General features: G+C 60.4%; 46 protein-coding genes (1 of these 46 running past the window's edge). 20 read left to right on the top strand and 26 right to left on the bottom strand.

What is annotated here, in order from left to right; genetic code table 11:
* Window positions 1-99 carry the end of an RNA 2',3'-cyclic phosphodiesterase gene (gene thpR, locus C1722_RS00680; protein WP_102377557.1) on the top strand. Its footprint begins 441 nt before the window's first position, so the window shows 99 of its 540 coding nt (coding positions 442-540); its start codon lies off the left edge, out of view; its stop codon occupies window positions 97-99.
* 86 nt (window positions 100-185) lie between these two features.
* On the opposite strand, the gene C1722_RS16765 is transcribed toward thpR, so the two are convergent.
* On the bottom strand, window positions 186-353 hold the full coding sequence (locus C1722_RS16765; RefSeq protein ID WP_180994961.1) for a hypothetical protein: 168 nt from the start codon (window positions 351-353) through the stop codon (window positions 186-188).
* Between the two features lie 240 nt (window positions 354-593).
* Between C1722_RS16765 and C1722_RS00675 the strand changes: the two genes are divergently transcribed.
* The 3 genes from C1722_RS00675 to C1722_RS00665 all read left to right on the top strand — a co-directional run bounded on the left by C1722_RS00675 (window position 594) and on the right by C1722_RS00665 (window position 5,723).
* Window positions 594-2,072: a DUF2130 domain-containing protein gene (locus tag C1722_RS00675; RefSeq protein ID WP_102377556.1), complete on the top strand. Its 1,479-nt coding sequence runs from the start codon at window positions 594-596 to the stop codon at window positions 2,070-2,072.
* A gap of 193 nt (window positions 2,073-2,265) precedes the next feature.
* Entirely contained in the window at window positions 2,266-3,678 is a 1,413-nt protein-coding gene (locus tag C1722_RS00670; protein WP_180994960.1) for a helix-turn-helix transcriptional regulator, read from the top strand.
* Window positions 3,679-3,935: 257 nt separating this feature from the next.
* Entirely contained in the window at window positions 3,936-5,723 is a 1,788-nt protein-coding gene (locus tag C1722_RS00665; RefSeq protein WP_102377554.1) for an FAD-dependent oxidoreductase, read from the top strand.
* Between the two features lie 144 nt (window positions 5,724-5,867).
* Here the strand turns inward: C1722_RS00665 and C1722_RS17710 are convergent, their stop codons facing one another.
* The gene (locus C1722_RS17710) at window positions 5,868-6,083 is read right to left on the bottom strand and encodes a HigA family addiction module antitoxin (RefSeq protein ID WP_102377553.1); all 216 of its coding nucleotides are present in this window, start codon (window positions 6,081-6,083) and stop codon (window positions 5,868-5,870) included.
* 143 nt (window positions 6,084-6,226) lie between these two features.
* Between C1722_RS17710 and C1722_RS00655 the strand changes: the two genes are divergently transcribed.
* The 5 genes from C1722_RS00655 to C1722_RS00635 all read left to right on the top strand — a co-directional run bounded on the left by C1722_RS00655 (window position 6,227) and on the right by C1722_RS00635 (window position 10,868).
* The gene (locus tag C1722_RS00655) at window positions 6,227-6,847 is read left to right on the top strand and encodes a hydrolase (protein WP_102377552.1); all 621 of its coding nucleotides are present in this window, start codon (window positions 6,227-6,229) and stop codon (window positions 6,845-6,847) included.
* A 40-nt stretch (window positions 6,848-6,887) separates the two neighbouring features.
* A complete protein-coding gene (locus C1722_RS00650) occupies window positions 6,888-8,450 on the top strand; it encodes a glycine betaine ABC transporter substrate-binding protein (protein WP_102377551.1) in 1,563 nt (520 codons plus the stop codon).
* Between the two features lie 97 nt (window positions 8,451-8,547).
* Complete coding sequence (locus C1722_RS00645; RefSeq protein WP_102377550.1) at window positions 8,548-9,312, top strand: ABC transporter ATP-binding protein; 765 nt, start codon at window positions 8,548-8,550, stop codon at window positions 9,310-9,312.
* On the top strand, window positions 9,309-9,965 hold the full coding sequence (locus C1722_RS00640) for an ABC transporter permease (RefSeq protein ID WP_102377549.1): 657 nt from the start codon (window positions 9,309-9,311) through the stop codon (window positions 9,963-9,965). The genes C1722_RS00645 and C1722_RS00640 overlap by 4 nt, the downstream gene beginning before the upstream one ends.
* A gap of 9 nt (window positions 9,966-9,974) precedes the next feature.
* Complete coding sequence (locus C1722_RS00635; RefSeq protein WP_102377548.1) at window positions 9,975-10,868, top strand: DUF5996 family protein; 894 nt, start codon at window positions 9,975-9,977, stop codon at window positions 10,866-10,868.
* A gap of 134 nt (window positions 10,869-11,002) precedes the next feature.
* Here C1722_RS00635 and C1722_RS00630 read toward each other — a convergent pair whose 3' ends face one another.
* Entirely contained in the window at window positions 11,003-12,343 is a 1,341-nt protein-coding gene (locus C1722_RS00630) for a dihydrolipoyl dehydrogenase family protein (protein ID WP_102377547.1), read from the bottom strand.
* 201 nt (window positions 12,344-12,544) lie between these two features.
* Here C1722_RS00630 and C1722_RS00625 point away from each other — a divergent pair, with 201 nt between their 5' ends.
* On the top strand, window positions 12,545-12,973 hold the full coding sequence (locus C1722_RS00625; RefSeq protein WP_146040566.1) for a VanZ family protein: 429 nt from the start codon (window positions 12,545-12,547) through the stop codon (window positions 12,971-12,973).
* A gap of 81 nt (window positions 12,974-13,054) precedes the next feature.
* Here the strand turns inward: C1722_RS00625 and C1722_RS00620 are convergent, their stop codons facing one another.
* The 8 genes from C1722_RS00620 to C1722_RS00585 form a co-directional block, all read right to left on the bottom strand.
* Window positions 13,055-13,843 (bottom strand): rhomboid family intramembrane serine protease, encoded by a 789-nt coding sequence (locus C1722_RS00620; RefSeq protein WP_102377545.1) that lies wholly within the window; start codon window positions 13,841-13,843, stop codon window positions 13,055-13,057.
* A 125-nt stretch (window positions 13,844-13,968) separates the two neighbouring features.
* Window positions 13,969-14,379 carry an MGMT family protein gene (locus tag C1722_RS00615; RefSeq protein WP_244902391.1) on the bottom strand — a complete coding sequence of 137 codons (411 nt, stop codon included), beginning with the start codon at window positions 14,377-14,379 and terminating at the stop codon, window positions 13,969-13,971.
* A gap of 62 nt (window positions 14,380-14,441) precedes the next feature.
* On the bottom strand, window positions 14,442-14,870 hold the full coding sequence (locus C1722_RS00610) for a DUF3788 domain-containing protein (protein ID WP_102377544.1): 429 nt from the start codon (window positions 14,868-14,870) through the stop codon (window positions 14,442-14,444).
* 60 nt (window positions 14,871-14,930) lie between these two features.
* Window positions 14,931-15,833, bottom strand: coding sequence for a helix-turn-helix transcriptional regulator (locus tag C1722_RS00605; protein ID WP_180994959.1), 903 nt, complete (start codon window positions 15,831-15,833; stop codon window positions 14,931-14,933).
* A 177-nt stretch (window positions 15,834-16,010) separates the two neighbouring features.
* Window positions 16,011-17,642 carry an FAD-dependent oxidoreductase gene (locus C1722_RS00600; protein ID WP_102379471.1) on the bottom strand — a complete coding sequence of 544 codons (1,632 nt, stop codon included), beginning with the start codon at window positions 17,640-17,642 and terminating at the stop codon, window positions 16,011-16,013.
* Window positions 17,643-17,663: 21 nt separating this feature from the next.
* Window positions 17,664-18,119: a hypothetical protein gene (locus C1722_RS00595; protein ID WP_102377542.1), complete on the bottom strand. Its 456-nt coding sequence runs from the start codon at window positions 18,117-18,119 to the stop codon at window positions 17,664-17,666.
* Between the two features lie 264 nt (window positions 18,120-18,383).
* Window positions 18,384-19,859: a helix-turn-helix transcriptional regulator gene (locus C1722_RS00590; RefSeq protein ID WP_180994958.1), complete on the bottom strand. Its 1,476-nt coding sequence runs from the start codon at window positions 19,857-19,859 to the stop codon at window positions 18,384-18,386.
* A gap of 276 nt (window positions 19,860-20,135) precedes the next feature.
* Entirely contained in the window at window positions 20,136-21,302 is a 1,167-nt protein-coding gene (locus C1722_RS00585; RefSeq protein ID WP_146040565.1) for a hypothetical protein, read from the bottom strand.
* 242 nt (window positions 21,303-21,544) lie between these two features.
* Between C1722_RS00585 and ettA the strand changes: the two genes are divergently transcribed.
* The gene (gene ettA, locus C1722_RS00580; RefSeq protein ID WP_102377539.1) at window positions 21,545-23,224 is read left to right on the top strand and encodes an energy-dependent translational throttle protein EttA; all 1,680 of its coding nucleotides are present in this window, start codon (window positions 21,545-21,547) and stop codon (window positions 23,222-23,224) included.
* An 86-nt stretch (window positions 23,225-23,310) separates the two neighbouring features.
* Here ettA and C1722_RS00575 read toward each other — a convergent pair whose 3' ends face one another.
* The 5 genes from C1722_RS00575 to C1722_RS00550 form a co-directional block, all read right to left on the bottom strand.
* Window positions 23,311-24,369 carry a nucleoid-associated protein gene (locus C1722_RS00575; protein ID WP_102377538.1) on the bottom strand — a complete coding sequence of 353 codons (1,059 nt, stop codon included), beginning with the start codon at window positions 24,367-24,369 and terminating at the stop codon, window positions 23,311-23,313.
* A complete protein-coding gene (gene fdhF, locus C1722_RS00570; RefSeq protein WP_102377537.1) occupies window positions 24,366-27,086 on the bottom strand; it encodes a formate dehydrogenase subunit alpha in 2,721 nt (906 codons plus the stop codon). Before fdhF ends, C1722_RS00575 begins: the two co-directional genes overlap by 4 nt.
* Window positions 27,068-28,498 carry an FAD-dependent oxidoreductase gene (locus tag C1722_RS00565; protein WP_425319329.1) on the bottom strand — a complete coding sequence of 477 codons (1,431 nt, stop codon included), beginning with the start codon at window positions 28,496-28,498 and terminating at the stop codon, window positions 27,068-27,070. The genes fdhF and C1722_RS00565 overlap by 19 nt, the downstream gene beginning before the upstream one ends.
* A gap of 250 nt (window positions 28,499-28,748) precedes the next feature.
* Window positions 28,749-29,753, bottom strand: coding sequence for an asparaginase (locus C1722_RS00560; protein WP_102377536.1), 1,005 nt, complete (start codon window positions 29,751-29,753; stop codon window positions 28,749-28,751).
* 1,437 nt (window positions 29,754-31,190) lie between these two features.
* Complete coding sequence (locus C1722_RS00550) at window positions 31,191-32,048, bottom strand: asparaginase (RefSeq protein WP_102379469.1); 858 nt, start codon at window positions 32,046-32,048, stop codon at window positions 31,191-31,193.
* A 57-nt stretch (window positions 32,049-32,105) separates the two neighbouring features.
* Here C1722_RS00550 and C1722_RS00545 point away from each other — a divergent pair, with 57 nt between their 5' ends.
* Entirely contained in the window at window positions 32,106-32,837 is a 732-nt protein-coding gene (locus C1722_RS00545; protein WP_244902390.1) for an amidophosphoribosyltransferase, read from the top strand.
* Window positions 32,838-32,988: 151 nt separating this feature from the next.
* Here the strand turns inward: C1722_RS00545 and thrH are convergent, their stop codons facing one another.
* The 3 genes from thrH to C1722_RS00530 all read right to left on the bottom strand — a co-directional run bounded on the left by thrH (window position 32,989) and on the right by C1722_RS00530 (window position 35,363).
* A complete protein-coding gene (thrH, locus tag C1722_RS00540) occupies window positions 32,989-33,591 on the bottom strand; it encodes a bifunctional phosphoserine phosphatase/homoserine phosphotransferase ThrH (protein WP_102377535.1) in 603 nt (200 codons plus the stop codon).
* Window positions 33,592-33,852: 261 nt separating this feature from the next.
* Window positions 33,853-34,338 (bottom strand): hypothetical protein, encoded by a 486-nt coding sequence (locus C1722_RS00535; RefSeq protein WP_102377534.1) that lies wholly within the window; start codon window positions 34,336-34,338, stop codon window positions 33,853-33,855.
* 272 nt (window positions 34,339-34,610) lie between these two features.
* A complete protein-coding gene (locus C1722_RS00530) occupies window positions 34,611-35,363 on the bottom strand; it encodes a hypothetical protein (protein WP_146040564.1) in 753 nt (250 codons plus the stop codon).
* A gap of 193 nt (window positions 35,364-35,556) precedes the next feature.
* On the opposite strand from C1722_RS00530, the gene C1722_RS00525 reads away from it, so the two are divergent.
* Window positions 35,557-37,374, top strand: coding sequence for an elongator complex protein 3 (locus tag C1722_RS00525; protein WP_102377532.1), 1,818 nt, complete (start codon window positions 35,557-35,559; stop codon window positions 37,372-37,374).
* A gap of 521 nt (window positions 37,375-37,895) precedes the next feature.
* Here C1722_RS00525 and C1722_RS00520 read toward each other — a convergent pair.
* Window positions 37,896-39,140, bottom strand: a complete 1,245-nt coding sequence (locus tag C1722_RS00520; RefSeq protein WP_102377531.1) for a DUF1015 domain-containing protein — start codon at window positions 39,138-39,140, stop codon at window positions 37,896-37,898.
* Between the two features lie 1,365 nt (window positions 39,141-40,505).
* Between C1722_RS00520 and C1722_RS00510 the strand changes: the two genes are divergently transcribed.
* Window positions 40,506-41,171 carry a hypothetical protein gene (locus C1722_RS00510; protein WP_146040563.1) on the top strand — a complete coding sequence of 222 codons (666 nt, stop codon included), beginning with the start codon at window positions 40,506-40,508 and terminating at the stop codon, window positions 41,169-41,171.
* 633 nt (window positions 41,172-41,804) lie between these two features.
* Here C1722_RS00510 and C1722_RS00500 read toward each other — a convergent pair.
* From C1722_RS00500 to C1722_RS00485, 4 genes are all read right to left on the bottom strand, one after another.
* On the bottom strand, window positions 41,805-44,768 hold the full coding sequence (locus C1722_RS00500) for an ABC transporter permease (protein WP_102377527.1): 2,964 nt from the start codon (window positions 44,766-44,768) through the stop codon (window positions 41,805-41,807).
* On the bottom strand, window positions 44,765-45,448 hold the full coding sequence (locus tag C1722_RS00495; RefSeq protein WP_102377526.1) for an ABC transporter ATP-binding protein: 684 nt from the start codon (window positions 45,446-45,448) through the stop codon (window positions 44,765-44,767). Before C1722_RS00495 ends, C1722_RS00500 begins: the two co-directional genes overlap by 4 nt.
* Before the next feature lie 103 nt (window positions 45,449-45,551).
* A complete protein-coding gene (locus tag C1722_RS00490) occupies window positions 45,552-46,604 on the bottom strand; it encodes a sensor histidine kinase (RefSeq protein ID WP_102377525.1) in 1,053 nt (350 codons plus the stop codon).
* A 1-nt stretch (window position 46,605) separates the two neighbouring features.
* Window positions 46,606-47,277 carry a response regulator transcription factor gene (locus C1722_RS00485; RefSeq protein ID WP_102377524.1) on the bottom strand — a complete coding sequence of 224 codons (672 nt, stop codon included), beginning with the start codon at window positions 47,275-47,277 and terminating at the stop codon, window positions 46,606-46,608.
* Window positions 47,278-48,072: 795 nt separating this feature from the next.
* Here C1722_RS00485 and C1722_RS00480 point away from each other — a divergent pair.
* Entirely contained in the window at window positions 48,073-48,711 is a 639-nt protein-coding gene (locus C1722_RS00480; protein ID WP_102377523.1) for a hypothetical protein, read from the top strand.
* Here C1722_RS00480 and C1722_RS00475 read toward each other — a convergent pair.
* The gene (locus tag C1722_RS00475) at window positions 48,655-49,641 is read right to left on the bottom strand and encodes a helix-turn-helix transcriptional regulator (RefSeq protein WP_102377522.1); all 987 of its coding nucleotides are present in this window, start codon (window positions 49,639-49,641) and stop codon (window positions 48,655-48,657) included. The genes C1722_RS00480 and C1722_RS00475 overlap by 57 nt on opposite strands.
* A gap of 475 nt (window positions 49,642-50,116) precedes the next feature.
* Here C1722_RS00475 and C1722_RS00470 point away from each other — a divergent pair, with 475 nt between their 5' ends.
* The 3 genes from C1722_RS00470 (at window position 50,117) to C1722_RS00460 (ending at window position 54,413) form a co-directional block, all read left to right on the top strand.
* Entirely contained in the window at window positions 50,117-51,748 is a 1,632-nt protein-coding gene (locus C1722_RS00470; protein ID WP_102377521.1) for an FAD-dependent oxidoreductase, read from the top strand.
* Between the two features lie 163 nt (window positions 51,749-51,911).
* Window positions 51,912-53,450, top strand: coding sequence for a LuxR family transcriptional regulator (locus tag C1722_RS00465; RefSeq protein ID WP_146040562.1), 1,539 nt, complete (start codon window positions 51,912-51,914; stop codon window positions 53,448-53,450).
* Between the two features lie 57 nt (window positions 53,451-53,507).
* Window positions 53,508-54,413: a LysR family transcriptional regulator gene (locus C1722_RS00460; protein ID WP_102377519.1), complete on the top strand. Its 906-nt coding sequence runs from the start codon at window positions 53,508-53,510 to the stop codon at window positions 54,411-54,413.
* 75 nt (window positions 54,414-54,488) lie between these two features.
* Here the strand turns inward: C1722_RS00460 and C1722_RS00455 are convergent, their stop codons facing one another.
* Window positions 54,489-56,342 (bottom strand): FAD-binding protein, encoded by a 1,854-nt coding sequence (locus tag C1722_RS00455; RefSeq protein WP_102377518.1) that lies wholly within the window; start codon window positions 56,340-56,342, stop codon window positions 54,489-54,491.
* Between the two features lie 621 nt (window positions 56,343-56,963).
* On the opposite strand from C1722_RS00455, the gene C1722_RS16760 reads away from it, so the two are divergent.
* A complete protein-coding gene (locus C1722_RS16760) occupies window positions 56,964-57,107 on the top strand; it encodes a hypothetical protein (protein WP_180994956.1) in 144 nt (47 codons plus the stop codon).
* Window positions 57,108-57,473: 366 nt separating this feature from the next.
* A partial coding sequence (locus C1722_RS16755; protein ID WP_425319328.1) for a hypothetical protein occupies window positions 57,474-57,671 on the top strand: 198 nt, incomplete at its 3' end.

Raw genomic sequence — 57,671 nt, 5'->3', positions numbered from 1 at the left:
GAGGCCTCTGCGGTCACGCTTTTCAAGAGCACGCTTGCACGGGACGGCGCAACCTACAAGCCCCTGTACACCGCCCGCCTCGATGCGAAACCCAGCTGATCGGCGCGATTCACGGACGGCTTCAGCCAACCGCCCGCACATACCGTTTTAGCAATCGAAGAAGCAGCGTCTCGCAAATCTCCGCCTCAAGCAGGACGCCGATAGGCAACCAGCAGCTCGATAACCGCGTTCGCCTTGCCCTCGATGCTCGCCATCGCCTCGGCTTCTCGCTTGCGCTCGAGCTCCTCGAACCGAACCAGAAGCGCCCGTTCCCGACGCAGCTCCTCAACCAGCTTTCCGTATTCCTTTTCCATAGCGCCCGCCGTTCGTCGTTTTGTTTCTATGCACCGCACGATACCGCACATCGACACAGCACATGTACCAATATAAGGACACCTATACCGCGAAGGAGGCATGGGGCTTCGCTCGAAAAACGCCGTCACACCGCCCGCAAGAAGCGGGACCTGCCCCCAATTCGGTACACGCACCCGTACAACCTCGTTTACAATACCAACCAACACGAGCTACCCGAGCAGAGCGAAAGAAGGCCTTGCATGAACGAGATCAGGTGCCCGCATTGCGGACAGGTTTTCACCGTCGACGAATCCGGCTACGCCGCGATCGTGCAGCAGGTACGCAACCACGAGTTCGACGAGGCCATCCGCGAGCGCGAGCAGGCGATGCAGCGCGAGAAGGAGCAGGCGGTGCAGCTTGCCCAAGAAAAGCTCGCCGCCCAGAACCAGAGGGAGCTCGGGCAGAAGGATGCCGAGATATCCAAGCTGAACCTGCAGGTGCAGGAGGCCCTCAGCCAAAAGGATTCCGAGATCGAAAGCCTGAAATCGCAGATACAGGCTTTCGGCAACGAGAAGACGCTCGCTGTACAAGAGACCGCCGCCAAGCTCGAGAAGGAGCGCGACGCCTTGCAGGCAGCGCTCGATGCATTCGAAACCCAAAAGCAGCTCGCGGTACAGGAAGCGCTTGCGAGCGTCGAAAAAGAACGCGATGCGCTGCAGGCGCAGGTTGCCGCGTTCGAGACGCAGAAGCAGCTCGCCGTCCAGGAGGCCGTCTCGAAAGCCGAACGGGAACGCGATGCGCTCGCCAACGAGGTGAAGCTCAAGGAAAGCGAGAAGGCGCAGATCGAGGCGTCGTACAAAGAGAAGATGCACAGCGAACTGCAATCGAAGCAGGAGATCATCCGCTTCAAGGATCAGGAGATCGAGCGTTTGCGCGACATGAAGGCGAAGCTCTCCACCAAGATGGTCGGCGAAACCCTCGAACAGCACTGCGAGACCGAATTCAACAAGCTGCGCGCAACCGCTTTCAGGGCAGCTCAGTTCGAGAAGGACAACGATGCCAGCTCGGGCAGCAAGGGCGATTACATCTTCCGCGAGTGTGACGAGAACGGCAACGAGATCGTCTCCATCATGTTCGAGATGAAGAACGAGAACGACGAGACCGTCACCAAGCACAAGAACGAGGATTTCCTCAAGAAGCTCGACAAGGACCGCACGACCAAGGGATGCGAATACGCCATCCTCGTTTCGCTGCTCGAACCCGAAAGCGAATTGTACAACACCGGCATCGTCGATGTGAGCTACCGCTATCCGAAGATGTACGTCATCCGGCCCCAATTCTTCATCCCCATGATCACGCTCCTGCGCGATGCGGGCATGAACTCGCTCGAGTACAAGGCGCAGCTGCAGACGCTGCGCAGCCAGAACATCGACATCACCAACTTCGAAGAGCAGATGAACGATTTCAAAACGGGATTTGCGCGCAACTACGAGCTGGCAAGCCGCAAGTTCCAAACCGCGATCGACGAGATCGACAAGACGATCGACCACCTGCAGAAAACGAAGGACGCGCTTCTGTCCTCCGACAGGAACCTGCGCCTCGCGAACGACAAAGCCGAAAACCTCACCATCAAGAAGCTTACGCGCAACAACCCCACCATGAAGGCGAAGTTCGAGGAGCTCGAACAGGGCAGGCGCCTCGGCGAAGCGAGCAGCGAGGGTTCCGAAACGCCAAACTGAGATCGGCCGCCCAAGGTATTGCTCTCGCGAAACCCGCTCGGGCTTCGGCTTTCACCTGGCTTCCTCCCAGATCGTGGCAGCCAGACCGCGACGGAAGCGATCACAGGGCAGTGCGGAGGCGGAAGCTCCCGGCTCCGCACTGCCCTGTGATATAATGAGGCACTTTCGGATCAAAGAGGGAGGCTTTGGGTTCGTGAACATCCGCAAAGGGCAAGGTCTGCCCGCAGTGCGCGGCGGCATGACGGTTCTTGCAGTAGCGTCCCTATTCCTCCTCTTGCTCATCTTCGCGGACCTCAGCCGGCTCGTCGCCTCCACCTCCCAGCTCGCAAGTACGTTCTGGACGGTGTTTCGCTCCGCCCTGGCCTCGGCGCTCGCAACGTCTGTCCTTCTGACGATTTCAGCCGCACTCGGTTTCGCGCTGCGCCGCAACTTCTGTGCGGGGTTCCTCGCTGCCAGCGTCGCCGCCGTTCCCATCGCCCTGTGCGGGGAAGGCGTCGCTGTAGCCGCCGTGGCAGCCGGCATCCTCTTGGGCGTCGGCTTCGGTTTCGCCCTTGTTTGCATCGAGGCGGAACTCCACTGCTTTTCGCGCGCCCAGGCCCTGCTCGTAGCCGGTGCGGGGCTTTTCCTTGCCGCCCTCATGAAGCTGGTCCTGGTATCGGCCTTTCCCAGCCATCTGGGCACCGCTGTCTGGTTCGCCCTGTACGCGATGGTGGCGCTCCTTCTCGTCGGTTCCATACGTCCAGTTAAAACCCCTCTCGGCGAGGCCTCGGCGCCCGCGCCCAAGCACGATCTCGGGGAATTCTTCCAACACAGCTGGATCAACATCGGATGCTTGCTGCTCTGCGTATTCACGATCGGTTGCATGTGGGGTGCCAACAGCGAATCCCTTGTCATTCGAAGCGACGCCGGCGAGGGCGTCTCCATCGCAAGCACCCTCGGATCGCTGCTGGCGGGAGCGCTGCTCCTCGCCATCGGCATCATCGCAGCCAGGGGAAGAACCGCCGCCGCAGCATCCGCAGGCGACATCCTGTGCAAAGTCGGCTCGCTGGCCTGCATATCGATCCTCGTTGTTGCATGGCTCCTGCAGACGAGCGGCCTGGACACATTGGGCCCGTCGGCGAGCTTCAACCCGGTGCTCGGGTTCTGCGACGCGGCCATCGGTGCCATATTCCTCACGGCTTTTTCAAGGGAATCGTGTTCGCGCGCCGTCCTCCCCTTGGCCGCCAGCCTCGTCAACGTTATCGTACTCGGCTTCGCGCTCCTCGTCATGAGCCTGTACCCGTACTTGGAAGACGCCCTGGCCCAATCCATCAGCATCTCGCTGCGCATCGTCTTCCTGACGGTCGTCGCCTTCTCGCTGCTGCGCAGGCGCCCCCAGCGCGAGGACAGCGAGGCCCATCGTCGGGAACGGGAGCTCGCCGCCATCTACGGCCTGTCCGAACGCGAAACCGAAATCCTCGTGCTGCTTCTCGAGAAGCGGTCGGCACCCTATATCGCCGAAAAGCTGTTCATTTCCAGCAACACCGTGAAAACCCATATTCGGCGCATCTACGAGAAGACCGGCGTCCACTCCCGCGACCAGCTCATCGACCTCTTCTGGCAATGACCGCACGGTTCTTTTTTTCATTTAGTTGATCTGGTGTTTCTTCCTTGTCATCCGTTTTCGGGTGACAAGGAACACCGCTTTCATACCCCCTGAGCGATAGTGCCCTTTCGCCGCAGGAGCCATACTGCGCCCACGCCTTGCACCCGCTGCACCCCGGCCGTTGGCGCGAAAGCATCGTCTGCGGCCGACGAGTCGGCGGGATGACACGGCACCCTGTACGCCGCTTTGATCGCAACTCAAGAAAGGGGATCGGCACTATGCAGACACCGAAAACAGAGCAGGAAGCCTTTACAACAGAAAACAGGGCCCGCGGGCTATCGCGCCGCGCGTTCCTCACGGGAACCGCCCTTCTGGGCCTCGGCGGCGCCGTGACCGCCCTCGGAGGCTGCGCGCCCCAAAGCACCGCGAGCAGCTCCGAAGCTGCACCAGAGAACACCGGCACTTCGGCATCGGGCACTTCGGAATACCCCTGGCCCGACGCACCCGAAGCCATCGCCGAAGACCGGATAGAAGAGACGCTTGAAGCCGACGCCGTCATCGTCGGCCTGGGCGTTTCGGGCGTTGCCGCCTTCCGCTCCGCCGCAGAGGAGGGACTCAGCGTCATCGCCGTGGAAAAGGGCACTGCGCCGCAGTGTCGCTCCGACAACTACTGCTACGTCAACGGGTCCCTCAACGAGCGTCTGGGCCTTCCAGAGCTCGACATCGACGAGCTCGCCCAGGAGGAATGGGGCAACTCGGGCGGATACTCCAACTACCGCATCGTGCGCAAGTTCATGCAGAACGAATCAGAGGTGTTCGACTGGTGGGCCGCAGGCGATCCGGACATCTACTACCCTTCCTCCCCCGAGGAAGCCGACGCCATCAACGGGCAGTACCTCCAGAAGAGCCTCGAGCACCCCTACGCCGTTTCGTCGATGAGCTATCGCGATGCCGACTGGACCGAGAACAAGGCGTTCTACCCCGTGCGCATTTACTTCACCGACCACGAGCATGTGGTGAACGAGAACGCCCAACGCGCAATCGACGCCGGAGGCCAGGCCCTCTACGGCCACTTCGCCGAGCAGCTCATCACCGACGAGGACGGCACCGTGCGCGGCGTCTACGTCCGCAACGCCGAGACCGGCCAGTACAAGAAGATCACCAGTCGCAACGGCGTTATCCTAGCCACCGGCGGATGCGAAAGCGACGAGGGGATCATGGCTAAGTTCTACCCGACCGTGGTAAAGGTGGGCAACCTCAATCCATGGCCCAACTACGACGCGGAAGGCAACCTCACCAATACGGGCGACGGCTACCGCCTGGGTGCGTGGGCCGGTGCCGACTTCAGCCTGAACATGGCGCCCATGTGCCACGTCATGGGTGGCCACGCCGACACGGCGGACATGAGCCTCGTGGGCATGACCACGCCCCATCTGCACCTGAACTACAACGGCGAGCGTTTCATGAACGAAGAGATAGACTGTACCGATGTGGAGGTGGCGTTGGAATCGCAGCCCCAGGGCAAGTGCTTCCTCATCTTCGACTCGCATCTCGACGAGCAAGCACCTCAATCCTTCGACCCGGTGAAGGGGCGCGTACTCGGCCGCGGACCGTGGACCTTGGCTCAAATGGAGGAGCGCGTGGACGGCGAGACCGTCTTCAAGGCCGACACCATCGAAGAGCTGCTCGCATCCATCCCCGGCATGGATGCGGAAAGCGCCCTTGCGAGCATCGAGCGCTACAACGAGATGTGCGCTAACGGCTACGACGACGATTTTCGCAAGTCCGAGAAGTACCTGTGGCCCGTGCAGGACGGCCCCTTCTACGCTCAGCGCACTGGCCTCGGCTTCTGCCTCACCACCATGGGGGGCCTGCGTTCCGACGAGGAGTGCCGCGTGTACAACAAGGACATCAAGCCCATCCCCGGCCTGTACGCCGTAGGCAACATACAGGGCGACCGCTTCGCCGTGAAGTACCCGTTCAAGATGCCGGGCATCAGCCATTCCATGGCTATGTACTACGGCTACGTGGCCGGCAAGAACATCGCTTCCGAACCCCTAGCTTAACAGGGACGAGTCCGTTTTAGGATCACCGTACCCAATCTAGCACAACGCACTGATTCCCCGCATCGCCGGGGCGGCCCATCCTTCCAGGCCGCTCCGGCGGTTTGCCGTAACCGTGTTCGGCCGGCAACCACGCAATCGAAAACCCTATGCTGGCGTTTTGTCCCACGGCTGAATTAAAGCAAGCTCGTCGGCGATCTGGCGGGACGTCGTCTCCATATCGTATGCCGCCTGCGCGCGCAGCCAGTATCCATTCGACAGCCCGAAGAACTTGCACAACCGCAGATCGGTATCTGCGGTTATCGACCGCTTTCCCGCAACGATCTGCCCGATGCGCCGAGCCGGTCCACCCGTTTGCTGCACGCCTGCGGGACAAACCCGCCGCGCATCCTAACGGCGCGGTAACAAGACGGCGACACAGGCAACGCTTCGCCCGAAAGCGGCAGGTGCGAACTACAATCCTTGTAAAAGATATCCTTTGGCTCCCAATTGGAAGGAACGCCATTATGAGCACCGCCGCAAAACCGCGTAACCCGCAGACCGATCATCTGCTCACCCCCGAAAACTCAGCGCTTATCGTCATCGATTACCAGCCCACCCAAATTCACTCGGTAGGCTCCGCCCGCGCAAGCGACATCATCAACAACATCGTGCTCGTCGCCCGCACCGCCAAGACCTTCGACCTGCCCGTCGTCCTCACCACGGTGAACGTTGCAACCACGCGCAACCAGGACACGATTCCGCCTTTGCGCGAGGTTCTGAGCGACGTCGAATCGATCGATCGCACGACCATGAACTCCTGGGAAGACCCCGCGTTCGTTGCCGCCGTCGAGCGCACCGGCAGAAAGAAGCTCATCATGTGCGCGCTGTGGACCGAGGTCTGCCTCGCCTTCCCCGCGCTCGATGCCATGCGCGAGGGCTACGAGGTGTATCCCGTCGTCGACGCCGTCGGCGGCACGAGCCTGCTCGCCCACGAAACGGCGCTGCGCCGCATCGAGCAGCAAGGCGCGCAGCTGATCACGATCCCCCAGATGATCTGCGAGCTGCAACGCGACTGGGCTCGCGACGAGACGGTCAGGGAGTTCAGCGACCTCATGTTCGAAGCCCGTGCCTTCGTGGGCATGTAGAACGCGCCCGGCCACCAACAGATAGGCGACAGCAGTTCTTATGGGTGAAAAGATTCTCGCATACCTGAGCACCAACGGATCCGAATTACAGCAGGCTTTTCTGCAGCATATCGAAATCAGCTCCATCGCGTTCGCCATCGCGGTCGTTATCGGCGTGCCGTGCGGCTACCTTTGCTGGAAGCACCAGCGCGGCGGCAAGCCCCTGCTAGCATTCTTCCAAGTCCTGCGCGTCATACCGAGCCTCGCGATCCTGCTCCTGTTCATCCCCATCATGGGAACGGGCGTGCTGCCCGCATCGATCGCGCTTGTCCTGCTCGCCGTGCCCGCCATCCTCATGAACACGACGGCGGGCCTTGCGCAGGTCGATCCCGCAATCGTGGAGACGGGCCTCGGCCTCGGCATGACCGATCGGCAGCTGCTGTTCAAGGTTCGCTTCCCGCTGGCCACCCCGCTCATCCTCGCCGGCATGAAAACCGCCGCGATCGAGATCATCGCGAGTGCCACGCTTGCCGCGAAGATCGGCGCAGGCGGCTTGGGCGAGCTCATATTCACGGGCCTCGGCTTGAACCGCATGGACCTCGTCATCGTGGGCGGGGTATCGGTTGCACTCATCTCGCTCGCCGTAAGCCTGCTCTTCGATCTGCTGGAATACGTATTGGGAACGCACCGACACACAAGAAGGAAAGAAGGTTCTGGAATGAAACCCCTGAAACAGGTTGTTGCCTGCCTCGCCGTGGTAGGTCTTGCGGTAACGCTCGTCGCATGCGGCAGCGCCGGCGGCTCGAACGACGACGGCAAGGCGACCGTTCGCGTAGGCTCGAAGGACTTCACCGAGAACATCGTCGTAAGCGAGATCTACGCGATCGCGCTCGAAGATGCGGGCTATACCGTCGAGCGCGTTCCCGCCGTGGCGAGCTCGGTCATCCACACCACCATCACGAGCAACGAGATCGACCTCTATCCCGAATACACCGGAACCGGCCTGCTCTCGGTGCTCAACATGGATATGATCACCGACCCCGAAGAGGTGTACGAAACCGTCAAGGACGAGTACGACAAGCGGTTCGACATCACCTGGCTCGATTACTCGCAGGCGAACGACGGACAAGGCCTCGTCATCCGCACCTCGGTAGCTGACCAGTACGGCATCAAGACTATATCCGATCTGCAGAAACACGCAAGCGAGCTGAACTTCGCCTCGCAAGGCGAGTTCGACGCGCGCGAAGACGGCCTGCCGGCCCTCGAAGCCGCATACGGAACGTTCGACTGGAAATCCTCGAAAGTGTACGACAACGGCCTCAAGTACAGCGTGCTCTCAAGCGGCGAAGGCGACGTTTCGCCCGCCTACACCACCGAAGGCCAGCTCACGAACACCGACGAGTACACGCTGCTCGTCGATGACCTACAGGTGTGGCCGCCCTACAACCTCGCGCCCATCGTGCGCAACGACGTCCTTGCCGCCAACCCGGAGATCGCCGACATACTCAACAAGGTGAGCGCAACCCTCACCACCGAGAACGTCACGGCCTTAAACGCCGCCGTCGACGTCGATAAGCGCGAATACGACGAGGTGGCTCGCGAGTACTACGACTCGATCAAGTAGCGCTGCGGCAGGAACGCCGACGAGAAGCACCGAACCCAGGCGAGCCGCGTCGAACAAGGCGGGCTCTGCCGAACGAAGACGATAGGAATGCCCCACTATGAAAGCCATTGAGATGATCGACGTGACGAAGCGGTTCCCCGATGCCAGCGCACCGGCCGTGAACTCCGTTTCCCTCTCGATCGACGAAGGCGAGTTCATCACCATCCTCGGCACGTCGGGATGCGGGAAGACCACCCTCCTCAAGATGGTCAACCGCTTATACGAGCCCACCGAGGGCACCATCATGCTGTTCGGCGAGGACATCTCGACGGTCGACAAGGTCGTCGTGAGAAGGCGCATCGGATACGTGATCCAGCAGGTGGGCCTCTTTCCCCATATGACGATCGCCGACAACGTGGCTACGGTGCCGAAGCTCCTCAAATGGGAGAAACCCGTCATCGAGCAGCGCGTCGACGAGCTGCTCGAGGTGGTGGGGCTCGATCCGCGCGAATACCGGGGGCGCTACCCCTCGCAGCTTTCGGGAGGCCAGCAGCAGCGCGTGGGACTCGCCCGCGCGCTCGCCGTCGATCCGAAGATCATGCTGCTCGACGAGCCGTTCGGCGCAATCGATGCGATCACCCGCACCAATCTTCAAGACGAGCTCCTCCGCCTCCACAAGGACCTGCGCAAAACCTTCCTCTTCGTCACCCACGACATCAACGAGGCGTTCAAGCTGGGAGATCGCGTGATCGTCATGGACGGCGGACGGGTGCGCCAGTTCGATACCCCACGCAACATCGCGCTCAAACCCGCAGACGGTTTCACCGCATCGCTCATCGCATCGGCACGCGAGCAGGAGCGGTTTTGGGAGGAGCTCGAATGATCGACTACCTCATCTCCTATCCCGACAAGCTGCTCACTCCCCTGCTCCAGCATCTCGAGCTGCTCGTGATAACGCTTGTCGTATCGCTCGCCGTCGCAGCGGTTCTCACGATCGCGTCGATGTACTCGAAAACGCTCGCGCGCGTGCTCACCTACCTCTTCTCGATCATCTACTCCATCCCGAGCCTGGCGTTGTTCGTGCTGCTCATCCCGCTGACGGGACTGGGAACCACCACGGCCCTCATCGTCTTGGTCACCTACAACCAGTACCTTCTGCTGCGCAACTTCCTCGCGGGACTCGAAGGCGTCGACCCCGCCATCATCGAAGCCGCCACCGGCATGGGCATGAGCACGATGCAGATCCTCGTCAAGATCAGGCTGCCGCTTGCCAAGAAGGTCCTGTTCACCGGCATTCGGCTCTCCGCCGTCTCGACGATCGGCATCATCACCATCGCCGCGCTCATCAACGCGGGCGGCATCGGCACCTTGCTCTTCGACGGCCTGAGGACTATGAACACCGTCAAGATCCTCTGGGGCGCAATCCTCGCAGGAGGCCTCGCCATCATCGCCGACGCCCTTCTGAAGCTGGTGGAGAAGCGACTGGAGCGCACCGGGGCCGATGCGCCCGACAACCGAGAAAAAACCTTCGATTAAGGAGACGACATGAAAGCAACCACCTACTCATCCTGGGCGAGCACCGCACAAACGATACACCTCGTCTCGCAGATGCTCGGCAAGTTCAAACTCGCCGAAATGCCCGCGCAACCCGAATGGCAGCAGGTCACCCTTCCGCTGACTGCCCGGGGGTTCACCACCGGCCTCGTGCCGTATTCGGGTGCGGCGTGCACCGTCACGATCGACCTCTTCGACTCGACCGTAACCGCTGCGAGCACCAACGGGAAGCAAAGCTCCTTCGGGCTGCGCGACGGGCGATCCATCGCCGAGTACTACGCCGACTTCCAACGCATGTTCGAAGATATCGGTGCGGATGTCCGCATCAATCCCGTGCCCCAAGAAATGAGCGTCACCACGCCCTTCGATGAGAACACCGAACCGCGTCGCTATGATGCGGGCGAAGCTATCGAAGGTTTTGGCATGTTCGCGTTCGCGTACCGAATCATCCTCGGTTTCCTCTCGGGATTCCGCTGCAAAACCGCTTTGCCGAACCTGTTCTGGGGAACGTTCGATGTAACCGGCGTCCTGTACAGCGGCAAGCCGGCACCCTTCCCGGGCGAGGGCATCATCGAAAAGGTCGCCTTCGACGAGGAACTCATCGAGTTCGGGTTCTGGCCGGGCGACGAGGCCGAAGACAATCCGAGCTTCTTCGTGCTGCCCTACCCGTTCGTCGAGGAAGACCTCTCGCATACGCTCAGCCCCTCGTCGCTCGGCTTCTACAGCACCGAGAAGGCAGAATACTTCCTGCCGCTCGAACGGGCGCTCGACGCGAACGACCCCGAAGGCGAGATCAAGCAGTTCTTCGAAGAGGCGTTCCACGCGCTTTCGAACAGGGGCGACTGGGAGAAGAAGGAGTGGTTCACTGCACCGCTCTTCGCGTAAAAGGACGCTGTCGCACGACGGCGCGGCAAAACCACCGCATGTCGCACCCATAAGCTTGTCATCAGGCGCAAACGAGCGGTGCCCCGCTCGGATCCGATCCGCAACGGGGCACCGCTTCGCTATGTTCGGCCGCGCTAGACGAGCGAGGGCAGATCGCTCGCAAGCGTCGGCGAACCGAGAATCATCCGATTGAAATCCTCATGCACGATAGCGTTGTCGATCAGTATCGCCAGATGGTTGATCAGCGCATCGGCTTGCGAACTCAGGGCGCTGGCGCCTACGAGCCGATCGCCTTCGTGCACGAGCTTCACCTTCGAGACGGGCTCCCCGATGCGGCGGTACGTGAACCAGTTCGTAAGGTCCATCTCATCGAGCTTGTACGACCCGTCGCGCTCGGCCGCCTCCGCTGGACTCACTCCGACCTGGGCGAGCTTCGGGCTCCCGTACACGATCGAGACGATGGGCGGATACGCCAAGGGCTCGGCTGCGCTCCCGAGGATGCGCCGCGCAAGGTAGGCGCCTTCGAACGAAGCGGTCGGCGTGAGCTTCGGGGCCTTCTTGGCGACGACGTCGCCGCACGCGTAGACCGCCGGGTTCGACGTTTGAAGGAAGCCGTCGACCGTTATGCCGTGTCCATCGTAGTTGACATGGGCGTTTTCCAGATCGAGCGCCTCGACGTTGGGGATGCGCCCCGTCGCGCCTACCACGCAGTCGAACCGCTCGACATACTCCCGATCGCCCGAGCCCCTTCCTCGAAGCAGGTAGCCCCGTTCGTCTTCCGCAATCGCTTCGACGTCCACATCGAACGCGAACGAAATGCCCCTGTCCTCGTACGCTTCGACCAAACTGTCTACCAGATCGGAGTCGAAGCCCTTCAGGGGCCTGTCGTTGTGGTGGACGATGGTGACTTCGCTGCCCGCCGCGCTCGCGATGGCCGCCAGCTCGAATGCTATGTAGCCCGCACCGAGGAACGCCATGCGTTTCGGCAGCTCGTCCATGTCGAGGAAATCGGTACTGGTGAGGAGATGCTCGCTGCCCTCGATGCCGAGGATGCTCGGCCGCTGCCCCGTTGCGATGACGAATGCGTCCGCCTCGATGACAGCGTCGCCCGCCTCGATGCGGTTGTCGCCGACGAAGCGCGCCGATCCCTCGATGGCGTCGATGCCGTATGCCTCGACGCCCTTTTTGAACGACCGGGGAAACGGATCGGTGTACGAGCGCTTGAAAGCCATGAGCTCGGGCCAGTCGATCGATTCGATGAGGGAGAACCCCCTTCCGAGCATCTGGTTGTTGCGCTCCACCACCTCCATGCCGCTTACGAGCATCTTCTTCGGGTCGCACCCCCGGTTGGGGCAGGTGCCGCCCCACAGATCGTCCTCGACGAGCGCGACCCGTTTACCGCCGTCTTTGAGCGCGTAGGCCGCGGCAGCACCGCCCGGCCCCGATCCGATTACCACAACATCGTATTTTTCCATCGTCTGCTCCTTCGAAGGCCACGGTGCGCTCTCGTTTGAATTCGAACGCAATGTATGGTTTCAGGGTGCGCGAAAAAAGGCGTAGGCGCAATGCACGGACGGGTATCGCTGCCGAAACGTAAGCGTTTAGATTACATAACGAAACGGGCACAGGAGCGCGCTGCGCTCGATGCCGCCGAAAGCCCGTGGTAGGGTTTCAGCATGGAACACGATTCGTCGAACAGAGCAATGAGCACGCCGATGCCGAACAAGAGGCCGAAAGCCCTTACCGTCATGCGCTGGGTGCTGGTTTTCGCCTGGACGGGCGTCGTCCTCATCGCGGGGCCGAACCTCGGCATTCCCTCGCCCCTTGGCAGCGTTCTTGGATTCGCAGTCCTGAGCATCGTGCTCGTCAACGCACTGTGGCAGCACATGCCGCTCGCCTCGGCGTGCATTATGGCGGCTATTCTCGCAGGGCTCGTCGGAGTCGCTTACGAGGCGCTTGCCTTCCTTGCCTTCGACTATGCGCTTTCGCCGGGTGATTGGCTCGCCAACGCCGTTGGAGCGGTAGTGGGCGCCGCCACAGGGTATCCGCTCATCAAGAAAGTGGATGAGTTCGTCAGTCCCGCATGGGAACACCCCGCGGGATGAACGGCGGCAAAAGCCGCCCGACCCCGCCGGCGAACCAAACCGGATGCAAGGCACCGCAACCTGCTTCGCGCGCCTGCAAGCCTACGATCCTACGATCCCCTGCGACACCGCGAGCCATCCGAGTGAGGCGACCCACGCTACGGCAACGACGACCCGAACCGCTACAGGCACCCGCAGGTTCTTGCTCGGGATCATGAACATGGCGATCAGACCGCCGAGCGCTCCGCCCAAATGTCCACTGATCGATATGCTCGGCACCAGGAAGGTGTAGACGACGTTGATGGCTATGATGCTGAGCATGCTCTTGCTGTACTGCGAAAAGTACCTGCGATTTCCCTTGTGGAGCAAGCCCAGGAGCGCCACCGCCACGAAGAGGGCGAACACGCTTGTAGACGCACCGGCGCTCACGACCGCCTGCCCGGGCAGAAACACGCTCGACGCGTAGGAAATCGCGTTGCCGGTGATGCCTCCGATGAAGTACAGCAGCAGGAAGTTGCCGCGCCCGAGCACCCGCTCGAGCACTTCGCCTACGCTGTAAAGCGCAACCATGTTGAACGCCAGATGCATGAGATCGACGTGCAGAAACATCGGTGTGACGAATCGGTACAGATCGGTGGCCGATTGGATCAGGGGCGCGTACATCGCTCCCATGTCAACGAGCACGGTCGTAGGGATGCTCACCCTGAAACCGGCAAGCACGGCCTCGATCGCGAATACGATCACGTTGATAGCGATAAGAACCAGCGTTACGATGCGGAACTTGTTCTGCTGGAGAAACGACGGCTTGCTCGATGAGAGCATCTTCTTCAGCTGGTCGTCATCAATGACGGTTCGGTTGATTCGGGGTTCGTTATCGACTCTTATCGGCAAAGCTCGCTCCTTGGCTGCGCAACACAATCGCATCATGGTACCACGACGCATCGGCGCGGTCGCCGCCAATCGCCCCCCGTCATCCATTCGTTAGCGGCACAGCGAGGGCGGCACGATCGAAGCGCCTACAGCAGGGAAAGCTGCTCGGGCTCCGATTCGCCCGAAACGGGATCGGGCGGCCAGCGATGCTTTTTCATGTCGATGGTCTCTTCGTCCACGAACGTCACGCCCTCGCTTTCAAGAAGCTCGCGCTGCTTGTCCTTGCCGCCGAACGCATAAGCCGGCGCAAGGGTTCCCTTGGCGTTGACGATGCGGTGGTACGGAAGGTCCCATTCGCTCAAGGCGCGGCTCATGGCAAAGCCGACTTCGCGAGAAGCCCTCGGGTATCCCGCAAGCTCCGCGATGGTGCCGTACGTGCATACCGCACCCTCGGGCACCCGCGCCACCTGCTCGTATACGCGCTCGAAGAACGTTTCGTCCATGTCGATCAGACCCGGAGCTTTACCGTCTTCGACATCTTTGACTTCCTTGAACATGCTGTCTTCACCCCCGTCGGAGCATATGGTAGCACGATCGGCGAAAGCCGGCGATCGCCGCCTCAGCGCTTGATCTTCCGGCGCACCTGCACGAGCCGCTTCGCATCGTCGAGGATGGCCTCATCGGTCACGTTGATCATGAGCCAGCGCCCGCCCGCGCTGTGCTGCGTTCGCTCGAACAGCGCCCGCGTGTACGGCGTGCATTCGGGGATGACCTCGAGCACCTCGTCGTACTCCTTGTTGCCGATGACCACGAGCGCGATGAAGAAGCCCTCCATCGGGTACAGCGTGCACAGCGATCGGCCCGCCTTGCGGTACTTCACGTTCCAGCCCGGCTGCCCCGAACAGCAGCTGTAGGACGTTTCGGGCTCGACCCCGTAGCTTTCCCGCAGAAACGTATTCATATCCGACCACAGCTCCGTGTTCACGAACTCGTCTATAGCCTTCAAGCTCGGCTGGTCTTCAGCCGAATACCGCTCGTTCCAGTCCATTGCGTCTCCTCTCAAGCGTGGTTCGCCCCATTGTCCCGCACCGTATATGACAGCTGTGTGTCATATACGGCGAGCGGAATCGGCAACGCCCTTCCCCGCCAGATGCCTCCTCACGCATTCGGGCTGGAGCACCTCGACCGCGCTGTCGAACGACGAGAGCAGATCATACAGGTATGGCCCGTCGGGGTACGGGGTGTACACGTGCAGCCCGCCCTCGTCCGACACCTCGATCGCATCGACGTCGAACTCGTCGTACACCCGCGAGGCCACGTGGGGTTCGAACACGAGCTCGAGCGTGACCAGCTCAAAGGAGCGCGGGCCTTCCGCCTCGAGCTTCGGAACGTCGAAGCGGTCCCGATCGAAGTGTCCGTCGCCGAATCCGATGTCGATCATCCGAGTCACTCTGAACGTTCGGTACTGGTTGCGCATGAGGCAGAACGCCTGCAGGTACCACGCCCTCGACTTGAACACGAGCTTGAGCGGGTAAGCCTCCCGCTCGGTTATCGAGCCGTGCGAGCTCGCATAGCGAAATCGGATCGACTGCTCGAGAAGGATGGCGCTGCGCAGGGTTTCGAACCGGGTATCGTCCTTCTGCTTGTAGCCCCACCGCGAGAAGTCGACTTCGATCCAATCGGATTCTGGCCCCCCGAACAGCGCTTTCAACTTCCTCAGCGCCGTGTCATCGAGGGCCCCGTCTCTCGGAAGGCTCTGCAATCCTAGCAGAACCTGCGCTTGCTCCTCCCCCGAAAGCACCGTTTTGTCGAGCACGAATCCGTCCATGAGCGACACGCCGCCCTCGGATCCGCGGCTCGTGTAGAGGGGAATGCCCGCCTGCATGAGCGATTCGATATCGCGATGGACGGTGCGCGTCGAGACCTCGAGATGCTCGGCGAGCTCGCCGACCGTCATCCTGTCACGGCCCATGAGCAGGTAGACGATTTTGAACATGCGATCGATTTTCATCGGAATCAAAGCTCCTTCGGCATACCCATACGACACAGCGTTTTGCGCGCGCAACGACATGGCGGCAAACTGACACAACCATACCAAACGCATCTCCGCGCAGCTTTGACAAATCTCCGGAAACAAAAACGGCGGACCCCGCCGGAGTCCGCCGCAAGCAAAGCCGATCGGGAGCCGCTACCCCTTGATGAGCTTGTGAGCCTCGTTGGCCGATACGCGGCCGCCGTTCAGGCATTCCGCGCTCGCCGATCCCGGAACGTCCATCGGGTACACGTCGCGATAGAGCATGATACCGTCGAGGCCGATCACGAACACGTTCTCGATGCGTCCCCCCTCTTCGAGCAAGGGGCGGAACGTGCGGTCGGTCACCACGCCGCCCAAGGGACCCTCCATCACCTCGTGAATACGGCTGATGTAGAAGGGAGGCGTGCTGATCTCCTGAAGGTATTCCTTATCCTTGCCGAACAGGCTATCGACTCCCGCAGCGCACGCCGCGTTGTACTCGTCGACCGCCGCCTTCAAGGCTGCCGCATCGACGCCGGCCTTCTCCGCAAGCTCGTCGAGGGTGTCGGCCATAAAACCGTCGTCGCCCGTTTCCAGAATGGTCTGCCACTGCTCTTCGACGCTTACCGCCCACTCGTCTGCCATGTCTTTGGTTTCGGCGATCTTCTGATCGAACACGGTTTGATCGAACACGCTCAGCGCCGTGCAATTAGGCTGATTGTGGATAGGAGCCGACTGCGTGACCACGTTGCCGACGCGAAGGGCCATGCTTTCATCAACGAAGCGCTCGCAATCCTCGTTCAGCCACAGGAACGGTCCGCCGAAGCAGAAACCCGTCCACAACGGCCCGAATATCTCGACGTCTCCATGGCTGATACGGTTGTACTTCAGGTAGCATACGCCGTTGAACTCGGAGGCGCCTGCCGCGAGCGCCATGTTGACGCCGTCGCCGTAGTGGCCGGGGGTGCCGATGCGCTCGAGCGTATCCATGCTGAATCCCAGCTTCTTCAAGCGCTTGTCGTCGTCCGCAAAGCCACCCGTTGCTATGATGATTGCCTTGGCGGCGTATTCGACAAGGTCGCCGAACGCATCGAGCGCTATCACGCCCGCAATGGAACCGTCTTCCGCATAGCTGAACTCGAGGCCCCGGGTGTTCAGATCGATGCTTGCCCCGTATTCGCGAAGCTTCTTTTCCATCGGCTGAATGTAGCCGACGTACGCTGCGCCATCCTCCCACCAATGGAACGTATTGACGCTGCCGGCAACCGCGCCGCACGGATAGTTGTCGATCAGACCGCTGATAACCGAACCGCACGTTTCAACGGCCCACTGGATGTTGTCTGCCGAATTCTCCATGAGATCCTTGTAGAACAAACCGTTCGGAACCCACTGGGCTTTGCCCAGCTCCTCGTGCATGATGATCGAGCGATCGACGGTGATGCCCTGTTCCTTCTGGTACTTCGAGTCGACGGCGAACGTGCCCTCAACACCCTGTCCGTTGCCGCCAAGCGTTGTTTGGGCCTCGATGAGAATAACATCGTCCCCGTTTTCAGCAGCCTGAACCGCAGCCGCCAAGCCGGCGAAGCCGCCGCCGACGACCAAGATCTCGCACTCGATGGTTTCCGTGATCTTCGAGGGGTCGACCTCGATGCCCGAGCTGTTCACCGCTTTACCCTGCGCAGCGCCGCTCGCGCCCTCAGCCTGCTTCGGGGAGCAACCGGCCAAACCCATCCCCGCAGCAGCGGCCACACCGACAGCGCTTAAACCGAGGAAATTCCTCCGTGAAATGTTTTGTCCCTGCATCATGATCCTCCTGTCTGTTTGCGTCTACTTGGAGCTGAATCCAGCTTTGGTGTCGTATGAAATGCCTACGCCGTTTACGTCCATATCTGCACCTGTAATGGTGTAGCGGTAGTTCGTCTGAGTGCTATCGCCTCGCGCGGTCGAGGCGGTAACGCTCTGGATCGTCACCGTGAACGAACAGTCCTTCAATTCCAAACCAGACATGGTTTTGTACGCCTGCAGCTCGCTAAAGAAATCTGCGAAACGCGGGTCGTTCTGATCGATCGTCGCCGGACTGTCTTGATCGGTCAAATCAAGGCTCTCGGTCGAGGCGAATACGTTGCTCGCCGCTTTGATGACCGTCTTGGCATTAGCTTTGTTCTCGTTCGAAACCTCGGCGCCTCCCTGAGCGCATCCCGCAAGGCCGACCATAGCCGCCACGACTACGGCGACAACAGCAAGCGCCGCGAGATTCCTCAACTTCGATCCCTCATTCCTCATAATCCTCATCTCCTTTTCTAGCAGACAACACGCATGAACCCAATAAACGCATCCCTCGATGCCATGCGGTTTTCACACGCAATCGGGAACACCGCCACCATGCATGCAGGGTGCGCTTCGCTCCACATCACAAACTGTTGATTTTTTCGAGAATCAGCCTCATCAGAAACTGACCATAGCGATCCATCTGGGAAAACAAGCTCAAATAAAGCACGGCGGCCAATCGACCGCCGTGCTTCGAACCGCTTTTCGCCTGCCTTGGCTTCAGGGATGCCTGATGGCTTCGAGCTCGTCGAGAAGCTCTTGCCTGTTGTGGACGCCGCTCTTTTCGTAGATGTGGCGCACGTGGGATTTCACGGTGTTTTCCGATACGAACAGTTTTTTGGAAATGTACGGGACGTTTCTTCCCTCGGCCAAGAAATACGCGACCTGCTTTTCCCGGGATGTCAGTTGCGCGTTCTCTGCAAAGCGGTCGACCGCGATGCGGGAATCACCCGAAAGCGACGTTTCCGCAGGAGCATCGTCCGATAAGATGGGCCTGCTGTCGTAGCGCCTGAGCAACGCGAAGCAGGCAAGCAACAGCGCGTAGTTCATCGCAGCCAGGAAAATACTCGATTCGAACGTTCCGATGGCAATACGGTCGACGACGATGCCGCTTACGATACCGAGCAGAATACCGATCTGCTCGGCGATCATGGCCACCGCTATCACCTGCACGGCACGCGTAACCGACGCACGGGAGTAATACGATATCAGCGTCCAGACCAAAACGTCGAAGCCGGAATACCCCATCGCCACCAAAATGCGGCCGGGCTCGTTCATGGGCGGGATGAACACCCCGATGGTCAGAACGACTACGCCTGCGGCAACCAGCGAAAGCGCGCCCCTCAGCAAAACGCCGACATGCTTCATCGAGAATAGGCAGCACACGATAAAGAAAATCAAGGCGACCGCGCAGCGCGCAATGGCGAGGTACTCGGCATCCGTACCCGTCGAGACCGGATCGCCGGCAGCCCCGAACCAGCTTACGAATCCGAATGCGCAGCAAAAAACGAGGATGACCACGAGGAACTGCATGTCGATGCCGAACGCTTTCTTCCCCTTTGCGGATGGTTCGTCTGACCCGTACCTGAACTCGATCGCATATCGGTCCCTCGATTGCAGCCGGCCGAGAATCGCGTAACACGCGAGCGAAAGCAGCGGCAAAAGCAGCACCGTCAGGCTTTCAACGGGCACAGGGGCCCACGCCATAGCCGCGTTGAAGAACAGGCTGATGCCCCAGGCCCCCGAGATATGCAGAACGGTTTTCTCCACGCCTTGAGAAACGGCGATCAAGCCCCATATCACATTGAAGAATCCCATTGCTGCGCCGAGAAGGGCCCCGCCGATGCACGATTGGAGTGCATCGTCCGCTCCGCGAAACAGAACGCAGATCAAGCCGCCGAGCACCCCAGCGAGAGCGGCGGCCGCAACGAGCTTGACGGGCCAATCGGACCAAGCGCCCTTCTTGGCAACAACCGCGTATACGACGACGAAGCTCAGGATATTCGCTACCATCAAAACGACGGTAGCCGCCTCGGTCGCCTCTTGGCTCGAAAGGGAAAGCAGCGCGGAACCGAACATGCCCCTATCGAGCCACATCCAGAAAAACGCTGCGCCGAGAATAGCGAGCCATGATGCCGCACCGGTCAATTTGCTTTTCCTGCTTCGCTCGGACAATGCTTCCCCAGATTCCCTCATTACCATCCGCAGGAAATGATAGCAGTATTGATGGACGACGGTCACGCGGAACAAAGCTCTTTGTGTACTATTATGCTCAAATGCAAAGTCAGCACATACCCCAATGCAACAAGAAACCGAAGCGCTCACCGAAAGGATGCTGAGTGGTCACGGCAAAAATAGAGTATGCTTTTTGCCTAGCTTTCGTGAACAAGCTTTGCAGAATAGGCTCCAACAGTGACGAGAGTGGCTATTATGTATGGTGGTAAGTGATGGCCAAATAGTCGACGGGCTAAGCTAGTTCAGCTCCTTATCTTCCCAAACTTTCATACCTACCAATTCTCCAAGGCGTTCCCGTATATCACTACCTAAGCAAATAATGCTTTCAGACAATTCAGACCAACTTTGCTCACTACCAAATGTCATCGCATCAAATATTGACTCGGCTATCTCTGCTAAAGTCGATCCAGAAACATCTGTATCTCTTGGAAGCTCATAATGAACAAGTGTGTTCCTCAGTGGCTCGCATTTTCGAAGAAGCGTTTTTTCTTTGCGATCAAAAAGTCCTGCCAAACATTGCTCAAAGCGAAAAGACAACAAAGGCTTCGACCCCTTTTTGTGACTAAACGCAAGAACTTTATCTATTGCGCTTTTAAGATGCTGAAGAGCGATTAGACTAAATTTAGTCGCAACCAACCGATCAATGATTCCCCGAGCATAGAAAACCTTTACTAGACCTAGTGAATAATAGGCATCAGCTAAAATAACGAGCAAACCATTGCTCAACGCATCCGATCCATCGCTAGTTATTACTCGCTTAATATTGGAATAGTAAAAGTCATGTGGACTAGCGAGCAGAACAGGAATGGTATAATCGAGTACGAAATCATCAACATCAAAGCATTCCATAATACCAACAAGCGAAGCCGTATGTTGACCGATGAGAAAACCGACTTGCCCAGCCTTTTGTTTTATCCCATCGTAGTCAACGGTCCCGCCTTCATCAAGAAGATCATCGTATAGATATCGAAAAGCCGTAAAAGTTGATCCGACTTCAATTCCATCGAGCAGATATATTCCAGCATCTTTCTGTAAAAAGGATAAATCGCCAGCGTTTCTCTTAAACATCCTTCGTGAGCAATCGAGGACATCGCTGCAGTGCTGATCAAATTCATCAACCGTATATTTTGTATCATCAAAATATTTGAACAGCTGTCGTTTTTTGGACAATTCAGCAAAATCGCTGTACAACTTTTCAGAAGACCACCTCTCGAGCCACAAACTTGTTTCATAAGCTATAAGGGCAAGTTGAGGTAGAGCAACCTGTCCGATAACTTCCATAACACCGGGAGCCTTTTTCTGTAAATCAAGGATTGCCCGGACGAACATATACTCTGATTTAAAGATGATTAGCGGACAGCAGTCTCTGAGTTGAAAATCCCTCATCGCATTGCGATTCTCCATCAGGTATCCCTTATCATTTTCCATATTTTATATTATATTAGCGCTTACTCGCCCTTTAGCGTCAGAATTCATTTTATTGAGCTCTTATCAAAGTATGTCTATTGTTCCAAATTCCAAAAACACGAACATAGACGCAAAAGCTCTCGCTTCAAACCACAATTGCACACATCTAATTTTCCAAAACCTTCCCCACTCATGCGACAATATCCACGCAACAAAAACCACGACTCAGGAACAGGCACATGGCAGAATTCATCTATCAAATGTATCAGGCGCGCAAAGCGCACGGCGACAAGGTCATCCTCGACGACGTGACGCTCTCGTTCTACCCCGGCGCGAAGATCGGCGTCGTCGGACCCAACGGCATGGGCAAATCGACGCTGCTCAAGATCATGGCGGGCATCGAGGACGTCACCAACGGCGACGCACGCCTCACGCCCGGCTACACGGTGGGCATCCTCGAACAGGAGCCTCCGCTCGACGAGGACAAATCCGTCATCGATAACATCAAGCAGGCTTTCGGCGACATCCTCGCGAAAATCGAGCGCTTCAACCAAATCGGCGAAGAGATGGCCTCGCCCGACGCCGACTTCGATGCGCTCATGGATGAAATGGGCCAACTGCAAACCGAAATCGACGCAGCGAACGCGTGGGACCTCGACAGCCAGCTCGCCCAGGCGATGGATGCGCTCCAGTGCCCCGATCCCGATGCCCCCGTCTCGCAGCTCTCGGGCGGTGAGCGGCGACGCGTAGCGCTGTGCCGCCTGCTGCTCGAAGCACCCGACCTGCTGCTGCTCGACGAGCCCACCAACCACCTCGATGCCGAATCGGTGCTCTGGCTCGAGCAGTTCCTCCACACCTACGAGGGCGCGGTGCTCGCCGTCACGCACGACCGCTACTTCCTCGACAACGTGGCCGAGTGGATCTGCGAAGTCGACCGCGGACATCTCTATCCTTACAAGGGCAACTACTCCACCTACCTCGAAACCAAGGCGAAGCGCCTCGAATCGCAGGGGCAGCAGCAGGCGAAGCTCGCCAAACGCATGCAGTCCGAGCTCGAATGGGTACGCAGCTCCCCGAAGGCGCGCCAAGCCAAGAGCAAGGCCCGCCTCGAACGCTACGAGCAGATGGAAGCCGAAGCCCGCGCCGCCAAGAAGCTTGACTTCGCCGACATCCAGATTCCCGTCGGCCCGCGCCTGGGCTCGAAGGTCATCGTTGCGGAGCATCTGCACAAGGCGTTCGGCGACCGCGTGCTCATAAACGACCTCTCCTTCACGCTGCCCCGCAACGGCATCGTCGGCGTGATCGGGCCGAACGGCGTCGGCAAGACGACGCTGTTCAAGACCATCGTCGGCCTCGAGCCGCTTTCGGGCGGCACCCTCGAGATCGGCGAATCGGTGAAGATATCGTACGTCGACCAGAACCGCGAAGGCATCGACCCGAAGAAGAGCCTCTGGGAAGCCGTATCCGACGGAAACGATTACATGATGGTCGGCGATACCGAAATCCCGAGCCGCGCCTACGTGGCGAGCTTCGGATTCAAAGGCTCCGACCAGCAGAAGCCCTCAGGCGTCCTCTCAGGCGGCGAGCGGAACCGCCTGAACCTCGCCCTCACGCTCAAGCAGGGCGGCAACCTGCTCCTACTCGACGAGCCCACCAACGACCTCGATGTCGAGACGCTCTCGAGCCTCGAAGATGCGCTTTTGAACTTCCCGGGCTGCTCGGTTGTCGTCAGCCACGACCGCTGGTTCCTCGACCGCATCGCCACGCACATTCTCGCGTGGGAGGGCACCGACGAGGATCCGGGCAACTGGTACTGGTTCGAAGGCAACTTCGAATCCTACCAGGAGAACCGCATCGCGCGCCTGGGGCCCGAGGCTTCGAAGCCCCACCGCCTGCACCGCAAGCTCACGAGGGACTAAAATCAATCGGCCAAACGTCTGCTCGAAGCCGAGGCCTAACACCTTAGCGGGCGCCCCGCAGTTCACGAGAACGCGGGGTGTCCGCCCTACCTGTTCTCGATCCTCCCGATGTTCTTCAGCTCGATCGATATCAGGCCGTTCGGCTCGCTCACGAACTCGATGAACTCGGGGCTTTGGCTGTACTCGGCGGGAAACGTTATCTCGATGCCGGTATCGGTTCTGATCTTGTGGTTCTTTGCCACGCGCTCGGCAACCGCCTTGCCCACCACCACGCGCTCGGGCAGCGCCTCTTCGGCCACCGCCTCCTCGAAGCGCTTCTGCAGGGCGTCGTCCTCGAACACCTCGCGGCCGAGCTCTTCGGGATACACCTCTTCGGATTCCTGCGAGCTCTCCGCCACGTACGCCTTCGCCTTCGAAACGGCTACGGCGGGATTGGCGCCGTACTCTTCGGCCACCTCCTCGACGATGCGGGCCACGGTATCGAACATCTCCTTACCCGAAGGCTTCATCGAGCACTGCAGCAGCCCGTCGGGAATGAGCCAGCGCTCCTCGCCTGCGATCTCGCGCGCCTTGTCGCAGAACAGCACGTTCATCGTGCCCTTCTCGACGAGCGCGAAGGACTGCACCTTCTGCGAGGGGTTCGGCAGAATGGCGTGGTGGCGCTCGATGTCCACGAGCACCTCGCCGCTTTCCCCGCGGCCGACTTCGTGCATGAACGCCTGACGCGCTTCGAGCAGAAACAGCGCGAAGTAGCGCTTGCCGTGCCCCTCGAACGCGGCGTCGATCTCCTCGTCGGTCATATCCCCCACAGCCGCCTTCGTCTCGTCTTCGAAATCGATGACGAGCACATCGGTCGAGGGCGTCTTTTCCATGCGCCCGAGTTCGCCGGCGATGAACTCCGCCACCTGGATGGACAGATCGACGAAATCGCGTTGCCCGCGAAAGTAGCTGCGAATCTCCTCGGCGAACATACTATCGCCCGCAAACTCGCCGCGCTTGTTATCGAGGTTGCTCAGAGCGCGCTTCGCATGCCCCGTCACGTACCGCTTGGCGTTCTTGCTCGCAAGGTCGATCTCCTCGTGCGACATCACGTTCACGCACGATACGAAATCGAGTACGTGCAGGACTGCGTGGTTGATCTTCATGAAGTTTTAGCCCTTTCTACCCTCACCGCGCACACCTTGTACTCGGGAGTCTTCGCTATAGTGTCCAATGCGGCGATCGTGAGCCAGTTGCTGTTCCCGTCTTGGAAGTGGAACGGCATCCACGTTTCGCCGGGCGATGTCTTGTCCGATACGCGCGCCGTCGTCTCGACTTCGCCCCGCCGCGACGCGACCTTCACCCTGTCTCCGTCTGCAATGCCGAGGGCAGAGGCATCCCGTTCGTTCATCTCGATGAACGAACTCGGCGCCACCTCGTTGATGCCCTCGGCTCTCCCCGTCATCGCACAGGCGTTGTACTGGTAGAGGATGCGGCCCGTCATCAGGATGAACGGGTAATCCCCGTCGGGCTGCTCGGTGGCCTCGCGGTACTCGGCGGTCGAATACGCGCCGATGCCGCGCGAGAAGCTGCCCACATGCAGGATGGCCGTACCCGGATGATCCCTATTCGGACACGGCCATTGCAGGCCTTGCCCAGCAACCTCCGTGCCGTCGAGGCGCGCATGGCTGATGCCGCCGTACGACGGAGTGAGCGAAGCGATCTCGTCCATGATCTGCGCCGCGCTCAAATGCGGCTGCGGATAGCCCATGCGATTCATGATCTCGGTGAAGATGTCGGTGTCGAGCAGGGTGTCGCCGCCGATATCCACCGCCTTGCGCACGCGCTGCACGCGGCGCTCGGTGTTGGTGAAGGTGCCTTCCTTCTCGGCGTAGCTTCGCCCGGGCAGAATCACATCGGCGTACCGTGCGGTCTCGGTCATGAACAGGTCGTCGACCACGAGGAAATCGAGGGCTTCAAGCGCCTTGATGACGTGCCCCGTATCGGGGTCGGTGCGAACAGGATCCTCGCCGAAGACGAACAGCCCCTTGATCCTGCCGTCCACCATGGCGGGGAAGCATTCCGTGGCCATGAGGCCGGGCACGCGGCTGAGCTCGGTACTCCAGGCCCGCTCGAACTTCTCGGCGACCTCGGGGTTGGTGAGCTTCTGATAGCCGGGGAAATCGCCCGGCGTCGCTCCCATGTCGCAGGCGCCCTGCACGTTGTTCTGGCCGCGAACCGGGTTCACGCCGCAGCCGGGGCGCCCAAGCTTACCGCACACCATGGCGATGTTCGAAAGCGACATCACGCCCTCGGTGCCGCTCGAATGCTCCGTCACGCCCAAACAGTAGATGATCGGCGCCCGCTCGGCGCTTCCGTACAGCTTCGCCGCAGAAACGAGATCGCGCGCGTCGATCCCGCAGATTTCGGCAACCCGCTCGGGCGTGTACTCCTGCACCATTCTTGCCAGTCGGTCGAAGCCCTCGGTGCGCTCCTCGATGAACTCCCGATCGACGAGCCCCTCGTTGATGAGTATGTGCACCATGCCGTTCGCGAAGGCGACGTTGGTTCCGGGACGCAGCTTGAGATGGACGTCGGCGCGCTCGGTAAGGCGGATGTCGCGCGGATCGACCACGATGAGTTTCGCGCCGTTTTCCACGGCGGCGCGGATCTGCATGCCGAATACCGGATGGGCCTCTTCGGGATTCGATCCCACGAGCATGATGACGTCGGCCTCGCGCGTTACGTCCTCGATCGTGTTCGTCATGGCACCCGAGCCCAGCGTGGCCGCCAAGCCCGAAACGCTCGGCGCATGGCACACGCGAGCGCAGTTGTCCACGTTGTTCGTGCCGAAGGCCGTACGCGCCATCTTCTGCAACAGGTAGATGTCCTCGTTCGTCGAGCGGGCGCAAGCGAAGGCCGCGAGCGCTTCGCCGCCGTAGCGCTCTTTCAGGTCGGCGAACCTCGAGGCCACGAGGTCAAGCGCCTCGTCCCAAGTCGCCGGTTCGAATTCGCCGGTTTCGGGGTTCTTCACAAGAGGCGTGCGCAAGCGCTCGGGCGATCCCACGAAGTCGTAGCTCGCAAAGCGCCCTTTCACGCAGAGGAGCGATTTGTTCGCAGGTCCCGGTGCCGCTTCGGCATCGACGATGCGGCCGTCCTTCACCACGAGGTTCAGCTGGCATCCGACGCCGCAGTGCGGGCAGGTGGTGCGCACGCGCTCGGTCTCCCAAACGCGGTAGCCCGCCCTGCGTTTGGCCGAAAGCGCACCTGTCGGGCACGCAGCAGCGCAGTTTCCGCACGATTCGCACGTCGTATCGCGCCAGTTCTCGCCGAACGGAGCTTCGATGACGGTGCGTGCCGCACGCTTGCCCGCGCGAAGCGTGTGGTTGCGCGCCGCGTTGTTGCAGGCGCCCACGCATCGCTGGCACGCGATGCACAGGTTCGGATCGTAAACGAGGAACGGATTGGAGTCGAGCACGGGCTCGCGTTTTCTCTCCACCCGTGCAGACGGCTCGACCACCCCGTACTCGCGGCACAGATCGGCCAGCTCGCAGGCGCCGTTCTTCACGCACGAGAAACAGTACCGCGTCGAATCGAGTCCGTGCTCGGAAAGGATGAGATCGAGCGCCGTGCGCCGATACGAGGCGAGCTTCGGCGAGCTCGTCGTAACGACCATGCCGTCCCGCGCAACCGTCGTGCACGACGGCACCGGATGCTCTTCACCTTCGACCTCCACCACGCACACGCGGCACGAGCCGATTGCGCTTACGTCCTTCAGGTAGCACAGCGTCGGTATGCGGATGCCCGCTTCGCGCGCTGCCTCGAGAATGGTCGTCCGCTCGGAAACCTCGAGGCGCACCCCGTCTATCGCAATGCTAGGCATAGCGCTGCCTCCCCTCTTCCAACGTGCNTCGCCTCGGCCGCGATTCGACGCGGCGGCTTATCGGCAGCAAGCGGAGACGGCCTGCCGCCGCGCACGGGTCCGATCATCTGCGGCTGCGTAACAAGCGCCGCGCAGCGGCCCTGCCCGTCGACCTCGACGGCCACCGGAGCTTCGAGCGTTATCATCTCGACGCCCTCCGCCATAGCGCTTTCCACCTCGGCGGGAAGCGCCGTCATGTCCTCTTTGCGCCGACGGTACACGATCGACACCTCGTCGGCACCTGCCCGCACGGCGGTGCGAGCGCAGTCCATGGCAACGTTTCCGCCGCCCACAACCACTACCCTCTTTCCCGTGTAGTCGGGGTATGCGCCTTCGCCGATAGCGTTCAACAGATCGATGGCGGGCGAAACGCCTTCCGCGTCGTCGTTTTCTATCCGCAGGGTCTTACCCGCCTGCGCACCGATGGCTACGTAGATGGCATCGAACTCGCGGACGATCTCGTCCATCTCCCTCTCGCCGACAAGGGTATCGCAGCGCACCTCGATGCCCCCCGTGGAAAGGATCGCGCGGATATCCTCGTCGAGGCGCTCGCGCGGGAAGCGGTAGGCGGGAATGCCGTAACGGAGCATGCCGCCGAGCTGGCGCTTTCCTTCGTATATCGTAACCGCATGCCCCATGAGCGCCAGATAGTACGCGCAGGTGAGCCCGCTCGGACCTCCCCCGATAACGGCAACCGAGCGTCCCGTAGCGGCGCTGCGAGCGGGTACGGGAACCGAATCGGCAGGAACCTGGTCGACGGCGAATTTCTTGACGGCGCGGATGTTTATCGGCGCATCGATAAGCGCTCGGCGGCACCGCTGTTCGCAGGGGTGTTCGCACACGAACGCGCAGGCGGTCGGAAACGGGTTGTCTTTGCGTATTGTGTTGATGGCGCTCGCATAGTCGCCCTCGGCGACGAACGCGATGTAGGCGGGCACGTCCACGTGCGCCGAACACAGCGTTTCGCAGGGAACCGTCTGGCCGACGCCCGGCGAACAGGCTCGCTGCTCGATATGGCTTCGGTACTCGTCGGCGAACGAGTCGAGGCCCGCAAGCACGGCGTCCGCAGCTTCGTAGCCGATCGCGCAATCCGCCGTATCACGGATCATCTCGGCGAGCGCGCGCAGGGATTCGAGCGCGCCTTCGTCGGCTTCGCAGTCGACAATGCGCTCGAGCATGCCCGCCAGGCGCGGGATCCCGTCGCGGCACGGCACGCACTTCCCGCACGTTTGCGCCCCGCTCGCCCTGAGCAGCGAAAGCTGCACGACAAGCGGGCAGGTACCCGGGGGGCACGTCTCGACACGACGTGCGTGCCTGTTCAGATATTCGGATACCCGGGCATCTGAAGCCGATTTCGGTGCAACCGATATCATCGCCATTGGTTCCTCCCGTATCATGCGTAAAGAATCGGAATCGTCGTGCCGATCGCGCAGAAAGCGCAGCCCCGCACGGCACATCGAATAAGCAACGGGGTAATTCTATCGCATAGAGCGCCCCCGCGATCATCGTCACGAAATCGCCCGAAAGCGTTCCGCAAGCGTCCTTGCACAAGCGGCGTTCGGCACGGAAGAACGCCGCGGAGCGCCGTTGGCACCTGCCGCGGCCCGCAAACAGCCTCGAACGCTAGCCCACCATCATCCGATCGTGGTTCACCACGCGGTAGAACAGCTTTTTCACCTCGTCGGGATCGCTCGTCTGCCCGAGCGCCCACATGGTTTTCGCCACAAGGGCCTCGGTGGTCATATCGGCGCCCTTGAGGATGCCGCAATGATCGGCGTACGCGCGCCCGACTTCGTACACGCCGAGGTCGCAGCCTTCCTCGGGCACCTGCGTGGTCACCACGAGCGTCCTGCCCGAATCCACCCACCCGAAGATCGCACGACGGTAGTCGCCGTAGTCGGGTATGCCCCCTATGCCGAACGTCTCGAGTATGATGGCGTCGTAATCGCTCTTGAGCAGATCGAAGATGCTCGGATTCATCTCGGGCGTGAGCTTGAGCACGAACACGCGCTCGTTCAACCGATCGTACACGATCGGTGCGCCGCCGGCGCCCGCGCACGTTGCCGGAGCCCCCGCACGCACGATGCGGTCGTTCCTGATGAGCGCTATCTCGGGGAAGTTGACGCTCATGAACGCGTTGAAGCTCATCGTACGCTGCTTGCGCGCCCGCGTTCCCGCAACCACCGCTCCCCCGAACACCACCGACACATCGCACGAGCGATCGTCGGCGGCGAAGAGAACGCTCTGGTACAGATTGAGCTTGGCATCGGTAAACGGGCTCGCCATAGGTTGCTGCGACCCGGTAAGCACGATGGGCTTGGGGCTGTTCTGGATAAGGTAGGAAAGGGCCGCCGCCGTATAGGCCATCGTATCGGTGCCGTGCAGCACGACGAACCCGTCGTAGGCGTCGTAGGCGTCAACGATCGCAGCGCGTATGCGCATCCAGTCGGCAGGTCGCATGTTCGTGCTGTCGATGTTCATGAGCTGCACGAAACCGAGCTCGCACAGATCGCCGAGCTGGGGGACGAACGCCGTCAGCTCTTCGCCCGTCAGCGCGGGGGCCAACCCGCAGCCGTCCTCAACCGAAGCGATGGTTCCGCCAGTGGCGATCAAAAGGATCTTCTTCATCTTGGTGCTTTCTCGAATAGCCTGCTCGCTGTCGATGAGCAACAGTACCCGTACTCCGCATCGGCGGGCTAGACCGCACGGAAAAACTCCATCAAGCGAATATTTGCGAAGCTCGCCTACACCTCGGCCCATTACGAGGCTGGGAGCTTTATACTGAAACCTTTGTTAGCGCAACAGGCGGTTAAGGCAGGACGAGAGGTATACAATGGGCGGATTTTTCGGAGCTGCATCCCGTAACGACGTGGTGCTGGACGTGTTTTTCGGCGTGGACTACCACTCGCATCTGGGAACGCGACGCGCGGGCATGATCTTTCACGACGCGAACAGCGGCTTCCAGCGCGAGATTCACTCGATCGAGAACACGCCGTTTCGCACGCGTTTCGAAAACGACCTGCCTGGGTTCCGCGGCTGCACCGGCATCGGCTGCATCAGCGACACCGATCCCCAGCCGCTGCTCGTGCGCTCCCATCTCGGTACGTTCGGCATAACCACCGTCGGAGCGGTCAACAACGCGGAAGATCTGGTCGAATCGCACTTCTCTGACGGCGGCAAGCAGTTTATGGCCATGAGCTCGGGGGCCGTGAACACCACCGAGCTGATCGCCGCTCTCATCAACCAGAAGGACGATTTCGTCTCGGGCATCAAATACGCTCAGAACGAAGTCGAAGGATCGCTCACGCTGCTCATCATAACCAACGACGGCCGTATCATTGCGGCGCGCGACAAGCAAGGCCGCCTGCCCGTCCTCATCGGGAAGAACGGCGAGGGCTTTTGCATATCGTTCGAATCGTTTCCCTATCACAAGCTCGACTACGACGACGAATACGAGCTGGGTCCCGGAGAGATCGTATGCGTGACCGCCGACGGATACGAAACCCTTTCGCCCGCCGGCGACGAGATGAAGATATGCGCGTTTCTCTGGACGTACTACGGCTATCCCAACTCGAACTACGAGGGTGAGAACGTCGAGGTCGTGCGCTACAGAAACGGTGCNCCGCCAGGCGCGGGATCCCGTCGCGGCACGGCACGCACTTCCCGCACGTTTGCGCCCCGCTCGCCCTGAGCAGCGAAAGCTGCACGACAAGCGGGCAGGTACCCGGGGGGCACGTCTCGACACGACGTGCGTGCCTGTTCAGATATTCGGATACCCGGGCATCTGAAGCCGATTTCGGTGCAACCGATATCATCGCCATTGGTTCCTCCCGTATCATGCGTAAAGAATCGGAATCGTCGTGCCGATCGCGCAGAAAGCGCAGCCCCGCACGGCACATCGAATAAGCAACGGGGTAATTCTATCGCATAGAGCGCCCCCGCGATCATCGTCACGAAATCGCCCGAAAGCGTTCCGCAAGCGTCCTTGCACAAGCGGCGTTCGGCACGGAAGAACGCCGCGGAGCGCCGTTGGCACCTGCCGCGGCCCGCAAACAGCCTCGAACGCTAGCCCACCATCATCCGATCGTGGTTCACCACGCGGTAGAACAGCTTTTTCACCTCGTCGGGATCGCTCGTCTGCCCGAGCGCCCACATGGTTTTCGCCACAAGGGCCTCGGTGGTCATATCGGCGCCCTTGAGGATGCCGCAATGATCGGCGTACGCGCGCCCGACTTCGTACACGCCGAGGTCGCAGCCTTCCTCGGGCACCTGCGTGGTCACCACGAGCGTCCTGCCCGAATCCACCCACCCGAAGATCGCACGACGGTAGTCGCCGTAGTCGGGTATGCCCCCTATGCCGAACGTCTCGAGTATGATGGCGTCGTAATCGCTCTTGAGCAGATCGAAGATGCTCGGATTCATCTCGGGCGTGAGCTTGAGCACGAACACGCGCTCGTTCAACCGATCGTACACGATCGGTGCGCCGCCGGCGCCCGCGCACGTTGCCGGAGCCCCCGCACGCACGATGCGGTCGTTCCTGATGAGCGCTATCTCGGGGAAGTTGACGCTCATGAACGCGTTGAAGCTCATCGTACGCTGCTTGCGCGCCCGCGTTCCCGCAACCACCGCTCCCCCGAACACCACCGACACATCGCACGAGCGATCGTCGGCGGCGAAGAGAACGCTCTGGTACAGATTGAGCTTGGCATCGGTAAACGGGCTCGCCATAGGTTGCTGCGACCCGGTAAGCACGATGGGCTTGGGGCTGTTCTGGATAAGGTAGGAAAGGGCCGCCGCCGTATAGGCCATCGTATCGGTGCCGTGCAGCACGACGAACCCGTCGTAGGCGTCGTAGGCGTCAACGATCGCAGCGCGTATGCGCATCCAGTCGGCAGGTCGCATGTTCGTGCTGTCGATGTTCATGAGCTGCACGAAACCGAGCTCGCACAGATCGCCGAGCTGNCGCCCGCCGGCGACGAGATGAAGATATGCGCGTTTCTCTGGACGTACTACGGCTATCCCAACTCGAACTACGAGGGTGACAGCGTCGAGGTCGTGCGCTACAGAAACGGTGCCATCATGGCGCGCGGCGAAGCGGCGGCCGGCGGCGTGCCGCAGGTCGACTACGTAGCGGGCGTGCCCGATTCCGGAGTTCCGCACGCCATCGGCTATTCGACCGAATGCCAGATTCCTTTCGCCCGCCCGTTCATCAAGTACACGCCCACATGGGCCCGTTCGTTCATGCCCTCCAACCAAGAGGTGCGCAACCGCGTGGCAAAGATGAAGCAGGTACCCGTTCCCGAGCTGATCAACGGCAAAAAGCTCTTGTTCGTGGACGATTCCATCGTGCGCGGCACGCAGCTGCGCGAGACCATCGACTTCCTGTACGGTGCGGGAGCCGCCGAAGTGCATATGCGCTCGGCCTGCCCGCCCATCATGTTCAGCTGCAAGTATCTGAGCTTCTCGAGCAGCAAATCGGAAATGGAGCTCTTGGCCCGCCGCGTAGTCCAGCAGCTCGAGGGCGACGAAGGCCAGAACCATCTCGACGAGTACGCCGACAGCTCGACCGAACGGGGCAAATGCATGCTCTCGGCCATCTGCGAGGAAATGGGCTTCGATTCGCTCGGGTTCCAATCGCTTGACGGCATGCTCGAAGCCATCGGCATCGATCCCGAGAAAGTATGCACCTACTGCTGGACGGGCAAGGAATAGATACCCGGGGAACCGCGACGCCCGCTCGGGCACCGCTCCGCCCCGCGCACCGCCTTAAGACGTAAAAAGCGGCTCCCACAACGTGAGCCGCTTTTGATTTACGCGGATGAGTGCGAGCTTTGCGAAACGCGCGCACACAGACGAGGGGCGCCTAGTCCACCGCTTCCCTAATAGCCGCCATGAGCTCTCCGTATTCGTCGAATGCGGGAAGGTCGGGGTTGTCGGCCTTGATGGAATCGGGGCTCTTGAACAGAAATCCCGCCTTGCTCGCCTTGATCATACCAAGGTCGTTGAAGCTGTCGCCCGCGGCAACGGTTTCGAACCCGCACGATTGCAGAGCGCGCACCGTGGTGAGCTTGGATTCGGGGCAGCGCATCCGAAACCCCGTGATCTCGCCGTCCGCGGCAACCTCGAGCGTGTTGCAGAAGATCGTCGGCCATCCGAGCTTCTCCATGAGCGGCTTGGCAAACTGCTCGAAGGTATCGCTGATGATGATCACCTGCGTATAGGCGCGCAGCTCGTCGAGAAACGCCTTCGCGCCGGGCATGGGATCGATCTTCGCGATGGTTTCCTGAATCTCTTTGAGTCCGAGCCCGCGCTCTCGCAGGATGCCGAGGCGGTACTCCATGAGCTTGCCGTAGTCCGGTTCGTCGCGCGTGGTGCGCTTCAACTCGGGGATGCCGCTCTCCTCGGCAAATGCGATCCAGATCTCGGGGACGAGCACGCCCTCTAAATCGAGGCAAACTACGTTCATGGGAATTCCCTCCTTATAGCCGTCCCAGCGATTTTTCCAGTTGGGCGCGCGCTTGTCAACTCGCTTCGACCAGATGGGTAAAAGTCGCCATCGAAAGCCCCGAAGACCGCATGTCACAATGAGCCCGGACGATCGGGGCGAAAAGCAGGCGAGCCGCGTCGCGCCTCACTCGGCATCCGAATCAAGCGCACAGCCCTTTCGCGATTCCGCAAGCACATAGCAGCCGCCCCGCCGCTTGCAGACGGGTACAGGATGGGTGCATCACGAGGTAGCCCACCGATCGACTCGCTCCTCGAACAGCTCGAGCTTCTCTATCGTGCAGGCGGTCAGGGGGAACGCATCGGCATCCGCGCTCAAGCAGCACACGACCACCGTCGATCCATCGCCGATACCCGCCGGAAAGAACACGAGCTCGGAACACGACACCGAACCGGTATCGCCTGCAACAAGCTTCCCCTTGCTGAAGGGGCGATCGTCGTTCCATGGGGCAACCTCGATTTCGATGCTGTTCTCCTCGGCGTCTTTCGAGAGGACCCTGGCAAGCACGTAGGCGTACTCACCATCAAGATCGGGCAGAGCGGAATCGCCCGCCTGCTGCGACCCCCGGAACCCCGCCTGCCCCACAGTGGCCTCCGCATACGAGCATGCAGTAAGAAGCGCTGCACACAAAATGACCGCCAAAACGACGAACGCAGAGAAAACAGCTCGCCGCCGTTGCCGCGGTACAGCCAATTCCGTTTTCTTCATCGCTTGCTCCGTCCGCTTGAATAGCCGCTTCCTACCGATTCCTTCGACTATAGCGCGAACGCATAAACGATTCCGTTGTTTTCCCAACGGTTTACACGGAAAAGCAGCCGCCATCGCGAGCAGGAAAACGACTGGCGAGACAGGGGCGTCGAACGAAACTCGCGCGAATCGCCTCCGCGCACCCGCAACCAATGCCATCCAAAAGACGACCAGGTTCGCAAAAGCACATGCGGCAGGTTCGTCGCCGCAATGCGGCAACTTGACGCAGGCGGCTATTTCGCTTCGAAGACGAGATAGGTATTGAGGTCGTCGGTTCGACCATCGGCCTTGAATCGGGAAACAAGGGTCGCTCTCGCCCGCACCGCAGAAACCAGATCGTCGATCTCGCTTTCCGAAAAACTATGGCAGTAGCGGTATGCGCCCGGAACGTTTTTCCATCCGAGCAGAAAATCGCCTGCATCCAATTCCGGCAGACCGAGCTCGAGCAGCGCGCGTTCGCGCGTGGCCCGTGCCTTCTCGGCCAGCCTCTCGTTCTCCATGAACTGCCACAAAGACACGATCGCCAAGCCTCCCGAACGCGTCTGGTCGACAAGCGCATCGAGCACGGCATGGCGATGGTCGGGCAGGGGAACATGATGCATGAACCCGAACGATACGCTGAGGTCGCACATGGGGGCTTGCAGGCAATCGCCGATGACGCCGCCAGCCGCAAGCACATCGAGCACGTCGAGGTTTTGATACGCAACCCGCGGCCGCGCAAGCGGTTCGCTCTGGCTGTCTTGCGTATCGTCGAGGCCGCCATCAGGCGCGTATTCCGCAAGCGCGGCGTCCGACACGAGACTATCGCAGTTATCGACCGCGTACACCGACACCGCGGTTTCGGGCAGCGCGGAAGCGAGGAACGCCTCAAACCGCAGGTTTCCGCATGCGAGATCGAACACCGAAAGGGTCCGGCTCTCCCCGGATGCGCCTGCATCGCGCGCTCCTTTCCCGATCCCGTCCTCGGCAGCGCCCAGCTCACCCAAACGCCTTATCTCGTCGAGGCATCGCTTCCACCCGTTCCAGGGCGCCTGCCTCGTTGCGGAAAACGAGTCGCACTGAACGCGATAGAAGTCGCTCGTAAGGGCGCGGAGTTTTTCAGCTGTTTCGATATGCAACAAACATCGCCGTTCGATTCGGAAGCGGATTGGCCGCCCTTATTATAGAATGCCCTATAGCATGGACGACATCATTCTGGAAATACTCGCAGAGCTCGCAACCGCCGATCGCCTTGACGCAACCTTAGTCGAGTCGATAGTACGCAAACACAACCGCAATCGCACGGGCGACCAACGCCACTACGCGAAAAAACGGTTGCTGCCGTACTACCTCAAAGTCAAAGAGTTTGACCACGCACGGTGGAAAAGCTGGAACGTCGACGACGAAACGGAAAAGAAGCTCATCCGAACGCTTCAGGTGAAGCCGCGACGCACCGCGTCGGGCGTGGCCACCATTACCGTCATCACGAAGCCGTGGCCCTGTGCAAGCAACTGCCTGTACTGCCCCAACGATCTGCGCATGCCCAAGAGCTACCTGGCTGACGAACCCGCCTGCCAGCGTGCCGAGCGCAACTACTTCGATCCTTACCTGCAGGTGGTTTCGCGATTGCGCGCGCTGACGCACATGGGGCACGTCACCGACAAAGTTGAACTGATCGTGCTTGGAGGCACGTGGTCCGATTACCCCGAAGGCTACCAGATCTGGTTCGTCAAGGAGCTGTTCCGAGCGCTCAACGAAGCCGGCGAACCCGACGGCGCAGAAGAGAGCGCGAAGGAGCGGAGGCGGTTCTACGAAACAGCGGGGCTGAGCAACCGCAAGGACGACCTCATCGAATTCGTCGCCGAAAAGCAACAGGCGATCGCAAGCGGCTCGCTCAGCTACAATCAGGCGATGCGCCAGCTTTACGGGGAAAACGAGGGCTGGATGAGCGTTTCCGCCAGACAAAACACCGGCCTCGAGAAACTCGCTTTGCAGCAAACGGCAAACGAGAAAGCCCAACACCGCGCGGTCGGGCTGGTCATCGAAACCCGACCCGACACCCTATCCGTCGGCAACCTCACGCTGATCAGGCAGCTCGGCTGCACCAAGGTCCAGATGGGCATCCAGAGCCTCGACGAGCGCATCCTTGCGATGAACGATCGCGCCATCGGCACGCGGGAGATTCAGACGGCCTTCGAGCTGCTCCGCCTGTTCGGATTCAAGATCCACGTGCACTTCATGGCGAACCTCTACGGATCCACCGTCGATGCGGACAAGCGCGACTACAAACACCTGGTCACCGAAGGCGCGTACCTACCCGACGAGGTGAAGCTCTACCCGTGCGCACTCGTGGCGGGAACAGGCCTCTGCGAGCACTATAAGCGCGGCACGTGGCGCCCGTACACCGAAGAGGAGCTGCTCGACGTGCTCGTGGCTGACGCGGCAGCCACGCCCCCGTTCGTGCGCATATCCCGCATGATCCGCGACATCTCGGCGCACGACATCGTCGCGGGGAACAAGAAGGTCAACCTCCGCCAGATGGTCGAGCGCAAAGCCGACGAGGAGAAGGTGCCCATAGGAGAAATACGCTACCGCGAGATCAGCACCGACGAGCCCGCCGTCGACGATCTGACGCTCGACATCATCACCTACGACACCACCGTCGCACGCGAGCACTTCCTCCAGTGGATCGCTCCCGACGGCAGGATCGCGGGGTTCTTGCGGCTCTCCCTTCCCGATCGGAGCGCCGTCGCCGAACGCCCCGAGCTACCCGTCAAACCGGGCGAGGCAATGATCAGGGAGGTGCACGTGTACGGCAAGGTTGCCGGCCTGCACAAATCGGGCGACGGGGCGCAGCACCTGGGACTCGGCAGGCAGCTCGTCGAGCGAGCCTGCAACATGGCGAAGGAAGCAGGCTACCGAAGCGTCAACGTCATCAGCTCGGTCGGCACCCGCGAGTACTACCGCAGCCTGGGCTTCACCGATAACGGACTCTACCAGCAACGAGCACTCGACTAAAAACCCCGAAAACAGAGCGGCATCGAACAGAGGTGCCGCCCCTCGACAATTGCCTCGCGAATCCCGAACCCGCCGTTCGCGCCGAGACCGTCGCAGAATAGCAGCGAGGGACAATCTAAAGAGGCGTTCCCCTGCTCAAGCATGAAGCTCCGAAGGCGACCTGTGAACTGTTCGGTTTCGAGGTTTTTCCCATATTTCGCCCAAAATTGGCGGCGAAGGCTCGTTTTGCGAAACCTGAGTGGCTCTAGAGGTCTACGGCCGCAAAGTTGTTCCGAGAAAGCCCAGATCACGTTTTACGGAGTCAGCGGTTTTTCGATTTCCGGGCGTCGTTATTTTCGCAAAACGGGCCTTCGCCGCCACACGGAAGCTCCTTTCATGCAAAAACTCATTATCAATAAAACAGCGTCCGCCGTTCCGCCTTATCGCGCCAGCCGAATCCCCATGCGAAGCATCGACGCGACGAAGGCCGACGATCCGCTCTGCGGCCAGCTGCCGAATCAGAAGAGGCCTGGCAAGGTTCCCTATATCCGGTGGATGAACAGCCCGCTTCTGAGCTTCGGCTCGAACCAGGTCGATTTCGGCGGCATGAGAAGCCCCGCGTCGGCAACGGCGAACAGCTCGTCGATCGAGGTCGGATGCAGCGCGAACGCCACCGCCATGCCCATATCGACCCGCCGAGCAAGCTCGTCGAGCCCGCGGATGCCGCCCACGAAGTCGATGCGCTTATCGGTGCGGGGGTCTCCGATGCCGAGCACGGGGCCGAGCAGGTTATCCTGCAGAAGCGCCACGTCGAGACCGGCTACGGGATCATCCGAACGATAGGCTTCTTTGATTGCAAGCGGATACCAAACGCCGCCCACGTACATGCCGTAGCACCCCTTGCGTGCGGGCTTGCACGGATGCTCGCTCGCTTCCCCCACATCGAAGCGCTCCCCAACCCGCTCGAGGAACTCGTCCAGAGCAAGTCCGTTCAAGTCGGCGACCACGCGGTTGTAATCGAGAATGGTCAACTGCTCGCTCGGAAAGATTACGGAGAGGAAATGGTCGGATTCGAGCGGCCCCCCAACACCCGCAGCACGGGCGGCTTCTCGACGCAGCAGCCCCGCTTTCACGGCAGAAGCCGCACGATGATGCCCGTCGGCAATGTAGAGGGCAGAGGTCTGCTCGAACGTCCGCCGAATCGTCTCGGTGTCGGCGGGATCGTCCACACGCCACACCGTGTGGCGCACACCGTCATCCGCCTCGAAATCATACAGGGACGGCTGCGACTCAACGCGGTCGATCACCGCTTCTACCGCGCCGTCGGAGCGAAACGCCAAGAAGATGGGACCCGTCTGCGCACCGCACGTATCGACGTGGCGAATGCGGTCGATCTCCTTGTCAGCACGGGTTTTCTCGTGCTTCTTGATAACGCCGCTCTCGTAATCGTCGATCGAGGCGCATCCGACAACGCCGGTCTGCGAACGGCCATCGGCTGCACGCAGGCGATAGAGATAATAGCTCGGCTCGTCGTCCTCGACGTACGTGCCGTCCGCGATGGATTCGTCGAGCAGCGCCTTCGCCCGTGCGTAAATGGCCTCGTCGTGCTTTTCCACCGAATCGGGCAGCGTCGCCTCAGCAAGGTCGATCCTGAGAAACGAGTGAGGATGCCGCTCGATTTCGGATCGTGCCTCATCGAGGCTGAATACATCGTAGGGAAGCGAAGCTACTTCACTCGCCCGATCCTCGTGGGGGCGAATACAGGAAAAGGGAACCACGTCGGCCATGCGCGCCATCCTCGCTCATCGGTTTCACAGCTGGTTTACAGGGTAGCGCAGAAGCGCACCGAAGCCGCGAGCATTCGGCGAAACGCCCCTCTATCTCACTAGGAGATGCGCCGAAACCTATTTATGCGCATCGCACAAAGCACATAACGCAAGGCAAAAGAAGTGCTAGACAGCGACTATAGATGTACTAGACTCAAGTATCCGTCCCTGTGACAACCCCCATTCATCATACAGGCAAGGTTCTGCCAGCCAGTTAGAAACACAGCCGAGAATACCCACTGCTATCCAGCGAAATAAGCTCGGTTACGCTGTAGATAAGAGTTGGCATGCCTCAATCCGATCGACGCCATCAACATACTTTGCAGCATATGAACCCCGAGGATCACCAGAGGGCAATCAATTTGCCCTCCGTAGCCCACTTTACACCACTCGCCAACAACCCCCGCAAAAGCCCTCGAACCCACCGCCGTAAATAGCAGTCAGCCCGATTCGCGAAAAGCTACGGCGGCGCACTTGCACAATCTCGTCCACAACGTCCTTCGGGAGAGACGCCGCTTTTCCTGTGCCACCAACCATGTGGCTCTACCCTACCTCGATATTAATACGCTTCCGAAAACGGTTCAGCACCGAGAGCGTCTATCGGGGCAGTTCGCAAGCAACGAGAGATCCGCGAGCGACTTCACATAGACCAGAGGGTGAAAACGAGTCGATCGGCTCCGAACTGGAATAAGGCAAGGCCAGTTGGGATACAGACATCCCACCGCAGCGGTCAACAACGGAGTCAATTGAGCCATGGCTCTCCCCGTTTTGAATTCGACAGCAAGCCCAAAGAGACGTGGAAACCAGCGGTCCCGCCCGCCTTCTCGCAGGGCATCATCGGCCGGCCGCCATCAGCGTCCAGGCGGCCGATTGGTGGACCCACACAGCCATATCTACGTATTCCCACGATTGAGGGACGGCCTTAGCACATGCCGACGACTCCGACACAACCTCGCCATGCCCGATCACCCTTTTGCGCTCATAGGCATTTCTCAACATCTTCCAAGAGGCGATGTGCTGCATTCGAAAGAATGCTTAGACACCGCCGGATCCTCTCGCTAATCAAAATATTTCTCCTGATAGACAACAGAACCATCGACCTTTCCATAGGAAAGGTCGATTTCAAAAAGCCCAATTCACTTCTCAGCCTCAACCGTGCGCCCTCCCCCAGATCACCATACGCAGCACCTCGCTGAATAGACCGTCTCGCCGGCCGAACTTCTTTACAGCGAGGGATTGCGCTCCCCAACCTCCTCGTATATTATTGGAGGAGTGAACGGAAGTGACCGGATAACGATCGAAGTGCTCAAAAAGGAGGAAGCCCGATTGAAAGCACCGATGACATCATTAACTCTTCCGAAGAGCGTCTGGAAAGAAGCTCGTCAACAGCTTCAAAACGACTGCTCCCTCAAAATAACGGTAGACAGCATCTTGGAGAAATTCAAGAGCGTCAAATCTCGAGATGCAGCGCTAAACACCATCGTCCATTTAAAAAAATATTTTGGATTGATTGACGACGACGGTAAGCTTACAGCAATTGGCAAACAATGGGTAAACGACGAAACATATCCCAATGCTTGCCAACTCATCATTAATGGGATTTTTCCAAGAGAATCTCTCTCGTTTCTCAAAAACAGCGATTTAAGCACCGACGATAAGGCAAAGCTCCTCCAAAAATACGGAAAATTTGGCCAAGCTGGCGCAAAAAAAACTGTTCGGTTTTTCCTGATGCTCGAAGAAGAGGCCAACCCGGAGCAACCTTATGCTAGCGAAAAAGCTTTTGAACCAAAAGGGATGGAACAGAGGAGCGATACTCCCGAGAACGCTCCAACAGCACAGAAAGCTATCCCGCCATCGGATCAAGCGACAACCGAAAGAACAATACACGTGACATTCGACTCCGCTTTCCCCGCTGAAAAAATTCCCTCCAGACTGAAAGCTATTTACTCTGTATCCCCTGATGCAAATTTCGAAATAACAATGAAAGCCTAATGCCCAGTGGCGACGCAAAAACGACGAAGCGCAAAGGAGGATCAATGGACCCACCAGTAAAAAAGTGGTTGCCCCCGCTGCAACAGAGACAACCACGAACTCAGGAGCACAGCCCCTTTGAGCATAACGAAGTGTACCACACGAATACGTTGTGATACCAGCTGCGCTCCTCGTGATAAACATACCAGCAATTGGCCAACACCCATCACAAAGGAGAACAAGCTATGTACATAGCCGTTAGCAAGACCATACATTCGTCGCAATCGATACCCCCGTTCTGGAGGAACAACCCGCAGATGCAAAGGGCTTTCCACTGGATCAGAAGGAATCCAGAAGCGTGGCACTTCATAGTGAATCTTGCCAAGCGAGAAGCCTCACTGCAACGAAGGACCTCGATCCAATGGATTATCGAGGAAACCCGAAGGAGGCGTTTCAAGGCGAGAAATGGGCAGCCCCTCGGCATAAACAACAGCTTGTCTCCGGCATTTGCAAGGCTGTTGATACTGGAGGTTCCAGAAATACGCCCGTACATCAAAACACGGTGCTCATCGGTGGACGACTTGCGGCACGGGTATTTATAGAGTTCCGCCGAGATGATCCACGCGGGGAGGAGCTACGGAGAAGGCTCCTCCCTCACACCGCATCGGCCCTCAGCGCGTCCACGACGTTCGACGCATGGCTTCTGCGCAGCGCGAACACGACGCTCAAAGCAAGCACGACCAGCACAACGGCCACGGCAAGCCCCACGTAGGCCCACGGCAGGCCGAACACGAGCCCCGTAAACGATATGCTCGAAGCACGGTAGAGCAAATACGTCGCCCCCACCGCTACCACAAGCCCTATCACCAAGCCGCGCACCGCATAGCTCGCACATTCGTACACGAGCATGCGCGAGAACGCCTTGTCCCCCATGCCCACCGATTTCAGCATCGCGAACTCTCGCGTGCGCAGAATGATGCTGTTCGTCAACGTATTGAACACGTTCGCTACCGATATGAGCAGCATGATAACCGCGAAGCAGGAGATGAACAGCTGCACCGCTTGCGCGATGAGGCGGTTTTGGCGAGCCGATTCGGCCACATCGAACACCCTGAAATCGAGCAGCTCGGAATCGCTTGCCAACCCCTCAAGCGCCTCGGCTGCATCCGCATGGTCCTCCGCCTTGAAGGAGAAATTCGTCCAATAGAAGTCGAACACGCTCCTGTCGCCGCTCGGGCTCGTTGCGCCGGCAGTGCTGCCCGCAACGCTTTCCGGCAAAAGAATCACGGGGAAGTGGATCGATGCGCTTCCCGAATTGACCGATGCGGGCACCTCGTCGGTCAATGCGCCCACTTCGACGGTCGTCTTCCTCGACACGTCCTCGAGCGGCTTTTCCATCGTTTCCGGCACCCCATCGCTGTACTGGTTCACGTACCCCACGACAAGGTTTCCGTCCGCATCTTCCTGCAGCCCCGTCGAACCCCACGAACCCGTATCATCCTCAAGGTTGTAATCGATCGCATACAGGTCGATCGAGCCGGTTTGCGCCAACGGCTTCACATCGGCATACGAATCGTCGCCGAAAATGCCCTGGTAGCGATTGAGCCCGATAGCCCGAGGGTTTTCGGGGTCGGTATACTCCGCCACATCGAGCCCGAGGCTGCGCACCAGATCGGCCCATGATGTACCGTCGAGGTAGAAAACGGTAAGATCGCCGATGTAGTTGCCGTCGCTCCCGAAGCTCGAGGGAACCCAAGGCGAATTCCGCTGCTCATCGAGATCGGCACCCACCACGCGGCCGTCCTCCGAAATCATGTCGGCGGGAATGACCGTCTCCGCCTGACCTTGGCGATACGAACTCAAGAACTCGATGCCGCCAAGCTTTTCGGCTTTCGCCCGAAATTCATCGAGATCGTTCGAAAAGCCGTTCAGCTCCGCCATTTCAGGAGCAGATCCCGACACGATAACGTCCGCTCCGCTCCCCGCCGCGTCCTTGCTCTCGGCGCGGTCGGCTATAGGCGTCAGGTACAGCGCCACGCTTCCCGCCACCACGATGAGTGCCACGCTCACGGCGAGCGACACCACCACCGTTCGTCCGCGCGAGCTCGCCCGTGAAAGATTGCGGTGAGCTATGAACCCCGGGGCGCCGAACAGCTTCCCGGCAAGCCCCGATACGCCTGCGGGCACGCCGTTTCCGCGCTTCGCCGCACTCCCGCCTGCCGCCCGCATTCGGCGCATGGAACGCTTCGACACCTTCACATCCTGCGCCTGCCTGATGGCGTCGACGGCCGATACCTTGCCCGCTCTACGTGCGGGAATCCATGCGCTTGCGAGCAGCGTTGCAACCGAAAGCAGCACGACCACTGCAAGCACTAGCGGATCGACGGAAAGCGACACCGTTCCCCCCGTGCCCAAGAGCGCCGCAAACGCATCCTGTGTGAGTGCGAACACCACCGCGACGCCACCGATGCCCGCAAGCACGCCAACGGGTACGCCGATCAACCCGAGGAAGAACGCCTCGAACAGAACAGAGCGCCGCAATTGCTTTTTCGAGGCTCCTATAGACGAGAGCAGTCCGAATTGCCTCGTTCGATCGGCCACAGAAATGGCGAACGAGTTGTAGATGAGCGAAACCGACGCCACAACGATCACGATGGTCAGCACGATCGCGATCATCCAGAGCGTGCCCTCGATGGGGCGCCCGTCGGCGATACCCTGATAGCGGAACAGATTTGCATGGTACATGAGAAAAGAATGGTCTTCGGCTGTCAGACCGTTCGCGAACGCTTGAATCTCGGCAGAGCTCGAAAGGCCCCGAACAGTGAAATACACGCCGATGATCCCCTCGCTCGATGCGTCCGCGCTCGTCAAGGCAACGATCGAAGACGAAGATGCCGTAAAATCACTCCCCCCGAAATTCGATTGGCGCTCGTAGAAACCCACAACTGTGTAATCCCGCACGCTCGCATCGACAAGTTCCTCCTCGCTCGGATACCCGTTTTCAGGGGAAAGATAACCGTTCCCGAAGCTTTCGAGCGTGCGCTGCCCCCCGCCGTTGGCATCTTCGACCACACGCGTTCCGAGGTTGAGCGTGAGCATGCTTCCCACTTCGAGCGCACCGTCGGATACCGCGCCCGCATCCGCGACGCCTTCGCCGAGCACGACCCCCTTGCAGTAATCGGGCAGTACGATTTCGCCAGACGACTCGGGCAAGCGGCCCTCTTCGAGTTCGGGGACTATCGTGAGCGGCGCCCCGTCGGGGGTGAACGTGCCCTTAACGGTTTCGGGATACGTCCTCACCGCGACGAAGTCGCCCATCAACCGGCTGTCCTCCTTGGTCAGCTTCGCCGATCCGAGCTCCCGCGAAACCGCCATATCGACCACGGTATCGCTCTGTAGAAAATCATCGTAGGCTCGCTCGGAAATCTGCGACGATGCGACCTGCCACGAACCCTCGGTTGCAAGCGTACGCTCGAGAAGCCCCGCCTGCAGGCTCGTCACGCTCGTGAACACCGCCGTGATGAGCGCGCACGACAACGCGATGCCGATGACGGAGACCACGGTGCGCACGCGGTTCTTCTTGAGGGAACGCAGCGTGAACGAGGTCATCACACTCATCGCCTGATCCTCTCATCGCGCGCGACTCGCCCGTCTTCGATCGCGATGATGCGGTCGGCCGAAAGCGCGATGTCCTCGTCGTGCGTAATGACCACAAGCGTCTGGCCCATCTCTTTGTTCGACGCACGCAGAAGCGCCATGATCTCGCGGCTGTTCTTCGAGTCGAGGTTGCCGGTCGGCTCGTCGGCGAGCACCACCGCAGGCGCGTTCATGAGCGCCCGCCCGATGGCCACGCGCTGCTGCTGGCCGCCCGAAAGCTGGTTGGGCAGATGCCCCTCCCGTCCCTCGAGGCCGAGGGATGCAAGCAAAGAGGCCAGTCGCGCTTCGTTTACGGGGCGTCCGTCGAGCGAAACGGGAAGCGTCATGTTCTCCACCACGTTGAGCACGGGAATGAGGTTGTAGAACTGATACACCAACCCCACCTCGCGCCGCCGGAACACCGCCAGCTCCTCATCGGAGCGCGCGTATACATCAGCTCCGTTCAAGAGCACGGTACCCGATGTGGGGCGGTCAACCCCGCCCATAAGATGCAAAAGCGTCGATTTGCCCGAACCCGAAGATCCCACAATCGCGACGTATTCGCCTTCCGCTATGGAAAACGACACGTCGTCGAGTGCACGGGTCGCCGCTGGCCCCGTTCCGTAAACCTTGGTGAGATGCTGTACGGTGATGATGTCCATAGCGTCCGCCTTCTTCGTCAATGAATGCTCGAAACAAGCTTCGCAGAAGCGCCTTGCTCGGACATGACGCTCGCATTACGGAATTGTAATTCTCCTTGCGAACCTACACCGTCACCTTAGGGAAAACGATGTCGAAGCAAGCTCCGCCCGAATCGAGGTTGCCAGCCCGCAGCGACCCGCCCTGCGCCGATATCAGCGATTGCGCAAGCGAGAGGCCTATACCGAAACCCTGCGTGCGGAAAGCATCGCCGTCGCCGCGTTCCCCCAGCTCGCCGGACAGGCGATCCCCTCCCCGGTAGAAGCGCTCGAATATATGGGGAAGATCCTCTTCGGCGATACCCGGACCCGTATCCGCAATGCGGATACGGCAGGCGACGGCGTCTTGCTCCACGGTCACCGCAATGCAGCCGCCCTCGGGCGTATGCTCCATGCAGTTCTTGACGATGTTCTCGACCGCTTCGGTCGTCCAGGCACCGTCGCCCTCGAACGATTCCGCACCGCTCGCGTCAACCGTGCAGGTAACGCCGCGCATGTCGAGCGCGACGGCAAGCGGGTCAACGGCGGCCTCAACAGCCCTCGGTACGTCGACAGGGCGACGTTGCAGCCGCACGGCCCCGGCGTCGAGTTTCGCCATCTTCAGCAGCGCCGTCACGAGCCACGACACCCGGTCCACCATGCGCTCGAGCTCATGGAGCCAACGCGCCCGCTCCTCTTCGCTTTTCGACCGCTCGATCACGGGAATCATCAGCTCGATCGCCGTGAGCGGGGTCCGTATCTGATGGGATACGTCGGCGAGCGCATCGGCAAGAACGCTCTTTTCCCGCTCGAGCGACTCCGCAGTGCGGGCAAGACGCGCGACCATCTTTGCAACCTCGTTGCGCAGCACCGCCACATCGCCCTCGCGGCAATCGGTGAGATCGACACGGCGCCCCGCATGGAGCACCTCGTCGATCTCGGAGGAAAGCCGCGTTATTTCACGATGGCGCATCAGCGAGAACACGCAGAACAGCAAGACGGCAACGAAGCCTGCGATGGCGGCGCCAACGGCCGCAGCTCCCCCCGCAATGGCAAAGGCTCCGACGCATACGATCGCCTGTGCCGCAACGAGGATAGCCGTCTGCCGCGCGAGGGCGGGATTTCGTACGAAAGCGCCCATGTCAGTTTCCCGCCTTATAGCCGAGACCGCGCACGGTCACGATGATCTTCGGATCGGACGGATCGTCCTCGATGCGCTCGCGCAGGCGCTTGATGTACACGTTGATGGCGTTATCGCTCACGTACTCGCCAGCGCTGTCCCACAGCGCATTGCGCATGCGCTCCCGCGAGACGAGCGAGCCCGCATGCTGGGCGAACAGGAGCAGCAATCGGTATTCGAGCGCGGAGAGCACGATTTCGCTGCCCCGTTTGCGCACGGTGGCGGAAACAGGGTCGATTTCGACATCGCCGAGAACGAGCTGAGCCGCCGTTCCCTGCGTACGGCGCAGTGCGGCGTTGATGCGGGCGAGCAGCTCGCGCGCCCGAAACGGCTTAGCGATGTAATCAATCGCACCCATATCGAGGCCGGCGACGGTGCTGTACTCGTCATCGGAAGCCGTCAGGAACATGACGGGCATGGCAGGTGCCTTTTCGCGGGCGGCGGCGCACACGGCGAAGCCGCTCCCCTGCTCGAGCGAAACGTCGAGCAGGGCAAGATCGTACGAAGAGGATTCGAGCAGACCCACCGCCTCGTCTTGGCGAGACGAGGATGCAACCTCGTACCCCTCGCTCTCAAGCAGGTTCGAAAGAGCGGCCACGATAGCCGCGTCGTCTTCCACGAGCAGTATGCGCATACACTACCTCCAACAGGTTTCGACTCACCGCATGATACGCTAGTCGCTCGGTGCGCGCCAACCCGACGGCTCGTCTGATCCGCTTGAGCCATCAAACGGATATCGAAGCACATGCAACCTGCAGCGCACGGCGTTCTTGCGCGCCGATGCCGACCGCCGGTGGACGCCGCACGCAGGTCGATGCGGTTCGCTGGTGGATGCAGCTCGCAGGTGGATGAGGCCCGCAGGTGGATGAGGCCCGCAGGCTAGCGTCGTCCGCAGACAGGAGCGGTTCGCAGGCGGACGCGTCCGTTATGCACGTTTTTCCGCACCGTGTTGCAGCAAGATGGCTGAACGGTCCCTCTCTACGGGTTTTTCCTCATTGTGTTGCGTTTGATGGCCGTTTCGGGCAGGTTTCCAGACTTTCGCGAGCCGATGCCGACCGAGTTTTCGCGTAGGCGCAGGTCGAGGCGTCGGGCGTGCGAGCAGCTCCGCTCCAAATGCAACACAACGAAGAAAAACCCGCTTAAGGAGCGTATCAGCCCGATCGGTGTACTTGCATGCAGTCCCAAAGACAGCCCCGCGCTTCGACGCCCAAAACCCCAACGGGCACATGCCGATATCGGCAGCCCAAACTCACCTCGAACCCAGAGCGCCGCGGGCCGTCCATCCTGGTTCTTGGAAATCGAACGCAACAGTGAGATCGCTCGTTTCGAAAAGCTCTGGCAGCTGTCCCGGATTTCGTACATCTGCTCTCCCCATTGTCTGTATCCTCTTGAGAAAGACCGACGAACGCCACAGACGATAAGGAAGCGCATGAACATGAAGAACGCAGGAACCCATGCACCCATCATCTGCAGAATCAAGGAATGGAACGATCGCCTCAAGGATCTCTCCGGCTCGTACATCGCCGATATCCTGTGCGCGCGAAACACCCTGATCGGCGAATGGGTGCTTGACGCTCCGATCATCATAAGACTCGAAACATGCGACATCGCCGTCATGCCATCGCGCGACGGCAAGCCACTGCTCTGTTTCGGAGACATCGACACCGATGCGCCATACCTCCAAAGCGGCATCCCAAGCAGTCCGGCCGAAAGCCCCCATGCGGCAAGCGCCGGCAGCGAAGGCGGCTCGGTTGCGCAGTGGGAAAGCTACCGGCTTCTTTCGCGCATGGTGGGAGCGAAGACCGAGCGGCTTACCGTCCACCCAGGCGAGTGCGCTTCGTCGATCGCGCTTGAAATCCTTGCAGGCGAAGACGAATGCCTACGCGTGCTTGCCAGCAAAAGCGCGTGCGCGATCAGAACCGTCCGGCGAAATCGGCAGATCGAAGACTCCCGCTTTCTCGCCCTCACGATTGGCGGCACGACCGAACGGCCCAAAGGCGCTTCCCCTTGGTCACCTCCCGTACGCTTCCACGATCCGAGCGAGGTAGTCCCGATACTCGCAAGCTAGCGATTTGGGCTTCTCGATGCGCACGCGGTCGCCGAACTGGGCAAGCCAGCCGAAGAACACGGGGCTCTTCATCACGACGGCGCTCACGCGTGCACAGCCTTCGCCAGTTGGCACCGACTGCACGTCTTTGCCGAACCGGTCGATCACGGCACTCATAGCCTCTTCCTCAACCAGAAACTCGGCCGAAACCGGCTTGCCGCTGTACATGCCGAACGCACGATCCTCGAGCTTCTGCGGATCGAAGTTCGCAATCCGCTCGTTGCGCTGCGCGGGCTCGTCGAGCACCTCGATCTCGTCCATGCGATCCACACGGTAGTTTACGAAATCGTCGTGCTTCTCGTTGAATGCGACCAGATAGTAGCACCCATCCGAGTAAACGAGCTGCACGGGCGTCTCAGCATAGCGCTCTCCGCCGTGCTGTAGGGTTTTTTCCTTCGCTGCATCGTATTTGAAATAGAAAAACGAGACCCTACGCCGTTTAGCGAGCGCCTCCTGAATGCGGTCGACGTTGTTGAACACCGATTCGTTCTGTGTTTTGATGCGGCCTTCCACATGCAGCCGCTTATCGAGAAGCTTACGCTGACGCTCCGAGGCGAGCTTCTTGACGCTGCGGACGAGCGCGTCACTCTTGCGCTGCGTGAGGAAGCGCGAGCTCTGCACTGCATCCACGAGCAGTAACAGCTCCGGAAAGGCGAAGTCGCGATCCTCGACCGCGTACTCGACCGGCTTTCGCTGGTACGTTCGCACGTCCAAGCCGAAATCACGCAGAGTCTCGATGTCGCGGTAGATCGATTTGCGCTCCGCAGATATCCCCCGATCCTCAAGTCTGTCGATGATTTGCGACATGGTGAGCCCGCACGCGGAATCGGTTTCCTCGTTGAGCATCTTCATTAGGTACAGCAGTTTGAGCTTCTGACGTCCTTCGGCCATGACTCCCCTTTACGACCAGGCGACCTGCAGTCGCACGCGTTTTGCAGCGATAAGGTTTCCATGATAATGGACTCTCCGCAATTTCTGTCCCTAATATGGTACACATACCGTCCGTTTCCGTGGCACCGGCCTATCCATAGCACGTGCCTGCGCCGAGAATCTCGGCGGTACGCTCACGGCGGAAAGCGCCGACGGCACCACGGCATTCGAGCTATCGCTGCCCTCGCCTCGGTAGCCGCAAGCCTCGCGCGTACTTCAGACCGTCCCACCCTCGGGCGCGCCATATCGCCTCGGCATCGATTTACCTGATCGGATGCCCGTCTACCCCGGACTAGTCCGAATAGTTGAGCGCCAAATCCGCTTTCTAGACGCTTTGCACGATGCGCGCCCCCATCCGCGCCCCTAGCATGAAGCCACCCCGTCGCAATCGAAAAGCAGCGACGGGAGGGATTCAAACGAAGGAAGGGAGACAGTCATGGAACTCGATCGCAGAAGCTTTATCAAGGGCGGCGTCGCGCTGGGAGGCGCCGCAGCGTTGGCGGGGCTCGCGGGATGCGCTTCGCCCGCGCAGAGCACGCCCGAGAACGGCGGCACCGAGCAGAGACCTGAGGCAGCCCAGGACTACAAGGCGAAGCCGGAGCCTATCAGTGACGACCAGATCACCGAAACGCTCGAAGCCGACATCGTGGTCGTCGGGGCGGGCAACGCGGGAGCCGTCGCTGCGGCAACCGCTTCCGAAGAGGGCGCGAGCGTCATCGTGCTTCAGAAAATCGAGAGCGTCTACTCGCACGGCTTCGTGTTCACCGCCATCGGCAGCAAAATGCAGAAGGATATGGGCTACGACGTGAACGGCTGGGAGATCGTCGGTGACATGAACCGCGAGACCGGCTGCAACCTCGGCAAGTGGGAGGTGCTCGGCAACTGGGTCAACTACAGCGGCAATCTTGCCGACTGGATCGTCGAGCGCTTCGGCGAGACGAAGTACGGGCCGTTCATCATCGAAGAACCCGTGGCACCCTCGGAGCATTGGAACCGCTCGTATCAGACCACCTTCATCCCCGTCGGCGAGATGATCGGCACGGGCACCATGATGACGCTCGCCACCGAGCTCGTGAACGACGCGGTCGAACGCGGCAACACCGAGGTTCGCTACAACACGCCGGCCGTCCAGCTGCGTCAGGATGAAAGCGGCCGCGTCACGGGCGTCATCGGCCAAACCGAAGCGGGCGAATACATCCTCTGCAACGCGAAGAAGGGCGTCATCCTGGCGGCAGGCGGCTACGAGTGCAATCCCGAAATGCGCGCCGAATACCTCCAGCAGGCAGACGGTCTCGACTCGGCCTACACCCGCCCCGATGTAACCACAGGCGACGGCATCCTCATGGGCATGTGGGCCGGTGGCCAGATCCAGCGCTCGCCGCATTGCTCGAACATCCACTACGACCCGAGCCTGAGGTTCCATACGCTACAGGGCACGACCATCCCGTTTTTGCGCGTCAACGCCGAAGGCATGCGTTTCTCGAACGAAGACGTGAGCTACGATGAAGTATGGGCGCAGGACGTGCGCCAACCCGACCAGATGCACTTCCAGATATTCGACGACAACTACATGGAGGACCTGCCCAACATGGGCACCGGCATGACCCAGTACGGCGATTGGACCACGATCGTCCCCGACGGCGTCGAAAACGGCTGGGTGTACAAGGCCGACACGATCGAAGATCTCGCCGAGCAGATGGGTGTTCCCGCCGACGCCTTCGCCGCAACCGTCAAGCGCTACAACGAGCTTGCCGAGGGCGACTACGACTACGAGCCCGATTTCGGGAAGCTCGGCTACAAGGTGAAGCCGATCGCAAAGGCGCCGTTCTACGCGATCCCGCGTCACGCATCGGTGCTCACCACGCTGAGCGGGCTTGAAGTGAACGCCGACATGCAGGTGCTCGGCGAAGACGGCAAGCCGATCGAGGGGCTCTATGCCGCCGGCAACAACTCGGGCAACTTCTTCGGAGGCGTCTATCAGAAGATGTCGACGCCGGGCATGAGCGTCGGCAGGGCGTTTCTGACCGGACGCGTTGCCGCCTGGCGCGCGTGCGGCATCACCGACTAGCCCGCCAAGCAAGCAGCCGCCCGTCGAACCGAAAAGGCAATCGCATACCGACCGACTCCCTCGGCGCAACGCACCGATACGGTGCCCGCCGAGGGATCGGTGCGTAAAGGCGGTATAATGCTCGAATACTGAACATACGACCTATAAGGCATTCGGAGGTTCATTGATACCGAACAGGACACTCGATTGCGCGGAAGCGCGCTGGCCGACCATGGGGTTTCTTTCTTTGGGTCTCATGTGGGGATGGCTCGATGTCCAAACCTCCTCGTTTACGCTCTTTCCCCCCGAATCCTCGGGCAATCCAGCGGGCCTGGAAACCTATCTGTACTGGTTCTCGCTCTTCATGACCGTCGCCATTCTGCTCGGCGTGCTCCTCTACCGAAAGATCGACGCCTCGTTCAAACGACCGAGCGCGTTCGTTGCCGCCGCCTGCTTGCTTTCGGGAAGCATCGCCGTCAGCGCCGCGATCGGCGTCGGCTGGATACCCACCGACTTCGTCTGGGTCGGAGCGGGGCTCGCAGGCGTCGGGGCGGCATGGTTCATGATGTCGTGCGCCAACGCCTACATCAACCTGAAGGCCAAAGACCTGTTCATCTCCGTCGGCCTCTCGAAGATCATCGGCATCGCCTACTACTTCGTCACCGTCTCGCTGCCGTCGATCCTCTCGCTTCTGTCGCTTGCGCTCACGCCGGTCATCGTTGCGATCTTCCTCCGTCGGATCAACTGCCCGAAAGGGCCTCCGGAAAGCACGCCGAAAACCGCAGGCTCCCGCGGCACCCAAAACTTCTTCGCCCGGACGACCGACGAGTTCAGCGCGCTCGGCATATCGAAGAAGAGCGTCCTCAAGCTTTCGATGGTCTGCTTCGTCGTGTTCTTCATCGCCGTGCTCACCAAGCAGGAGGGCTTGGCCGCATCGGATCTCGACGCCTCGTCCATGTCGTTTCAGCTCATCAACTTCGGCACGCTGCTCTTGAGCCTTCTGTTCGTCCTCATCGTGGTGGCGCCGCCCAAGCAGGAGCTCATCGCCCTGACGAAGGGGTTCTACGCAGCGATGGCCGTCATCGTGATCCTCTTCATCGCCACCACGCTCGGCTCCTACCACTCCCCCGCGTTCTCGTGGATCACAGGATCGCTGCGCAACATGCTCGACGCCGTGGTGTTCGCCATAAGCGCGCTGCTCATCAGGCGCCTCCATACCTCGACCGCGCAAACCTACGGGCTCATCTGCGGGTTCCCCGTGTGCCTCGGGGGCTTTTTCGGCCACGCGCTCGTGAACACCTCCCTGTTCGCCGGAACCGAGCAGATGTACTACCTGACGCTCGGCATCGATCTGGTTGCGGTCATACTCCTGTTCACGGTATTCACCCCGCGCGACCTCGAGCTTCTGTTCGCGGTGGGCATAGCCGAGCTCCCCGCAGCCGACGAGCGCCACCAACCCGAGCGCACCGAAGAGGCCTTCGACGACATCGTGGCCGAGGCCAACTTCTCAACGCGCGAAGCGGAGGTGTTCGCCTTGCTCATGGACGGTTACACGATCCGCCTCATCTCCCAAGAGCTGCACATCTCGCAGAGCACCGTGAAAACGCACATCTCCAAGATCTACCTCAAAACAAACGTCGCCACGCGCGAGGAGTTGTTCATAAAGCTGAAATCGCCAGGGAGCAAAGAGGCAGTCGGGGGGAAGAAGCCGGGAAACGCATAGCGCATTGATCGACATGCGCACGGGCCGGACGCGCTGCAAGGGAAGAGGGAGCCGCACATGGAGCTGCATCAACTGAAGTACATCGCATCGGTCGCCCGATGCGGAAGCGTGGCGAAAGCCTCGGAGGACCTGTATGTATCCAAGCAGGCCATCTCGAAGGCGATACGCTCGCTCGAACAGGAGCTCGGTTTCGACATCTTCAACCGCGACGGCAAGATGAGCCCAACCGAAGAGGGCACCGAGATACTCAAGCACGCCGATAACGTGCTGCGCGAGCTGGACGAAGTCGATCTGTATCTCGATGCGCGCCGCACGGGATCAACCGAACGCACGACCATCTCGATCTCGTTCAAATCGTTTCCGCTCGACTACCTGTTCTTCAACGACGCCCTCGAGCCGATACGGCTCATGCACGAGTTCAGGAACCGCACGCCGGGCTGCACCATCGCCACCTACAAGCTCTCCGACACGGCAACGCTCAACGCGCTCGCAGACGGGTCCATTGACATCGGGTTCGTCCATGGCGAATACGAGCGCCCCGGCATCAAGTTCGTTCCCGTGTCGATGGTCGAAACGAGGGTCATCACGCTCAAAGGGAATTCCTTCTGCGAAAAAGCCCCCGTCAAGCTCGCCGATCTCAAGGGCGTCCCCATCCGAAGCCCCTTCGATTTCGACTGCTTCACCCGCCTGTTCATCTCGCGCTGCCGCGAATGCGGATTCGAGCCGCTCTTCCAGGAAGTTCCCTTGAACGACGATGCCATCAACGTGTTCTGCAACGAAGGCGGAGTCCATCTGCAGCCCTTCGACCCCGCGATGAAGACGGCCTACCCCGAATCGGAGTTCATGGCATTCCATCCGGAGGATCGGATCGATCTGCCCCTTTGCCTCGCCTACAGCGAATCGAACGCGAAGCCCCAAGCCGCAAAGCTCGCCACGTTCATCCGCAACGGCGTGCGCCGCTAACGCACCGCAAGCACGGCGGGGCCGCCTCGGACGAGACGGCCCCGCATTGGGAGGGGTTTTAGGGCTCGGCGTGCGCTAGCCCTCGTTTTCGATGAGGCACTGGGCTGCGATCCAGCCGGTGATCCAGCTCGTGCCCACACCGCCGAACACCGTCGAATTCCAGAAGCATCCGTAGTTCGCTTCACCCGAAAGTCCGCCCGCCGTAGTCGCGTTGGCGTACAGGCCGTCAATGAGCGTGCCGTCCTCTCTCATGACCTGCAGGTTCTCGTCGGTGCGCAGGCCGCACATGGTCTTGGCCATCTGGCCGCCGACGATCGCGCCGTAGAACGGCGGATCCTGGACGGGATGGAGCCACGTGGGGTCGTACGGGGTCGACATGTCCTCGTCGACGCCCTTGGCGCACATCTCGTTGTACTCCTCGACGGCCTTTTTCAGCACGGCGGGATCGAGCGTCAGCATCTCGGCAAGCTCTTCGAGCGTGTCGGCCTTCTTGACCGCACCGCGCGCGACCGCATCCTCGACTTCCGCAAGCCAGTCGGCCGAAACGAGACCGCCGTTGTCGATGAGCGTATCGGCATCGGTGATCGGAATGCGGTTGCGGTCCGATTGGGTGGGCAGGAGCACGTTGTTCTCGAACACGTTTTCGGGGAAGTTCGAGTCGCAGATGGAGTACACCTTGTGCCCCACCGCCGACATCCATGCCGCGCAGTTGCTCAAGTCGCCCATCTGTCCGCCGGGGTTCGCGAAGAGCTCTTGGGTCTGGGCGAAGTACGGCTGGCGGTTGCCGCGCTTGTCGATGATGAGCCACGGGTTGTGGAACAGCTGGCGCTCGCCGTGCCAGAAGTAGTGCCAGAACTGGCCGTCGCCACCCGAAGTCTCCTCGTCGATGGCGCCCTCCCAGCAGCTCCACGAATCGTATCCCGCGAAGTCGGCACCGAGTCCGAGGCCCATGCGGAACACCTCTCCGGTATGGGACGGCATGGGGCCGCCCTGCACCGTGCCCTCGTACGCGCTCGGCAGGTACGCCTGGATGAGGTCGCGGTTCATGCCGAAGCCGCCCGCAGAAAGGATGACGCCCTTGTTCGCTTTAATGAAGCTTTCCTTGCCGCCCGATTCGGCAACCACGCCGAGAACGCGCGTTCCGTCGGAAACGAGGTTTGCGCACTTGGTCGACAGGCGGATATCGGCGCCTTCGGCGAGAGCCACCGCCTCCATTGCGTTCGTGGGGTTGTCCATACCGAGCACCACGCTCTGCTTGCCGTCATGCACGTCTTTGTCGTGCCAGATGGGGCCGAGGCAGACCATGTTCATGCCATCCTGCTCCATGATCCAGTCGCACGCAGGGCCCGACATCTCGAGCATGTTCTTCAGGTACTTTTCGTCGATCGAATAGGAGTTGTCCTGTTCGTACATGCGCATGAAAGCATGCACGTCGGGCGGGAACGTCGGCACCGAGAACTCCATCTCGTTCTGCTCTTTCGAGCCGCCGAACACATTGGCGAACGTGCAGGCATGGCGGCTCGCCCCGCCGACGATACCCTCTTTCTCGATGCCGATCACCGTAAGCCCCTGTTGCGCCAGATACGCCGTGGCCACGAGTCCCCCGCCGCCGACGCCGACGACGACCACGTCGGCCTCGTCGTCCCACGCCTCAGGCGGATCGACGGGCAGGATCGGAGCGGCGTCGGGCAGATCGGCGCCCTTGACGCGCTCGGCGAGCCGCGCCGTTATCTCGTCAGTCGGAGCCGAAGCACCTTCTGCAGAACCTTCAGAGCCCTTCGACTCCGACGATGCAGGCGCCGCGCAACCGGCGAGCGCTACGCCGCCGAGCGCCGCTGCGCTCGCCATGAGTCCGCCTTTGACAAACGACCTGCGCGAAAACGCGGACGACGTTTTTTCTTCCGTGATTTTCTTACGCGATGTTTCCATGCTGTTCCCTCCAATGATCAAGTCCGGCGCAAGGCAATCGGGCTTCCGACCCTCGCACCGCAATCAATTGTTCTATCCCCGGGGTGCACTGAACACTCTCACGTGTTTTGGCTCTTCGAGCGTATCACGGCGGCGGAGCCGCGCCCGTCAAGCATGCATTGACGGGCAGGCAACTTCTCGTTGTCGAAAATGCGGTTGACCAACACCGACAATCTCATGGAGCAACCTTATTGACTGTGATTACTTCATCGGGCGCCTCCCTGTACCGACGAGCATCAGTTTGGACTATTCGCAAAATAGGGGTTCGCATCACCCAGATTCGATGGGCAGCCATCGAAAATCGCGATCGAATAGCGGTGCCTAGCGTCTGCTCGCCATAGCGAAGGCGGCATCCCCGACAACCGCGAAGCAGGTCGCGCATCATGCATTCTCGATATTCGAATAGTCCGTCAAGCAGCACCGGTGAAATCATCCTCTAATGATTCCACTGAGAATGTTGCGCCGCGTAAGGAGGCAAGGCGGGAGCCAGCCGTTCGGCCATGCACCGGGAAAGAGGTTCATCGCTCTCGAAGCAAAAACAGAGGGGAAGAGAAGATGGCGCTGTAAGGCAAGATGAAAGACATGGCAAACTCGGCAATGTCACAGGCGCACGAGACGCAAACCGCATCGAAGACCCTGGAGTTCCCCAAGGGATTCGACGTGCAGCCGCTCTACCGCATGCTCGAAGAGCTGGCTTACGCGAACATCGAGAGAATGAACTCCTGACGACATCGAAAAGCGAAATGATCCGCGGCGCGGAAGCTGCGTCGGAGAAACGCACGCCACCGCCATCGGTGGCGTGCTGGCGTACAAAACGAGCGGCGCTCGACTCCGAGAGAGCGGCGCTCCCCGTAGCAGCTCGATACCGACCTCTCGATCAGGCTCCGTACAACGCGATGATAGCGTCAGCCCGATAACACTACCCGACATAGCAACCCGCGCCGATTCAATAAGTCATTCGCTTTTGTATTATGGGCTTCTCGGTTCCGTACACTAGGTTTATCATGGTCATTCGACTGTCATAGCAGCTGCGTTTAACTACACTCTGGCACCGCGCAGCGCGAACACCGACCAGGAGGGACCTCTCGCACAATGGAATGGCCTGCGCAAGCGCTCGGCTTCATCACGGAGCCGTACCACCAGCTCGCAGACGACTGGTGGTTTGCCATACCCCTGATCGCCTTTATCTTCTCACTGATAACGTTGCAGTGCCGAAAGAGCAGCGTTGTCATGCAGCGGCTCATGACGAGCCCCAGCCGCACCAAGGTCAAGCGTTTCGGCAAACGCAAG

The organism is Raoultibacter timonensis, from assembly GCF_900240215.1.
Classification (GTDB): Bacteria; Actinomycetota; Coriobacteriia; order Coriobacteriales; family Eggerthellaceae; genus Raoultibacter; species Raoultibacter timonensis.
The sequence above is the reverse complement of the archived record's forward strand: the minus strand, read 5'-3'. Positions and strand labels throughout refer to the sequence as shown.

Coding starts and splice junctions, on each gene's coding strand:
- C1722_RS00545 (WP_244902390.1), top strand. CDS start 32,106: ATGAAGATATGCGCGTTTCTCTGGACGTACTACGGCTATCCCAACTCG.
- C1722_RS00615 (WP_244902391.1), bottom strand. CDS start 14,379: ATGTTCAAGGAAGTCAAAGATGTCGAAGACGGTAAAGCTCCGGGTCTG.
- fdhF (WP_102377537.1), bottom strand. CDS start 27,086: ATGCCTAGCATTGCGATAGACGGGGTGCGCCTCGAGGTTTCCGAGCGG.
- C1722_RS00475 (WP_102377522.1), bottom strand. CDS start 49,641: ATGGCCGAAGGACGTCAGAAGCTCAAACTGCTGTACCTAATGAAGATG.
- C1722_RS16760 (WP_180994956.1), top strand. CDS start 56,964: ATGGCAAACTCGGCAATGTCACAGGCGCACGAGACGCAAACCGCATCG.
- C1722_RS00525 (WP_102377532.1), top strand. CDS start 35,557: ATGGACGACATCATTCTGGAAATACTCGCAGAGCTCGCAACCGCCGAT.
- C1722_RS00655 (WP_102377552.1), top strand. CDS start 6,227: ATGAGCACCGCCGCAAAACCGCGTAACCCGCAGACCGATCATCTGCTC.
- C1722_RS00650 (WP_102377551.1), top strand. CDS start 6,888: ATGGGTGAAAAGATTCTCGCATACCTGAGCACCAACGGATCCGAATTA.
- C1722_RS00585 (WP_146040565.1), bottom strand. CDS start 21,302: ATGGAGAATCGCAATGCGATGAGGGATTTTCAACTCAGAGACTGCTGT.
- C1722_RS00470 (WP_102377521.1), top strand. CDS start 50,117: ATGGAACTCGATCGCAGAAGCTTTATCAAGGGCGGCGTCGCGCTGGGA.
- thrH (WP_102377535.1), bottom strand. CDS start 33,591: ATGAACGTAGTTTGCCTCGATTTAGAGGGCGTGCTCGTCCCCGAGATC.
- C1722_RS00590 (WP_180994958.1), bottom strand. CDS start 19,859: ATGAGGGAATCTGGGGAAGCATTGTCCGAGCGAAGCAGGAAAAGCAAA.
- C1722_RS00485 (WP_102377524.1), bottom strand. CDS start 47,277: ATGCGCATACTGCTCGTGGAAGACGACGCGGCTATCGTGGCCGCTCTT.
- C1722_RS00500 (WP_102377527.1), bottom strand. CDS start 44,768: ATGAGTGTGATGACCTCGTTCACGCTGCGTTCCCTCAAGAAGAACCGC.
- C1722_RS00665 (WP_102377554.1), top strand. CDS start 3,936: ATGCAGACACCGAAAACAGAGCAGGAAGCCTTTACAACAGAAAACAGG.
- C1722_RS00460 (WP_102377519.1), top strand. CDS start 53,508: ATGGAGCTGCATCAACTGAAGTACATCGCATCGGTCGCCCGATGCGGA.
- C1722_RS00625 (WP_146040566.1), top strand. CDS start 12,545: ATGGAACACGATTCGTCGAACAGAGCAATGAGCACGCCGATGCCGAAC.
- C1722_RS00455 (WP_102377518.1), bottom strand. CDS start 56,342: ATGGAAACATCGCGTAAGAAAATCACGGAAGAAAAAACGTCGTCCGCG.
- C1722_RS00560 (WP_102377536.1), bottom strand. CDS start 29,753: ATGAAGAAGATCCTTTTGATCGCCACTGGCGGAACCATCGCTTCGGTT.
- C1722_RS00520 (WP_102377531.1), bottom strand. CDS start 39,140: ATGGCCGACGTGGTTCCCTTTTCCTGTATTCGCCCCCACGAGGATCGG.
- C1722_RS00595 (WP_102377542.1), bottom strand. CDS start 18,119: ATGAGGAATGAGGGATCGAAGTTGAGGAATCTCGCGGCGCTTGCTGTT.
- C1722_RS00610 (WP_102377544.1), bottom strand. CDS start 14,870: ATGGACTGGAACGAGCGGTATTCGGCTGAAGACCAGCCGAGCTTGAAG.
- C1722_RS00495 (WP_102377526.1), bottom strand. CDS start 45,448: ATGGACATCATCACCGTACAGCATCTCACCAAGGTTTACGGAACGGGG.
- C1722_RS00480 (WP_102377523.1), top strand. CDS start 48,073: ATGAACATGAAGAACGCAGGAACCCATGCACCCATCATCTGCAGAATC.
- C1722_RS00575 (WP_102377538.1), bottom strand. CDS start 24,369: ATGAAGATCAACCACGCAGTCCTGCACGTACTCGATTTCGTATCGTGC.
- C1722_RS16765 (WP_180994961.1), bottom strand. CDS start 353: ATGGAAAAGGAATACGGAAAGCTGGTTGAGGAGCTGCGTCGGGAACGG.
- C1722_RS00600 (WP_102379471.1), bottom strand. CDS start 17,642: ATGATGCAGGGACAAAACATTTCACGGAGGAATTTCCTCGGTTTAAGC.
- C1722_RS00635 (WP_102377548.1), top strand. CDS start 9,975: ATGAAAGCAACCACCTACTCATCCTGGGCGAGCACCGCACAAACGATA.
- C1722_RS00550 (WP_102379469.1), bottom strand. CDS start 32,048: ATGAACATCGACAGCACGAACATGCGACCTGCCGACTGGATGCGCATA.
- ettA (WP_102377539.1), top strand. CDS start 21,545: ATGGCAGAATTCATCTATCAAATGTATCAGGCGCGCAAAGCGCACGGC.
- C1722_RS00535 (WP_102377534.1), bottom strand. CDS start 34,338: ATGAAGAAAACGGAATTGGCTGTACCGCGGCAACGGCGGCGAGCTGTT.
- C1722_RS00630 (WP_102377547.1), bottom strand. CDS start 12,343: ATGGAAAAATACGATGTTGTGGTAATCGGATCGGGGCCGGGCGGTGCT.
- C1722_RS00675 (WP_102377556.1), top strand. CDS start 594: ATGAACGAGATCAGGTGCCCGCATTGCGGACAGGTTTTCACCGTCGAC.
- C1722_RS00605 (WP_180994959.1), bottom strand. CDS start 15,833: ATGAAAATCGATCGCATGTTCAAAATCGTCTACCTGCTCATGGGCCGT.
- C1722_RS00645 (WP_102377550.1), top strand. CDS start 8,548: ATGAAAGCCATTGAGATGATCGACGTGACGAAGCGGTTCCCCGATGCC.
- C1722_RS00490 (WP_102377525.1), bottom strand. CDS start 46,604: ATGGGCGCTTTCGTACGAAATCCCGCCCTCGCGCGGCAGACGGCTATC.
- C1722_RS00640 (WP_102377549.1), top strand. CDS start 9,309: ATGATCGACTACCTCATCTCCTATCCCGACAAGCTGCTCACTCCCCTG.